The organism is [Phormidium] sp. LEGE 05292 (assembly GCF_015207735.1).
Lineage (GTDB): Bacteria > Cyanobacteriota > Cyanobacteriia > Cyanobacteriales > Aerosakkonemataceae > Floridanema.
This window is the reverse complement of the sequence record NZ_JADEWG010000003.1, coordinates 115,344-173,014: the sequence shown is the minus strand read 5'-3', so window position 1 is coordinate 173,014 and position 57,671 is coordinate 115,344. Positions and strand designations below refer to the sequence as shown.

Sequence of the window (57,671 nt, the reverse complement as noted above, 5' to 3'; positions counted from 1 at the left end):
TCAGCTATTGATATTGATTATATTCATGCTCATGGAACCGGGACAGTTTTGAACGATCGCAATGAAGCGCAGTTAATTAAATATTTGTTTCGCCAAAAAGTAGCGGTGAGTTCGACAAAAGGCGCGACAGGGCATACATTGGGGGCATCGGGAGTTTTGGGAGTAGCTTTTAGTTTGTTGGGGTTGCGCGATCGTATTTTACCCCCTTGTGTAGGTTTAAGAGAATCAGAATTTGATTTGAATTTGGTAAGAGTTGCGCGTCAGAGTGAAATTGAGAATTTGCTATGTTTTAGTTTCGGTTTTGGCGGACAAAATGCAGCGATCGCATTAGGAAAAATTTAACAAACTCCCTACTTAACAATACTCTCTCTTCTCTTCCTTCATGTCCTAAAAGGCTATCGCGTTTCGCTTCGCTATCGCGTCTTACGTGCTACGCACACGCTACGCGAACGCGGTTCAATAAAAAAGCTCTCTCAACTCAAAAAAGACTATTTCTAAAGTGCTTGTTGAAAAATTTTGATCGCAGCAACATGATTTACATAATTAATCAAGCTAATTTATAAAGTTAAACTTTACCTTCCGCTAGTTGTGGAAACATTTCTTATAGTAATAGTACCTTTGTCACCTGATTTCTTAGCGTTGTTGTAATCCATTGAATTTCTCAATAAAAGGGAATCTTTGTGCATCAAGCATTGTTTTTTTTCTTGTCCTCTTCCAGCAATGTTGCTAATTTATGGGCAGCTTCAAATGAGTTATAGAGAGTGACGCTGGAAAAACTTGGCTTCTGCTGTGCTTCTGCTTCTTCTTTAGCTAATTCTGATGCTAAAAACTCGATCGCCTTTAACTTGTCAGCACGAGATAAAGTTTGCAGCATTGGTAATAAATTAGTCACATTCATGGAATAGTATTTGAAGTAATTACTGTCAAATTTTAACACTCAAAATCCCACCTGCGAATAGATTTGCAGGCGGATATTAGGAGATGGATCTAACGAATAGTTAATTTAAAAGTATATCGAGGATTACTCAATCTATAAGGTTGTGCAATTACTACTTTATAATCTCCCGTTGTTGTAGCTTCAAAAAGGTTATCTTGTGGCTGCTCGTAAGATTTACCATCAGGAGTAATAAAAGTAAATCCAGAAAGTCCTTGTTCTTCATTACTGCCATCAGCACGTTCACCTTTCCAAGTGATATCAGCAGTTATTTGTTGACCTTTGTTAGCCCGAAAAATATAAGTATCTTGATTACCTAAAGTTACACTACCATTGATTACAGATGATGAAGCGCCGGGAGCAAACTGCACGCGACGGCTGATTCCTCTGCGTTGTTGGGCGTTAACTTTTTGTAAAGAACTTGCGCCGAAAGCGGCTAAACTGATTCCTAAGTAAAAAAGCGATCGCCTTTTCATAACTATCTCCTCATTCCGTAAAACTCAATCTACTTTGAGTTGTAAGATTTTAGTATATTTGCGATCGCCCTTAGCAGCCAACCTGATAGTTGAGAAAGTAATAAATCAACGAACAAATTTGCAAATGTTAAATAAAGGAAATTATTTTCAATGCCATTCTTTTACGAAATTTTACTAAAGTTAAATTTCAGACATTTTTAAATAGTACTGATTTTTGCGGATAAATTCTTTAGTTTAGTAACAAGTCACCAAAGAAATAATACTTAATTTTATTAAAATCAGCTAAAAAGTACAACTATTTAATACATCTGCCGTAGGATAGAATTATACCATTACTATGTATTAATCAGCAGGGAACTTAATATGGAACTGGAAGTGCATCAATTTATTTCCTATTTTGAGCCAACACAAGCGTCACAGTTATGCCAAATGGCTATTGTGGAAAAATATACCGAACAAAAGGTTGTCTTTGAAGAGGACGATGTTCCTGATTATTTATATTTAGTTTTAGCAGGACAAGTGGAGTTTAGAAAAATAACGACTTGTGATAAGTATCATGTGATTGCTGTAGCTAAACAAAATGAATTTTTTGGGGAATTTGGGGTTTTGGATGGACAACCCCGCAGTGCTCAGGCGATCGCTTATCCAGATACAATTATAGCTAAAATTCCTCGTACTCAATTGATGGAAATATTAGATAATACAAAAGGCTATGTAATTCTCAAGTTGTTAAGCTATATTATCCGTCATCTCCGCGCTACCACTGCACAGTATGTTAATCAAATGGTTTATCAAGAAAAAATGGCTTTGATTGGAGAAATGGTCAATACCATTATTCATGATTTTAGAAGTCCAGTAACAGGCATTCAGTTAGCCAGCGCCATGTTAAAAGAAACCCATCCTGATGAAGATACAATTGAATGGTGTGATATCATTCAAGCCCAAGTTAAACGAATGTTGGGAATGGCGGAAGAGGCGTTAGAATTTGCTAGCGGTAATGCAGTTTTAAAGAAACAACCTGTCAAGTTAACGGCATTATTAGATCACTTTGAAAAGCTGAATCGAATTTATTTCAAAGATGCTCATGTGAAATTCAAATTTGATGTACCAGAAGTTTTAGTAAATGTTGATGAAAACAAATTGATGCGAGTTTTGCAAAACTTAATTAGTAATGCAGTTGAAGCTTTTAAGGGTAATGGTGGTTGTATAGAAATAACTGCTAATAATAATGGCAATTTTGTCCAAATTCAAATATGCGATAATGGGCCTGGAATACCAGAAGCTATTAGGGATAATTTATTCGATCCTTTTGTAACTCATGGTAAACGAGGGGGCACAGGATTGGGAACTGCGATCGCCAAATCGATTATTGAAGCACATGACGGAGACATTTGTTTTGAAACTAACTGCAAGGGGACTACTTTTTACATTGATTTACCTCACCAATTAGAGATTAATTGCAGTTAAACTGGATTATTATAGCGATTGCTAACTGCATCGAGTATTACTTGCTTTTTTGTTGGGTTAACTGAAAATAATTACTTATTAAAGCTATAAATAATTCTTAAGAAAAAGGGCAGACAAACATCGATCTGCCCTCGAAACAGAGCAATCACACTCTTCTTAAGTCTAGTACAATAGTGTTAACAATCAGTCTGGTTTTTTACATGACTCTAACTGAACAAATCCTTAGCCAAATTCCCGGAAACGCTTTAGAAGGATTACGGCGAGTCGATCGCCTTTGGCAATCCTTAAAAGAAGATACCATACCAATACCTCAATTAGTCAAACAAAGCGACTTACCATTAGGAACATTAGACTGGGATGTAGTGATTTGTGGTGGAACTTTAGGCATTTTTATTGGCGCAGCTTTGGCAAATTTAGGTTGGCGAGTTGCTTTAATTGAACGGGGAATTTTGCGGGGAAGAACTCAAGAATGGAACATTTCTCGCAAAGAATTAGAAGTATTTTTAGATTTAAATTTGCTGACTGAAGAGGAATTAGAAAAGGCGATCGCAACTCAATACAACCCTGCAAGAGTCGGTTTTTTAGGTGGTAAAGACATTTGGGTGACAGACATTCTCAACATCGGTGTCGATCCAGTTTATCTCTTAGAAACTCTTAAATTAAAGTTTCTGAGTGCTGGCGGTAAACTCTTGGAAAATTCACCTTTCCAAGGTGCAGTGATTCACCCAGATGGCATATTGGTAGAAGCAAGTGAAAATTTAAAAACCAGATTATTAATTGATGCAATGGGGAATTTTTCTCCCATTGTGCAACAAGCAAGACAAGGACAAAAACCCGATAGTGTTTGCTTAGTGGTAGGAACTTGCGCTAAAGGTTTTCCTGAGAATAAAACCGGAGATTTAATCTATTCTTTTACACCTTTAGAAAATCAATGCCAATATTTTTGGGAAGCTTTCCCCGCCAGAGATGGGAGAACAACCTATATGTTTACTTACTTGGATGCTAATCCGCAACGTCCAAGTTTAGAAGAGTTTTTTGGCGAATATTTGCGGCTTTTACCAGAATATCAAAATGTACAATTATCACAATTAGAATTTGTCAGAGCTTTATTTGGTCTCTTTCCTAGTTATCGCCAAAGTCCGGTAAAAATTCCCTTCGATCGCATTTTACCAGTAGGAGATAGTAGCGGCGCACAATCTCCTTTAAGTTTTGGTGGATTTGGTGCAATGGTGCGTCATTTGCAGAGGTTAACAAGTGGGATTCATCAGGCGTTGGAGTGCGATCGCATAAGCCAAAACGATTTATCATTATTACAACCATATCAACCGAATTTAGCCGTAACTTGGTTATTTCAACGCACCATGAGTGTAGGGATAAATCAAAAAGTCGCACCCGAACAAATTAACCAGTTACTCTCAGCAGTATTTTTAGAAATGGAAAATCTCGGAGATTCGGTACTTAAACCATTTCTCCAAGATGTAGTACAGTTTCCCGCTTTAACAAAAGCTTTATTAAAAACCCAATTTTCTCACCCAGAATTAGTACTTAAAATCATTCCGCAAGTTGGCATATTAGCATTAATTGATTGGCTGATACATTACTTCAATTTAGCAGCCTATTCAGTTCTAAATCAATTAGGCGCAAATATCCAACCTTGGATAAAAGAATTACCACCAGTACCACAATATTACCTGCAACGATCGATCGATGCGTGGAAATATGGTTCTGGTGGTGATTACTAGGCGGTTTTTAACCTAGAAACAGGCTGGTAATTTTCTGCTTTTACTGGCGCATTTTTAGGATATATCACTGTATATGTTTCCATCACAGTGCCATCATCTAAACAATGGCTAGGATAATGTCCTTTGATTTCTTTATTGAAAAACTTGCCTTTGGAATCCGAGTCTAGAAAACGCTGCCAAGTTTCCCATTCCACATCAGCATATTGATAAACTGAACCGCTATTAAACTCGATTTGCAAGATTTTTCTTTGTTTATCATATCCCATTGCTGATGCCATAGTCGATCGCACTGACAACATCTGAATTTCGTCTTCTTCATTCGCTATTTCGGCAAGTTCTTGCAGTCCTTCGTAAACAGAAGAAGGCGCAGGAACTTCTAAATATTCCATCTGGTTGCCGCGATCGATCAAAAAGCCTAAATGGTCATCTTCATAGCCAACAGCTACAACATTTTTTAAGTCAATATTGATTAGCTTCATTGCTAATTCTCCTGGGAATATTAGAAAATATTTAAGTTTTAGTATTTATGTACTATAATTATAGCAAAAAAATTTTATGTTGGTTGTAGAGACGTTGTATACAACGTCTCTACAACGGTTCTACAATGTTTATTGCTTAACTAGTTACGCCAGAAGTTCTGTAACTATCAATTTCTTTTCGCAACTGTTCCGCTTTATCTAACAAATCAATCTGGGAAATTGTTTGCTGTTCTTTCGTCGCCATCCACTTTAACTTAACTGTTTGATTTTCAGCTTCTTCATCTCCTAAAATCAAGCAAGCAACAGCCCCACTTTTATCAGCACGGGCAAACTGTTTCTTAAAAGCACTACCACTTAAATCTAATTCTAAACTAAACCCTGCTTGGCGCAATTTTTGCCCTAAAATTAATGCTTGTGCTTCGGCTTTTTCGCCTCTGGAAACTACGTAAAAATCTAGAAACTGTATTGGTTTTTCCTGCAATTTTTGCAACAGAATAATCAATCTTTCCAGACCGATCGCCCAACCCACCGCAGGCGTATCAGGCCCACCTAATTCTGCCACCAAACCATCATATCTGCCACCGCCACAAACCGTCGCTTGAGCACCCAAATCATCAGAAATAATTTCAAAAGCCGTGTGAGTATAATAATCCAAACCTCGCACTAACCGATGGTTTAACTGATAAGAAATTCCCAAATCAGTTAATAATTGTAATACTTGGTCAAAATGCTGTTTAGAATCAACACCCAGATGATCTAAAATACTCGGAGCATTTAGAGAAATTTCCTTAGTCCGTTCATCCTTACTATCTAGAATCCGCAAAGGATTACGAGTTAATCTATCTTGAGAATCAGCATCTAACTCATTTTTATAAGGAGTTAAATAATCAATCAAAGCTTGGCGATATTGTTGCCTATCTTCAGCATTTCCCAAAGAATTAATATCTAGACGCAAAGACTTTAAACCCAAAGATTGTAGGATATTATTGGCGATCGCAATAACTTCCACATCCGCCCTTGGATCGGAACTTCCCAACACTTCAACCCCTATTTGGTGAAACTGCCTTTGCCTTCCAGCTTGCGGACGTTCATAGCGAAACATCGGCCCAGTATACCAAAGACGCTGCACACCACCTTGAGCAAACAGACCATTTTCGATAAAAGATCTCACTACTCCAGCAGTACCTTCCGGGCGCAAAGTAACAGAACGTTCTCCCCGATCTAAAAAAGTGTACATCTCCTTGCCAACTACATCAGTAGCTTCACCAATGCCACGCTCAAAAAGTCCAGTTTCCTCAAAAATTGGAGTGCGAATTTCTTGGTAAGCTGCTTTGCCCAAAATTTCCCTAGCTGTTGCTTCCACCTTTTGCCAGTAAACAACCTCTTCCGGCAAAATATCTCTTGTTCCCCGTAAAGCTTGAATCGTACCCATAATTTAATAATTGCTGATTGGTAATGTCATTGTAATAGTTCATTGCCAAAGAATTAAGGAGAAAAAGAAAAAGGAAAAGGTAAATCCCTTTCCCATTTTCCCTTTCCCCTTTTTACTTTTAATGATTGCCTATTACTGCTTTGCCGTATCGTTGTTGATAGAAAGCCAAAATTTGCTCTACCCGTTGTTGAGAAGCTGAAGTAGCCGCTGCTAAATACTCAATCCACAAACTTCCCACTTGACTCCGATCGTAATCAAAATCTTGAGACTGTTGCGGTGTCAGACCAGTTTCTACCCCAGTAACTTGGCGCAAATGAGCAGCAATTTCTCGATACACCGCTAAAGGCAGCCCCGGAAATTCAACTTCATACTTAAATTGGTTTTTTTCGCCTATCTCGCTCATCTTTTGTAGTCATTAAAAACTAAGTTTGGCGTTTAGCTGTTTCCGAATTAGGAGCTACAGCTTGTGTACCCGGCTGTGCTGGGGCAGGTGGTTTTTCTCCCACAGCTTTTGCCACTTCTACACCATTTTGTTCCAAAATTACAATTGGTTCTGACCCTTCATTGAATTCAATTCGTTTTACCAATACCTGACCATTTGCCAACCGCTGTCCAGCCCTAACGTAACGGCTAGTTGCCTCATTTGGTGCTCTAACAATTGCTTGAGGTTCAGTACCAACAACTACCACTCCTGAAACTTGCACAGCTTTCGCCAAAATGGGATCTGGTGGGGGTGGTAGGGTAGGAATTTCGGGGGGTGCAGGTGGTGCCACAACTGCCGGAGTTGGTACTGGCGTTGGTGCAGCTGCTACCGTGCGGTTAGGTGTTTGAGTACGTTGTGGAGCTTTAGCTACGGCACGGGGTTGTTGAGTACGTCGTGGCGCTTGAGCTACGGTGCGGGGTTGTTGAGTACGTTGTGGTGTGCGTGCCACAATTACCACAGGTCTTTGAGCGCGTTGTGGTGTGCGTGCCACAATTACCACAGGTCTTTGAGTGCGTCGTGGTGTGCGTGCTATCTGAGTAGGTTGAGTTTGGCGAGTAGTGCGTATAACTGGAGTTCCTACTCTTGGTTGTTGTGTAGTCCTAGTTATGCCTGGACTAGTAGGAACACTGGCTACTGGTGCTTGGGTTATTCTGCGCGGTGTTGTGGTTGTAACACGCCCTGCTGTTTGTCGCAAAGTAGCTCTCGTGGGAATACTAACTACTGGTGCTCGTGCTGATGGCACTCCTTCGACTGTTGGGACATTCCTTACAGTTGGGCTAGTTGGGCGAGTTGGGGAAGTAGTAGTACTAGGAATATTGACTACTGGTGGTTGTGCTTCTGGCACTCCCTCAAGAGTAGGAATAGATCTATTTGGTGTTTGAGTAGGAGTTCTATTAGCAGTGTTTGGGCTTGGCTGCTGTGGATTTAAATCCAAAGGAGGCAATCCAAAAGGATCTCTGTTAGCTTTATCTATTTCTTTTTGTATTTGTGCTGCCCGTTGATTGGGGTCAGTCGGGGGTGTTAGTTCTGGTGGTGCCGTAACAATAACATTTGGCGCTGGTTTGGGCGCTGTGGCTCCAGGTGTTGGTTTCGGTTTTTGTTTTGGATCAACCATTGGACTGGAAAATGGTTGAGTTGGTGATTGCTGTGGTGTTGCTTCAGTTGCAGGTTTTGTAGCAGCGGGTGTTGTAGCCGCAGGTGTAGGAGATGAAGGAGAAGTGGCGGTTTCGTTTTCTCCGCCCCCACATCCACCCATTAGAATAGCCAGTGTCCCAAATAAGGCAATAAATGATAATTGACGCATTGCCTGTCTCCCAAGAAGTTATTTAGCCTCCACTATATTAATGTCTGTTTTTTTGATTGGACATTTAGTGATTGCTCGGTACTGTTATATCTTAAACTGCAATTCTCAAAGTATAACGGGAGTAGTTAATACAATTTGAGTCTTTACATCTTTGTTGCAGTTAAATTTTTGTTTCGACTTCTCTGGAAAAAGAGTAATTTTGTATTTGTCTATATCTCTATGCAAGAAATCAGCAGATACACCTAGATTTGTTAAATTGAATTTATGGAAATTTCCTACTCAGTAATTGAAATCAAAAATTTTACCTCTGATTTTAATCGTTGCTTCCTGCCATCAACTGTTTGAGGTTATCTAATCCTTTTTTAACTCGCCGAGAGACAGTCACTACACTGATGTCTAAGCGTTGTGCTACTTCTTTTTGGGTTAGGTCATGGAAGAAAACGAATTCTAAGATTTCGCGAGTTCGTTCTTCTAATTTAACTAAAGCTTGCTGTAGGCGAATCTGATCTTCTTGGGCTAACTGAAAACTGCGGTAACGAGGATCGGGTACGAGTTCTGCTAAAGGTCGAGATCCTTCTTCGTCATCTCCCACTGGTACATCTAGACTGATGGGGGCGCGATTTTGACAAGCTAGTTTAATTTCTTGCCATTCTTCTGGAGGAATTTTTATCGCAGCTGCAACTTCTGCGTCTGTTGGTTGGCGGTGTAGCTGGCTTTGTAATTCTCTGGTAGCTGCGATACCTTGTCTTTGCAGTGTTAGCCAGCGGCGGGGAATGCGGACTGAGGAACCTCTATCTCTGAGATAGTGTTGAATTTCACCTCTAATGTAGGGGAGAGCGAAAGAGCTAAAGGCGTTGCCTTTGGAGATTTCAAATCGCTCTATGGCTCTAATTAATCCTAAGCAGCCTACCTGAAGCAAGTCTTCATAGTTTTCTGAACATTGATTGCTCCAGTAGTGTGCTTCCTTTCTTACTAAGCCGAAGTTGAGGTTTACCAACTGATTACGAGTAGTGGCTGAGCCATTTTTTCGGTATTCTTGCAGCAACTGCAAGCTATCATTTTTTAGATCGTGAGACAGATTGGTAGTCATAGCGGAGTAACAGGGGTAGGTAGGCTGTAAGAGGATTATTTCGATTCAGTTTTATCACCTTGGCTGTCAGTGAACTGTGATCTACAACAACATAGTTTTGGTCATGATTATGTTTTGCTGATTCACTTTAGTAGATGGAAAATAAAACCGAACTTAACCAAAACTTTGTTAATTTATCACATTATTTGGCGGTGAGTGTTACCCCACAGAAGGGTAGCTGCTCTACCTGGTGTTGAAGTTATATCTTTACCTTAGTCACCTACTATAAGCCTTAGCAACCCCATATTTACGGAAGTTTTGATTTAAAGGAAACAATCGATATTCTACGAAATTATGATTAGTAGATCTGCAAGTAAAGTCTGACGATCGCGTTACGTATTTCTAAGTAGAAGCGGGATAATCAACAGCAAGATTTCATGGTTTTGGTTCCTGCTGGCGATTTTACCCCGCCTCCACTGAGTTGATTGATAGTGTCTGCTGTTTTACTTTGACGATTTTAAGCAGTGTTGAGTGATTCTCTGGGCTTATGCCTGGGATTCAACTCTGGCGTAAAATACGCCCCGAATTTTCACTTCTTTGGGTTCAGCGGCTCCCAAATCGGTATCTGAGGGCTGTTCGCTCTCAAATGTACCAGCAATTTCACCAGTACGGCTGTCTACTTTGGCTACTCGGAGGGAAATTTTTCCTTTGCCTGTTTCTGCGCGTTTGATGTTAGCACGGGCTAGTTCTTGCCGATCGGCTTGAGATGGAATTGCTACGGCGCTATCATAACCAGTAGCTTCTCCGCGAGCTTTGGGGTCTAGGAAGGCAGCGGACCGATAGGAAGGAACCTTGAATTCGCCTTCAAAGTCGGTGGAGGTGTTGATGCTTTCTGAACCGGACTGGGATGTTGCTACTAGGTTTTTAATGGTGAATAGGAAAGGTACTCTTTCGCCACCAGGTAACTGAACGGTAATAGCTTGGAAATCTAAGCCGTCTTCTTCGATGAAGGTCAAGCTACTGTCAGAGTTAATCTTCAGTTTGCCTTGTACTTGGTCAATGCTGGAGGTGTAACGAGTCAGTAGTTTGCCGGGAATGAATTCTGCTTCTTGGCGTTTGTTAACTGGTTCTTCTTTAACAAAGAAAGTGGTGGGTTGTAAGCACAATCCTTTAATTGCGTATGACTCACCGGATTTAAGTGCGATCGATCCGCGAGTAGTTTCTTCTAACTGCGGACAGTTATTTGCTAAACCAGTGCCTTTAATCTGATCGTATGTCAATTGCTCGGTAGCTGTTGCTGGGCCGTCGCTACAAGCAGTTAGCACGCATAAGCATAATGCTAGGAGTGCAACGATAAAACCGCGATACCTCATGATCAACCTCTGTACCTAACCTCAATCTCTACTTAAACTCAAATGTGAAAATCATTGCCACTGCCGTCAAACATCAAGCCAATTGACTTAGGCTTTGCCAGCTTTGGCTGTGATACCTAGAGAGGGGATAGTAGTCGCGTGACTGCTATCCCTTTCTAGGAAACCTTTTGAACTGTTGCCTAATTTTAGGCGGGATTCATTAGATTTTTTATTGGCTCGGCTAAATCTCATACAGCATTTTACAGAAAAATGTGCTCACTCCCACTGTTAAAGTAACTATTAATTGAAGTTAAGTAGTTTGTGTTATGTGGTAACTGGGACGATAGGAAGAGAAAAATTTTTCCTCTTGTTTCTTGTTTTCAAAGATTTAGCTGAATATATTACAATTGATTAAGTTTAGGTGATTTTTTCTAATTATGTGCTTTGACTTTGATTAACTAGTGTGGCCTGGTAGAAATAACTATATAGAAATTATTATGTTCATCAGGTAAAGAGTTTTTAATTTTAGGGGACAGGGAACAGGGAACAGACAACAGGGAACCGAAAATAAAGATCTAAAATCGGATGACATAATTGGAATGTCAGCTGACAAATGATTAAATATTACGCTAAAACATTTTGTTGATAGAAGATAAGGGAGATTATTTACCGATGTTTAGCCCAATTCAGAAGTTAGGAATCGTAGTATTAGCGGCTTCTAGTTTGGGAATCATTACTAATATGATGAAACCCATGCCGTCGTTTGGTCAAGTTGTGATTAAATTTGCGGATGGCACTTACTGTGAAGGGGCATTTCAAGGTAGTAGACTCAACGGTAAAGGGGTTTGTGCGTATAAGGATAAAGGTTCTTACAGAGGACAGTTTCGTGATGGTCAGCCGAATGGAATAGGTGTGTTTGTATTTAAGGAAGGCGATCGCTACCAAGGGCAATTTGTTAACGGTCAACCAAATGGCTATGGGGAATTCATATTCAAAGATGATAACCGTTATCAAGGGGAATTTCGCAATGGTCAGCCAAATGGTACGGGTGTATTTATCTTCACGAATGGCGATCGCTACCAAGGGCAATTTCGCAATGGACAATTTCACGGTACGGGAGTATTTTCTTACGCGAATGGCGATCGCTACCAAGGTCGGTTCGTGACTGGTCAAATTCTCGGTGGTGGTGTGTTTACAACTAATGATGGTACACGCTGTCAAGGAGAATTTTTTAATAATGACTTGGATGGTAGAGGAGTTTGTACCGATAAGAAAGGTAGTCGTTATCAGGGTGAACTTCGTAATGCTTTACCTCACGGCAGAGGTAGCATTGTGTTTGCTGATGGTCGCAGCTTTACTGGTCAATTCCGTAATGGTGAACCGATCCGCTAAATTTATTTAATACCTGAAGGAGCCGGATTTTCCAGTTTACTAATAGCAATTAGCTATTAGGCTGGGCGGGTTTTAAGTTTAATTTGATTCATCTTGCATTCAAACCATAAAGCTAAACCCGTCCCTACTGATTTTGAGCGATCAAATGCTTAGATAAAAGATCTAAGTTAGTTAGAATTAGGCTTTGGTAGTTGTACGATCACGGCTCCTTTTGGTGAGATAATTACTTTCCCTCCCTGTGCTTCTATTCTCTCTGTTACCCGCTTTCTAGTGCGCTCGTCATTAGCATTTAAAGCATTTACTAATACCATTGCCCATGCAGCTTCTTGCGCTAATCTCAGGTCTGGATCGTCAGCTAAAAATTCCGCTGTTCTTCGAGAGATAGAGGCAATATTTTGACTTTCTGGATCGGAAAATTCACTAGCCCATTCTGCTGCTTTGGCAAAGGATATTTTCGCTTTTTGAGCATTTCCTAAAAATAATAATTCGTCAGTTCCTTTATAACGCCAAACGTAATAAGCTTCTGGTTGTTCAGGAGTTAATGATTTTAAACCTTGTTCCATTAATGCGATCGCTTTTTCCGGTTCCCCAGCAAATAGAGAAATACTGGTCGATAGAAAGAGGTATGATTTTCTAAAATGGGGGTCGCGGTCTACAATAATTTTAAAGTATTCTGGGCTTAATTCATATCCTGTGCGATCGCGGGCGGCATCATCACCAAAGTACTGAAGAAAACTCAGCAATGTCCAATCAGCTATTAAATTGCTAAATCCCAAACCAGGGATTTTTTGTATTAATTCGAGGCGGACTTTTTCTGCGGTAACTTCTTTTTTTAATTCTGGTAAAGACGCAGTTTTGGATTTAGTTAGGATTTGGTTTAATTGAGGTACTTGCAACCCTATTAGCGCCAATAAGCATAAAACAGCGACTATGATAGTTGCTAAGGAACCGCGTAATTTGGATAAAAAGGTAGAGGACATAAGGAATGGGAATGAGTTGTCTTATTACTTTTGTACTATCAAAGCAAATAATTTAATTAAACATCTATAGTAAAAGAGTCAAATTAAAGCTATTATATATGATAATTTGGATAAAATTTTGATTAATTATGAAATGTAAAATTTGTGCTGCTGAAGCAATCCATTTTGGAAAAGGAAGAATTCTGGATAAATATGACATTGATTATTTTCAATGCGAAAATTGTGGCTTTGTCCAAACAGAGGAACCATACTGGCTAAAAGAAGCATATACTAATGCGATCGGGAATAGTGATGTTGGGTTGGTATTCAGAAATACGCTGTTTGCTAAAATCACAAGCAACATTATATTTTCAGTTTTTGCTCATGACAAGAAATTTGTCGATTATGGTGGCGGTTATGGTTTATTTGTCCGGTTGATGAGGGATGCAGGATTTAATTTTTATTGGTATGATAAATACTGCCAAAATATATTTGCTAATGGATTTGAAGCGGAAGAAAGAGAAAATGGTCAATATGAACTGTTAACTGCTTTTGAAGTATTTGAGCATTTTGTTAATCCATTAGATGAAATTAAAAATATCCTTAAATTTTCCCGTAACATATTATTTAGCACGGAGTTACTGCCAGAAAATAATCCTAAACCAGATGAATGGTGGTATTATTCTTTATCTGAAGGACAACATATTGCCATTTATACAATAAAAGCTTTATCCATAATTGCTAAAGAATTAGGCTTAAATTTCTACTCCAACGGAGCGAATTTACATTTAATTACAGAAAAGACTATCCCAGAGATATTATTTGAAAGTTTAGCTTATTGCGAACCACCCGAAAGAAAAAAACCATCATTAATGGAATCAGATTATTGGCGTGTTTTGGGAAAGAGTGAAGCCAGGGATATAGAAACGGGAGAAATTGTCCAAACGCTACCTGTAAAAACAAAAATTAAAATCATTGTTGATGGGGTATTTTTTCAGTTATTCAAAACTGGGATTGCGCGAGTGTGGAAAAGTTTACTAGAAGAATGGGTAAAAGATGGTTTTGCTGAACATATTATTGTGTTAGATAGAGCCGGAACAGCACCGAAAATTCCCGGAGTCAAATATCGGACTATCCAACTTTACCATTATAGTATGACTGCTGTTGATCGCGAATTGCTGCAACAAATTTGCGACGAAGAACAAGCAGATTTATTTATTTCCAGTTACTATACAACTCCCATTTCTACACCAACTGTTTTTATGTGTCATGATATGATTCCAGAGATGTTAGGTTGGGATTTGAGTCAACCTAGTTGGCAAGAGAAGCATTGGGGAATTCGCCACGCTACCACTTATATAACAGTTTCAGAAAATACATCAAGAGATTTAATTAGATTTTTTCCTGATATTTCTGTTGAGAATATTACTGTAGCTTATTGCGGTGTTGACAGTAGATTGTCGCCTGCAAATGCTGAGGAAATTAATAATTTTAAAACGCAGTACGGAATTAGCAAACCCTACTTTTTATTGGTGGGTGCTAGAATTGGTTATAAAAACGCTATTCTATTTTTTCAAGCTTTTGGGGAACTGTATAGTAAGCAGGGATTTGAAATTGTTTGTTCGAGTTTCGATCCCTTTTTTGAACCGGAGTTTCGCGCCTATACTTCAGGTGTCACTGTTCATAAATTACAACTCAATGATGAAGAATTAAAAGCTGCCTATTCTGGTGCGGTAGCTTTAGTTTTTCCTTCCCAATATGAAGGATTTGGTTTACCAATTTTAGAGGCTCTTGCTTGTGGTTGTCCGGTGATTACTTGTCCCAATGCTTCGATTCCAGAAGTAGCAGGATCGGCAGCTTTGTATGTCAATTATGATGATGTTCAAGGCATGGCAAATGCCTTATGCGATGTGCAAAAACCTGTAGTGCGTAACCTATTAATTGCTGCGGGTATGGAACAAGCGAAAAAGTTTTCTTGGACAAAAATGGCGGATAAAGTTCGCTCTGTTTTGTTAGAAACAAGTCTAAAACCTCTAAATTTAAGGGCAATTAATCTCATTGTTTTTCCTGATTGGCTACAATCAGAAGAAACGATTTATGGGCAATTATCAGCAGTGATTAAAGCCGCCGGAATTCATCCCGATCGCACTCAGATAACACTACTAATTGATACTAGTAATCAACAGAAAAATTCAGAAATAGATGTAAATTTGCTCTTATCCAGTATTGTAATGAATTTGTTAATGCAAGAAGATATTGATGTGACTGATGGATTAGAAATTTCCCTTTTAGAAAACATTGATGCTTGGCAATGGTCTATTTTGTTGCCGAGAATTCAAGCAAGAGTTATATTAGAAAATGAAAATGAAAAAGCGATCGCACAAGCAAGAGTAGAGAATATACCGCTATTGCAGTTAGATAGCCTGGTCAATACCCGATTCTTTTCATAAACTTAAATAAGCTTGATGCGAGTTGTAATAGTAATAGCAATATGGCCACAGGGAGCACTGAAAAATGAAACAATCTAAAGCTATTGTCACTTTAGCAATTGGCGAGAAATATTTGCAATTTTGGCAAAGGTTTGCTCAAGAAAACTGGCAAAACTATGCAGATAAGCATGGATACGATTTAATCTGTATTGACAAGCCCTTGGATACTTCAGAAAGGGCGCAGGCGCGGTCGGCTTCATGGCAAAAATGTCTCATTCTCAGCCAGGAATTTTCCCAGCAATATGAACGCATTGTATGGATTGACTCAGATATTTTAATAAATACATCGAGCGCACCCTGTATTGTAGAAGGTGTACCAATTGAAAAAGTTGGAGCTGTGGATTATTGGTCTTCTCCTACACCAGAATTATTAGCTCAAACCTTAGAAAGAGAGTACGATTACTGGGAATCATTAGGAATACCGTTTATAAAAGAGTACACAGCCAAAGACTACTATACTAATTATGGCTTGCCCTCCCACTTTGAAAAAATCGTGCAAGCCGGAGTGATGGTATTATCCCCCCATTATCATAGAGAAATATGTGAAAAAGCTTATTTTGACTATGAAGAAAAAGGTGGCCCTGAATGGCATTACGAAATGCGACCACTATCTTATGAACTGCTCAAAGCAGACTGCGTTCATTGGATCGATCACCGCTTTAATTTGTGTCTTTATCCCTACATGATGCTGCATTATCCATTTTTGCTAGATAATTTACCACCAGATTATAGTTTATTAGCAGAACCTAAAATTCCGCTAGATTTAGGTGTACTATCTCATCATATTCAAAAGAAAATATGTGCAACAACTGCTTTTATTAATAGCTTTTTTTTGCACTTTGCTGGCTGTGGTGAGATGATACATATTGTAGATTTATCAGCTACTTCATGGCGCGATTGTCGAGACGCAAAAATTAGGGCAGGTGTGCTCCATGATATGGCTTGTACATACGCTGAACAAGGACAGATGGAAGAAGCGATCGCCTTTTTTCACAAGTCCTTAGAACTAAAAGAACGCATCGGTGATGTTTTGGGTAAAGCTACTACATTAACCATGCTAGGGCAACTGTTCGCATCGGGAGCGATACTGGGACAGGTGTTAGCAGACGATCGAGGAGAATTTGCTACTGCACTGGATTATTTACAACAATCCCTACAAATATTGCAACAGTTTAAATCTCCTGATGCGGAAATGGTTGAGGAGATGATCGCTAATGTACAACAGATGGCAGCAGGCAACTAATCAACTCTGAATATACCTTGCCCACATTTGTTTAAAGGCTGTTTCCATCTCGCGAGTGAACTGCTTACCATTCCATAGAGGAGAAGTTTGCCTCGACTGCCGCAATTGCCAAGCAATTTTTTGCCGCAAAGCTGCATCTTTCCCTAACCGTACTCCCCATTCTACATATTCTTCATCTGTCCAAGCAATACCCTCTGTTACTCCGACATTCATCATCATGGTGTAACTATTCCGACTAGCAAATTGTTCACCAACTTTGGTAACTAAAGGAATTCCCATCCAGAGAGTTTCTAAAGTTGTGGTTGCGCCATTGTAAGGGTAAGTATCTAACACTATATCAGCAATTCCTAGATTAGCACGATGGATTTCTTCAAAGGCGACATCGGGGAGAAATCTTAAGCGATCGCTACTAACCCCCTCTGCTTCTGCTATTTCCGTGAAAAAGTTTTTAATTGATAATTGCTCCGCCGAACCTTTAATTAAAAAATAGCTATTTGGTACTTGTTTGAGGATTTGCATTTGTAAGTGAACTGTCTCAGGATGTCGCTTAAAACCCATTTGCGAACTGAAGTAAACTACTGCATCTTGAGGAATTTCTAAACTATCACGACGTAAGGTAGGAACTCCCACTTCAAAACCATCTACTGCTAGATAAGTTTCTGGCAATTTCCACAGAGTTTCACTATAGTATTCCTGGGCTGTTTCTGGTAAAACGTAGGGATCGACAATAAAGTAATCAATTGCTGGTATTCCCGAAGCATCCCAGCCCAACCAAGTAACTTGAATTGGTGCAGGTTTTAAGGTAGTAATCTCTGAAATCACATCTAAAGTTATGCTATCTAAATCAATCAGAATATCAATTTCATCTTGATAAATTTGTTCGGCAATTTCCGTAGCTTCTAAACCAAATTTGTAGGCTTTGTCTACCTGGTTTACATACCATTCTTGTAGAGGATCTTGGCGTTGTTGTGCATTAATCAAATAAGCATGAACCTGGAAGCGATCGCGGTCGTGATATTTTAGCAACCACCGGGCAATCCAACCAACAGAATGCCTTTTTAAACAATGGGAAAGATAGCCAATTTTTAACTTTTTAGTAGTTTTGTTTGGCGATTTTATAGATTTTATTTGAGCATATTTAACTGTTTGTTCCGGTAAATTGTTTTGAATATTTATTTGGCAAATTCGCGCCACTTGATTTTGCAAGTTGCGGTTACTTTTTAAATCATCACGAAAATAAGGTAGAAAGTAAGTTGCAGAAAACAACCTGACCACTGTAGTAGGATCGAGATTTAACTCTGGTGCATTAAACAACATATTCAACAGGCTTTCATGTTGCCCAAATGCAGTACTAGCTTCTAACCAATATTTGCCAGCCGCCATCATCAAACCCCGAATAATTAAATGATTGGCAAATATTTTTTCTGGCAGTTCTGTAAATAAAGAGTAGCATAACTTAGCCGTTTCTATTCCTTTAGCATACTCACCTGAATCTTGATAGAAGCTAGTTAACAGAATTAACACTTCAGGATTTCTCTTGTCTAAATTTAAAGCAACTTCTAATAACCGGGCAGCTACAGCTGCTTTTTGTCGCGAGTAAGCAATTTTCACAGAATTGACAACTAGAATATCTATGAAAACGTATGGTTCTTTAACATAAGGTAGGCAAACTGCGGTAAATTCTAAAGTCGCTGGATGTAAAGGATCTGCTGCTAAAACTTGCTGCAAAACTTCCATCAGCAAAGAAAAATCTACATTGATTGTTTCTGTTGCTTGCAAAACTTCTATTACACCAAAATTATGTAACTCTTCGCCTGTAAAAGTTTCTAATTTAATAGCCAGCAAAATTAACCGCAGTAAATTATTAATATCTAATGGATTAACTTCCCGGATATACTGACGAATTACCCAAGCAATGCGATCGTCCGCTAAAGCCTCCCGTCTTTGGGCTTCTGTTTGCAAAACCTGAGTTAATTCCGCACTCAATTGGGGAATTTTTGCCGCTTCCCCTGACTCCATTCCGCAAAGCCAAATCATTTGTGCTTCTGCTTCTTTTTCCTGCAACAGCAACATTAATCCCAAATACCAATAATGGGAAATGTTTTCTGGTTCATTGGCGATCGCTTGTTCATAAAAATTAGCTGCTTGAACATAATTACCTTCCAGGAAACATTGCTCGGCTTGCTCTTGCCAACTGGCTGCGGGTAAAATCATAAGTTAGTATCCTGCTGTCCTATTCAGGAGTATGTTTTTATTTTGCAACACTGGTCTAGATTTTGAATCAAAATTAAAAGCAAAATGGGTAGCGTACATTGCACTACCCATTTGAGTTTAATTATTTGTTGATTCAAGCTAAAACCATTACCAATAAAACGCCTATGTTACTTGAGTGATGTCATGCCTGCGCCGCAGGTTACCTCTGTACCTGGATTTGTGATCGTGACTGGTGCAGTTCCTGCACTATTAGTTTCACACACAATTGCTTGAGAGGTTTTATCAGCGCCGGCAACGGCAGCAACCAAACCTACACCACCAGTGTAATTTTTCAGAGATTTACTAGTAACAAGTGTGGTAGAATCTGCCAGAACGCTAACTGTGTCTGTACCAGTAGGCTGTATGGTATACTTGTAGTTAGTCGTTTGTGTCTTAATACCAACTGCCAAGCTAGACCAAGCTTCAGGAGTGCTTACTGTCACGAAATTACTAGTTTCTGTATAGTAGGCTTGCTGAGCTTTGTTAACAGAAGATACATATTGTTTAGCTTCTGCTTGCTTACCTTTGTTAGCTTGGTTCAAGAAGGAAGGTAACGCAATAGCAGCCAAAATACCAATAATGATGATAACAACTAAAAGTTCAATCAGTGTGAAGCCTTGTTCGCCAGATGCGTTTTTCTTTTGGTTTAAGTGTAATAAGAATTTGGTTTTAAAAGTAGCGTTCATTTGAAGTTTCTCCTTCGGCTCTAGGTAGGTTTGTTTTTCCCTTATATTTAGAACTTACCCAGATTCATTCACTTTCATATCACTTCAGACAAAAATTTTTTTGAGATTTCTCTAACCCTTTGCTAGACTGCATTCCAGAAGTACATATCCTAGCTGCTCCAAAGTCATTAATATTTGCTTAACAGTTTCAAAAGCCATTTCTGAATTTTGGGGTTCTAAAGAGCCAGGTTGTAAAGGTCTAATCTTGCGCCAGTGTTCTACTAAGGAAGGCATGGACTGTGGGCCATCCAAAAGCGGGAGAATACAGGCAGCTACCGCACTATCCATGACTAAGGCAGGGTCGCTGACAAAGGGTAAGTAGGGACTGATAGCAAAGATTTTGATTTCGTTGGCACAGGCGAGTAACTGTTCTCTAGGTTCGCTTGCTTGCATTTGGGGATGTAGATAAACTTTTACATTCTGCCAATCGGTGTCAGTCCATTCCCCCGGTGGTACTACCTGGGAGGCGGCATCAGGATGACCACACCAAAAATCCAGTAAGCGATGGATGGGATGAAGTAGTTCAAACAGATGTAATTTTTCTTCTTGGGAAAGACTGGGTAAACTCATTGCTAAGAACACTGGTAAGTTCTCTGGTTCAACAAACAAACTTGTCAATTCCCAAAACGGCCAAGCTACCATACTGATAAACTCTAAATCAGCTGCCCGTAAAGCAGCAAACATTTCTGGAACTGTGAAACCTTTGTCTCCCTGGAATAAGTAGTTCATTAAAAACCATTCTTCTTCGTCTTTTCGATCGGGTATCCAGGTATTCATCTTTAGTAGTGCATCATCTTTTAGTGCTTTCATTGTTTGCCGCACTTCTACTATTTCAGCTTCTCTGGGGTTGCGATCGAACAAACCCATCATTTTAAAAACTTCCTGCGATCGATAATAATGCTCTCGCTGTAAAGAATTGTGCAGGTTAGTGCGAATAATGCCATCAGGTTTTAAAACCGCTTTCATCGCCTGCAATCCAGCAATTGGATCGGGCAGAATGTACACTACTTCATTAGCGTAAATGTAATCAAATTGCAGACCGAGTTGTGGTAAATCTTCAATAGCAAGGGCGTGAAATTCTACATCATGAAAACCGTGATACTCTAAGCGGGTACGGGCTAATTTGACTGATGCTTCCGAAATGTCCGTTGCCACGATTTTCGCGCCTGGGTTGGCGACCTGCAAACCTAAAGTATGATAACCAGTACCACAAGCTGCATCTAAAATTACTTTACCTTCAGGATGAATAACTTTTTGGTTTCTCAAGTAATAAGGAGTCACCAAATTATTAATGTAAAGATAGGGGATATCTCTAGGAAAGTCTTCTAATGGCGCTCTGGGATAAGGGGCACAGTCAAATTGTTGGCGGATTTTTTCTAATAACTCGGCTGATTGTCGATCCATTTTTTGGTCTCCTAATTTATGAGTTAAGGTTTATGAGTTAAATCTTTCAATTTTGAATTTCTACAAGCACCAACCCACTTTGTTCTAGGTTAGTTAATAGTTGTTTGACTTGCTCCCATGCTACTTGTGGTTCTCTGGGGTTTAAAGTCACAGGGTCTACTGGTTTTATTTTCTGCCAACGCTCGACTAAATTGTTGATGGTTTGGGGCGCATCAAACAGAGGTAACAACCCAGCTGCTGTTGTCGGTTCGATCGCGGTTACAGACCCTTCAGTAAATGGTAAATAACGGCTGAATTTCCAAGGTTCATTGTAATTAACACTAGCAATTATTTCTTGTTTAATTACAGACATATTTATATTAGGGTGTAACCTAAATTTTGCTCTTTGCCAATCAGCATTATTCCATTGAGCAACAGGCACAAACGATTTATCTGCGTTGGGATGGCCACACCAAAAATCTAGCAGGCGGTGAACGGAATGCAATAATTCAAATAAATGTAACCGTTCTTCAAGAGACAATTGAGGTAATTTGCTTAACAGAGAAACTGGTAATTTTTCGGATTCCTTAAATAAATTCATGAGATTCCAATCTTGCCAATTTACCATGTTGATAAATTCTAAATTGGCGGCTCTTAAGGCCGCAAACATTTGCGGAACAGTGAAACCTTTATCTCCTTGAAGTAACAAATTTGTTAGTATCCCTTCATCGTTAGTTTCATATTCTTTTTTCCATACAGAGGCTTTCAATCGAGTGTTATTTTTTAAGGCTTGGGCTGTTTCTCTAACTAAACCTATTTCTAATTCTCCGGGAGCCTCATCCATTAAACCCATGATTTTGAAAACCTGTTGCGCTCTATAATAACTGAATCTTTGCAGGGAACTATGCAGATTTGTCCGAATGATACCGTCTGGTTTTAACACTGCTTTCATTGCTTGTAATGCTGCCACTGCATCGGGTACTAAGTATAAAACTTCGTCAGCGTTAATGTAATCAAATTGCAGACCGAGTTGTGGTAAATCTTCAATAGCAAGGGCGTGAAATTCTACATCATGAAAACCGTGATACTCTAAGCGGGTACGGGCTAATTTGACTGATGCTTCCGAAATGTCCGTTGCCACAATTTTCGCGCCTGGGTTGGCGACCTGTAAACCTAGAGTATGATAACCAGTGCCACAAGCTGCATCTAAAATTACTTTACCTTCAGGATGAATAACTTTTTGGTTTCTCAAGTAATAAGGAGTCGTCAAATTATGGATACAAAGATACTGAATATCTCTAGGAAAGTCTTCTAATGGTGCTCTGGGATAAGGGGCAAAGTCAAATTGTTGGCGGATTTTTTCTAATAACTCGGCTGATTGTTGCTCCATTTTTTGGTCTCCTAATTTATGAGTTAAGGTTTATGAGTTAAATCTTTCAATTTTGAATTTCTACAAGCACCAACCCACTTTGTTCTAGGTTAGTTAATAGTTGTTTGACTTGCTCCCATGCTACTTCTGGTTCTCTGGGGTTTAAATTCACAGGGTCTACAGGTTCTATTTTCTGCCAATGCTCGACTAAATTGTTGATGGTTTGGGGCGCATCAAATAGCGGTAACAAACTAGCTGCTGTGGTTGGTTCTAGAGATTTTACCAACCCTTCACTGAAGGGTAAATATCGACTGAATTGCCAAGGTTGATTGTGATTAATACTAGCAATTATTTCTTGTTTAATCGCTGATAGATTTAGGTTAGGATGTAACCTAAGTTTGGCTCTGTGCCAATCAGCATTATTCCATTCACTAACTGGCAAAAATGATTTATCAGCCTGGGGATGACCACACCAAAAATCTAGCAGGCGGTGAACGGAATGCAGTAATTCAAATAAATGTAACCGTTCTTCAACAGAAAACTGCGGTAATTTGCTTAAGAGAGCAACTGGTAGTTTTTCGGATTCCTTAAATAAGTTCATGAGATTCCAACCTTGCCAATTTACCATGCTGATAAATTCTAAATTGGCGGCTCTTAAGGCCGAAAACATTTGCGGAACAGTAAAACCTTTATCTCCTCGAAGTAACAAATTTGCTAAGATTCGTTCGTCGTCAGTTTCAAATACTGAGTTCCAAGAAATTGCTTTAAAACCAGTGTTATCTTTTAAGGCTTTGGCTGTTTCTCTGACTAAGCCTATTTCTAATTCTCCGGGGGTTTCATCCATTAAACCCATAATTTTGAATACCTGTTGCGCTCTGTAAACAGAAAATCTTTGCAGGGAACTATGGAGATTTGTCCGAATGATACCGTCTGGTTTTAACACTGCTTTCATTGCTTGTAATGCTGCCACTGCATCGGGTACTAAGTATAAAACTTCGTCAGCGTTAATGTAGTCAAATTCTAAACCTAGTTTCGGTAAATCTTCAATAGATATAGCATGAAACTCTTTATTTTCAATGCCATGATATTGTAAGCGTTGAATTGCTAAATTTACTGATTCTTCAGAAAGGTCAATTCCAACTATTTTTGCGCCCGGATTTGCTAAGGCTAAGGCAAATGCTTTGTAACCAGTACCACAACCAGCGTCTAATATTACTTTACCTGCTGTATCGATTATTTGGCGATTTCTTAAATAGTAAGCAGTGACAAAGTTATGTAAATACAAAAGCTTAATATTATCTTTGGGAGAACTATCTAATGGTATTCTGGGATAAGGCGCAGCATCAAAATGTTGGCGGAGTTTTTCAATAGCTTCTGATGATTTTGTGTCCATTTTTTAACTCCTGTGGGGGAATTAAGAGAATTATTGGTTGCCGATTTCTTAAAAGACTCTTATTTAAAGTATTTCCTTTTCTATTCTCAGATTACAACAAGTGTGTTTCTATGCTATATTAAGCGTAGTCGTTATGAGTTTAATTAATTATGGCAAGCTCGAATGTAGAAAATGTGGTAATTATTGGTTCTGGGCCTGCGGGATATACGGCGGCGATTTATGCGGCGCGGGCTAATTTAAAACCGTTTGTATTTGAAGGTTTTCAGGCTGGGGGGTTGCCTGGTGGACAGCTGATGACGACGACGGAGGTGGAAAATTTTCCGGGTTTTCCTGAAGGGATTACTGGGCCACAATTAATGGATCGGATGAAGGCGCAGGCGGAACGTTGGGGTGCGGAGTTATTCACGGAAGATGTGACTTTTGTGGATTTGAGTCAACATCCGTTTGTGGTTCGTTCTGAAGAACGGCAGGTTAAAGCACACAGTATTATTATTGCTACAGGTGCGACGGCGAGACGGTTGGGTTTACCTAGCGAACACCAGTATTGGAGTCGGGGAATTTCGGCTTGTGCGATTTGTGATGGCGCGACTCCAATTTTTCACGGGGCCCAGTTGGCGGTAGTTGGTGCTGGTGATTCGGCGTTGGAAGAGGCGGTTTATTTAACTAAGTATGGTTCTCGCGTCCATTTGTTGGTGCGAAGTGAGAAGATGCGTGCGTCTAAGACGATGCAGGATCGGGCCTTGAGTAACCCAAAAATTACGGTACATTGGAATACTCAGCCTGTGGATGTGGTGGGTGAGGGCGATCGCATGACTGGCATCAAAGTCCGCAACACTCAAACTGAGGAAGAAAGTATTTTAGAGGTGAAGGGTTTGTTTTATGCGATCGGTCACACTCCCAATACTTCTTTGTTTAAGGGACAATTAGAACTTGATGATGTGGGTTATATTGCCACTAAACATGGTTCGGTAGAAACTAGTGTGGAAGGTGTTTTTGCTGCGGGTGATGTGCAGGATCGCGAGTTTCGCCAAGCGATTACGGCTGCTGGTACTGGTTGTATGGCGGCAATGTTGGCGGAAAGATGGCTTTCAGCTAATAGTTTAATTCAGGAATTTCACAAAACACCTGATGCGGAAAAGGCTGATACTCCTGCGGAAGCGAAGGAAAGCAAAGATGTTTTATCAGCTGAGTTTAGTATTGAAGAAACTCGCCATGAGGGTGGCTATGCGTTGCGGAAGTTGTTCCACGATAGCGATCGCTTGCTAGTAGTTAAGTACGTTTCTCCTCATTGTGGCCCTTGTCATACTCTGAAGCCAATACTCAATAAAGTAGTAGATGAGTTTGAGGGCAAAATTCACTTCATTGAAGTGGATATTGAGAAAGATCCAGAAATTGCGGAAAATGCCGGGGTGACAGGAACACCAACGATTCAATTCTTTAAGAATAAGGAATTGTTGACAGAGCTTAAAGGTGTCAAACCAAAGAGTCAATATCGTCAGTTAATTGAAAGTTATCTCTAAAAACCCTGGACAATAGAACTTACCCCAACTAAACTGGAAATTTTTAGTTGGGAACTGCGCTCAACATTTTTTGATAATAACGCAAGTAGCTAGTTATTCAAAAGCCCGGTTTCTCTGATTCAATTTAACATTAGTCGCAACATCCTAATACCAGAAACCGGGTTTTTATGCGTAATATCATGTCTGACCGATCGGTGATAATATCCTTAATCCAAAACCCTGTAGAGACGTTATATATAACGTCTCTACATTATGGGTAATCTTGTCGAACATGATATGAGTCACATTAAAAGGCAAAAGAGGGATTTTTTTTACTTTTAACTTGTTAAGCCAGCAAAATGTAAAATGTTCAGTAACTCTGTAGGATTGACGAATATATCTTCAATTCGAGCGTTCGGATAGAGAAGTTTATGTATGTAGAATCCTTCGGGATTTTCACCTAGCAAGTAGTAATAATCAAGATTGATTAGATTGCTCACTAGCCAATAACAAGGATATACGTAATTAGGGGAAAAAATTTCTATTACCTTTGTTCCTGGATGACAAAAGACAATGTTAGTGAGTCCGCCACCGTGAGGAGCTATTACTACTTTAGCATTAGTTAACAATGCTGCTTGTTCCACTACAGGCATTGATTCTAAAACTATACTTTGAAAACCAAAGTTTTTTAATAGGTCAATAATCTCATCTTCATTGATAATTCTGCGATTAGCAGTGTCTTTGCGACTAATATAGAGGCGTTCTATTTTTTCTGTTTTGGCAATAACTGGTTGTTGCAAAAATTGAGTTCTGAGAAAATCACAAACCCATTTGGGCATCCAGGCTATAGTACTAGGAAATGATGGCACTACTAATTTTGTAGCTTGAATATGAGGATATTTATGAGTTTCAAGTATTTTTGTTTCGGGAATCCCTAATAAATTAAGGGTTTCTTTCTGAAAAGGAAGATGGCTACTAACTAAAAATTTTTCTATTTTGGTGATTTCTATGTTACCACGATGCAGTAATTCGATGCGGGGGAGAATATCAAACATCCAATGAAAATATGTGTCATTTAAAAGTCCGGCTAAAATTGCTACGGTTTCATTTAGCTTTTCCAGATGCGGTAATTTACTTAAGGAAAAAATAGAATGTTTGCTAGGATGATTATCTGGATGTCCGGGACTTAAAACCGGAAATTGGGGGGAAATATCTCCTAATAGCTGATTATCTGAGGTGATGACGGCACTTTTATCTTGGGCTTGATTTAACCAGTAACGTCCATCTGGTACGATCGCTACAAAGCTTCCTGGTAATTGAATTTTATTACCAAATCTAAAACTGAAATGGATATTTTCATCTAGTGTCTGAGGGGGAATTAAATTAATTGCATCTTGGGGATAAACAGGACAATAATTAGTATTTTCTAACCTTTGACTAATAGCCCAATTTAATGTAGTTTCATAAAAATTTAGGGGTGTTTCTACTGGCAACAATTGTTGAAAAGGCTGAGTTTTTTCATCCAGCCAACCTTGTTGAGACAAATTTATCATTAAATCATAGATTGATTGAGCCATATCTGGCTTAATCTTCATGACTTTTTGGCAACAGGCAAGTGCTTTTTCGGGCTGATTTTGTTGAGCTAAAATACTTCCTAAATTCCAGTAAGCTTGGCTACATTGTGGCTGAAGTTCTAGGGTTTTGTAGAAATTTACGATCGCTTCATCCAACTGACCGATATTTGATAATGTACAACCTAAATAAAAGTACGTTTCGTGGTTTTTTGGGTTGATTTCTAAAGCCTGGTTGTAAACTTTTATCGCTGCCAATAAATCACCTTTTTTAGCTAGTGATATTCCAAGATCGAGGTAAATGCTATCCCAGATTGGTTCCAGCTTGATGGCTTTTTGATAATTAGCGAGCGCAGTTTCTAAATCTCCCATTTTTGCGAAGGCTTTTCCCATTTGCCAGTAAATTTCTGGAGAGTCTTTTTGCAGTTCAGCAGCTTTTTGTAAAAGGGCAATTGCGCTGGGTAAATTATTGGTTTTGGTTAATAATTTACCCAAATAAAAATAAATTTTAAATCCATTTTCTGGCAGATATAAAGCTTTTAATAAGCAAGCATTAGTATGAATAATTTCGTTAGATTTTCCCTGTTGGCTGAGAATATCTTGCCAATGACAGTAGGATTGAGCAAAATTTGGATTTAACTGAATAGCTTGACTGAAGAAGAAAATTGCTTGTTCAAGTTGGTTTTGTTGTAAGAAAAGATTTCCTAAATCGCTGTAGGCAGGGGTATAATCTGGATTAATTTCAATAGTTGTTTGGAAACAGGCGATCGCATCATCGAATCTACCTATTTGAGAAAAACATAACCCTAAATTATAGGCAGTGTCATAATCTGGTTGAAGTTCTAAAACTTTTAAATAATTGGCGATCGCATCAGGAAAATTTTCTAACTTCTGCAATACATTTCCCTGATTTTTGTAAGCATCAACTAAGTCAGGTTGAAGCTCAATTGATTGTTGCCAACATTCAATTGCTTGCTCAAAATTTCCCTGCTGCGCTAAAGCATTTCCCAAATTATAATAAGCTGCGGCTTGAGTGGCATCTATTTCTATAATTTGCCCATAAATTTTTTCTGCTAATTGTAGTTTTCGCGAATCAAGAAATTCCTTAGCTTTTGTTGTCAAAATCTCTAGTAATTCTGCTATCAAGTTATCCATTTCTTCTGGCGTTTCTGTCATTACTGATAGCCAAATTGCTTGTGCTTCTGATTCTTCTCCTTGCAACAACCAAGCGAGTCCGAGATACCAATAATTGTATCTTAAAGCTGGATTCGCCTGAATACATTGCTCGTAGAGTGCGATCGCTCGATCGTACTCCCCTTGGTTGAAGTATTCAGTCGCTTGTTGTGCGATTTTAGTGATATCCATTACTCAGTAGATTCTTAATGAATTTATATATTTGGCAAACTCAAAGATTCTTGAGTAAAAGCAAACATATCTGACAGTTATAATAAAACTAAATTACCCAAATTGGCTAAGTCGAAGCCCGAAAATTTAACCATAAGCTTTAGACAAAAGGCAAATTCAGATGGATATCTTAATTATTACTGCGGCGAATGCTAAATACTTCGATCTAGTTCAAGGAACAATTCTGTCGATTAGGCAGAAACCAGAGGGGAAAAATGTTAACATTGGATTTTTTGATTTGGGATGCACATCAGAACAAGTTCAATGGTTAGAAAAGCAAGTAAATTTAATTAAACACCCAAATTGGGAGTTTGATTTTCCAGGTAGAAATGAAGCACCAGAACATTTTAAGGGACTATTAGCACGTCCTTTTTTGCGCCGTTACTTTCCTAATTTTGAAGTTTATTTTTGGATTGATGCTGATGCTTGGGTACAAGATTGGCAAGCGATCGATTTATTCATTCAAGGTGCGAAAAAACAGGGATTAGCAATTGTTCCCGAAATCGATCGGAGTAGTCATATTCAATATGGTGAGTTACCCGAAGGAAGATGGCAATGGGTTTTTCGTAGATATCAAGAAGCTTTTGGCGAAGAAGTTGCGAATAAATTGTATAGTTATCCTTTATTAAATGCTGGGGTTTTTGCGTTACATAAAGATGCGCCTCATTGGGAAATTTGGGCAGAATGTTTGCAACAAGGATTGCAACAATCTGTCTCTTTGATGACCGATCAATTTGCACTTAATCTAGCTGTTTATAATCGAGGATTATTTGAGCAAACTGAATTACTTCCTGCTTGGTGTAACTGGACTTGTCACTCGGCTGCACCCGCATGGAATAAAGAAAAATCTTGTTTGGTAGAGCCTTATTTACCCCACACAACGATCGGAATTATACATCTGACTTACGAAAAGTACGATCGCGTAGAATTGTTATCCACAGATAAAGATTTAATTGAAGTTAGCCTCCGCTATAGTGAAAATTCATTGTCCAGCAAAGGTGAAGCAATCACAATAAAAAAAACAGAAACGACAAATGAGAATCAACAAGCAAACTCTTTACCCCTTGGGGATTACGTTTCTCCAGGGTGCGAAATAGTCCGTCCAGATGATTGTTTTCCTAATATGATTATCGGGAATAGAGATAATTGTAATTGGCCTTATTTGAGAGGAGAAATACCTCATAACTGGTATGCAGATCGACGCTATCCAAATGTAGGATTTGTAAGTCGTGATGAAGCGCATATACTTTATAATACAGCCCTGAAATTTCAAGGGAAAAAAGCTTTAGAAATTGGCTGTTGGTTGGGTTGGTCAGCCTGTCATTTAGCTTTGGCAGGAGTTAGGTTAGATATAATAGATCCTATATTAATGAATTCTGAAATATATGAAAGTGTAAGTAACTCACTGACAGCTGCTAAAGTCATTGATTCAGTTAAATTAATCAAAGGTTTTAGCCCTTTGGCGGTAGAGGAATTAGTTAATCAGTTGCAGACGAAATGGTCGTTAATTTTTATAGATGGAGATCATGAAGCTCCAGCACCTTTGTTAGATGCGATTGTTTGCGAACAATTTGCCGAACCTGACGCAATAATTTTGTTTCACGATTTAACTTCCCCTGATGTAACCCAAGGTTTAGATTATCTAAAACAAAGGGGATGGAACACGATGATTTACCAAACTATGCAAATTATGGGAGTAGCATGGCGAGGAAACGTTGAACCTTTTATTCATCAACCAGACCCCAATATACAATGGAATTTACCATTACATTTACAGCAATATCCTGTTAGTGGTATTGACAAAAATGGGAAAAGATACAATCAGAGTTTAGCGACAATTGAATCAATTAATTTAGTAGGAAATATTAGTCTAGATATTAATTTTAATTACCCTGAATTTGATACCAAACAAGTAGTGGAACTTTTGCAAAAAGGAAAAGCAGGTTTTATTGCTGGAAATCTAGCCGAAGCCTTGCAAGAATTTACTAAAGCAGTTCAACTAAATCCGCTTTCTTGGATGGGTAACAAATACCTGAGTTTAATTCATTGGCAAAAAGGAAATCTAAAAATTAGTCTGAAACATTATTTAATAGCAGCAGAATCAAGTAATTTGCCAAGTAGTTATAGTAGCAATGATGAATTCTTAAAACTTATTGCAGCCGTTCGTTCTTATACAATGCTGAGTCAAGCTCGATTATTTTCTCTCTATAATTTAGCCAAACAAATTTGTTTAGATGATATTCCAGGGAATTTTGTAGAGTGCGGAACTTGGCGAGGTGGAACAGCAGCAATGTTAGCTTTTGTCATCAAACATTATAGTTTACGTCCGCGCATATTATATGTATTTGATACCTTTGCGGGAATGCCCGATCCTACTGAGGCGGATCAACATGATGGCATACCTGCAAATGATACTGGTTTAGGTTCTGGTACTTTAAAAGCTTCCATACTTGATGGTTTAGATGTAGTTTGTAAATCTCTAGATGTGAGAGATATTGTCATCCCAGTGCAAGGGTTATTTGCTGATACTTTGCCTCAATATAAATCAGAAATAAACAACATTGCTTTGCTACACGCTGATGGTGATTGGTATCAATCAACAATGGATATATTTAATAATTTGTTTGATCGAGTTGTTGATGATGGAATTATTCAAATTGATGATTATGGTTTTTGGGAAGGTTGTAGAAAAGCGATTCATGAAATTGAACGCGCTAAGAGTATGACATTTGCTCTCAGGCAAATTGACGATACTGGTGTATGGTTTCGCAAAGAAAATAAGGCTGAATATGATGCTTGGCGTGGTTTCTGGTTTTTAGCAGAAACAGCAGAAAAAATGGGTGATGTAATGTTAGCCCAAAAAGCTGCACAAGCTACTTTAAAATTAATTTCCAGATTATTAGCAGCAGAAGAAATGTTGTCTCGTTTGCGTCAACCTTCTTTCAAAGAAGAACTAAATTTGCGAAACTTAAATTTGATTTTATTCCCAGATTGGAGTCAACCGGAAGAGTTATTGTTACCAGAAATAAAAACTATAATGAGAGGGATTTTAACTCATCCTGAAAGAGATCAGATAACTCTCTTGATTGTAACTGGCGATCGCGAAAAAGAATCAGCAGAAATGGCTATTTCAGGAATAGTAATGGAAATTTTATACGAAGATGATTTAGATATTTCCCAGGAACCAGAAATTAGTTTTTTAGGGCAATTAAGTAAAACAGAATGGTCAACGCTGCGTCAGCAAATTAACAGTAAAATAACCATAAACAGTGAAAATAGTCAAGCAATTACAGAGGCAGAAATGGCAAATTTACCAGTTTGGGAGATAGAAAATTAATTTATGGAAATGGTGGATTTGGCACAACAGGCGGCTAGATTTTTAGCGCAAGATGATTATGAACAAGCGATCGCTCTTTACGAACAATGTATTGAGTCCGATCCTAGCGTAATGTTTAATTATTGGATGTTAGGATTGACTTTACTTTTAGATGGAAGAGAAGAAGAGGCACAAGCTTGTTGGTTATCAGCGATAATAGCAGGAAATTCCGCAGAAATGGAAGCGGAAACTATGGAATTAATTAAAGTGTTAGAAACCGAGGGAATTGAACGTTTAGAACGCGGGAAATACGAACAAGCAGAAAGAATTTATTTGCAGATTATTGAACAAGTACCCGATCGGGCTATAACTTACAATAATTTAGGTAATGCGGTATTAAATCAAGGTAAACAAGAAGAGGCGATCGCCTACTACCAACAAGGTCTTGAATTACAGCCAAACGACGCTATCACCTATTATCATTTGGGTACTGCATTTCATCAATTGGATAGGCTGGAAGAGGCGATCGCTTGCTATCAAAACTCTCTCGCTATTGAACCAAATTCGGCGGCTGTTCTCAATAATTTGGGCAATGCGTTGCAAAGACAAGGAAAGTCTGCACAGGCGATCGCACAGTACCAACAATCGCTTACTTTAGATCCTAACGATGCTTTAACTTACAATAATTTGGGTAGTCTTTTTAACGCACAAGGTAAATTAGAAGAAGCACTTGCTTGTTTTCAGAAAGGTTTGTATTTAGAACCAAATAATGTAGAAGCTTACAGCAATCTAGCTGCATTTTACCAAGAACAAAGGCAATACGAAAAAGCGTTACAATGCTGCGATCGAGCTATAGAAATCGATCCAAATTATGCAGATTCTCATTGGACTCGTGCGCTAATACTGCTAAGATTGGGAGACTACAAACGCGGATTTATTGAATACGAATGGCGTTGGAAACGAAAGGAAAATCCCCCGCGTATTTTGCCAAAACCTATTTGGGATGGTTCAAATATTGCAGGTAAAACTATTTTGCTGCAAGCGGAACAAGGTATGGGCGATATGATTCAATTTATCCGCTATCTGCCAGAATTGTTAAATCTAGGATGTCAGGTAATTTTTGAATGTCACCTGCCATTGGTAAAGTTAATGAAAAATATTGCTGGTGTGAAAAAAGTAGTAGCTATAGACGATACTTTGCCAGAATTTGATGTTTATATTCCTCTCCTAAGTTTGCCTCTTGTTTTGGGGACAACAATAGAAACAATACCAGCGAAAATTCCTTATTTAACACTTTTAGAATCGGTTAAAGTCAAATTAGAAACACCAGTGGGTAATAGATTGAAAGTTGGATTAGTATGGGCAGGAAATCCCAAACATTTAGACGATCGCAAAAGGTCTTCATCTCTCAAATACTTTATGCCAATCCTCAATATCCCAAATATAGCTTTTTACAGCTTACAAAAAGAGCCAAAATCGGCGGAAATAAATGAACTTTCTCCGGTCAATATAGTAAATTTAAGCAGTAAAATTAAGGATTTCGCTGATACCGCAACGGTGATAAATCAACTGGATTTAGTAATAACTGTAGATACCGCTGCCGCCCATTTAGCTGGAGCATTGGGTAAGCCAGTATGGGTGCTTTTATGTTATAATGCCGATTGGCGATGGATGACAGAACGAGAGGATAGCCCTTGGTATCCAACAATGCGTTTGTTCCGCCAAAATCAACAGGGTGATTGGCAAGAAGTAATGGCAAGAGTACGAGAAGCTCTCCAACAATTATTAAAAGAAAAAGAATCGCAAAAATAATTAAGCTTGAAAGTCTTTTTTCACAACTTGCAGTACCATTTCTATCTGTTCGATTAAGTTGTTATAAAAAATGCTTTCAGAAAGTAGTAAATCTACATCTACTTGATTAATATATCCATCGAAATGTCTTTCACCACAACCTAAATTGAGTTTTAATCCAGTCATATCTCTGATGTCCTTGAGAAATAAGTTGAATTGTTCGAGCCAGTAGGCAAAAAAAAGAAAAAATGTTCAAAATTTAGATTAAAATGATTTAATTGTTTTAATCATAGTTTTGATTCTATCTATATAGATGACTTCCAGTAAAATCCAGTTTCCCCAATTTTTACGATTTCCCCGAAATGCTAGTCTTTCGATGCAACTAATGGCGATCGGGTTTATCATTACTTTATGTTTCGTCTTAGTTGCTATTTTAGCCCCAACATTGCAAGCTTGGGGATGGTTACAAGATCCCACTCAATCATTAAAAAATCCGATTAATGAACCTCCCTCTTGGCAACATTGGTTTGGTACTACTAACCAAGGTTACGATGTTTTTTCTCGAACTTTGTTTGGTAGTCAAGCAGCATTGCAAGTAGTAATTCTCGCCACAGTATTAAGTTTATCAATTGGTGTACCTTTAGGTTTAGTGAGTGGATATTTAGCGGGGAGATTAGACAGAATTTTGCTATTTTTGATGGATAGCATTTACACTTTGCCTGGGTTATTGTTGTCAGTAACTTTAGCTTTTGTGGTGGGGAAAGGAGTTGTAAATGCTGCGATCGCACTTAGTATATCCTACATTCCTCAATATTACCGAGTTGTCAGAAACCACACAGTTAGCGTCAAAAACGAACTATTTATTGAAGCGGCGCAAGCAATGGGTGCAGACACTTGGACAGTGATTTCTCGCTATTTATTTTTAAATGTAATTCAAAACGTTCCGGTGTTATTTACTCTCAATGCCGCCGATGCTATTCTCATACTTGGAGGTTTGGGATTTTTGGGATTAGGACTTCCCGACGAAGTACCAGAATGGGGACATGATTTAAAATTAGCCTTAGAAGCATTACCCACTGGTATTTGGTGGACAGCCCTTTTTCCTGGTTTAGCTCTTACTATGATGGTAGTAGGATTATCTTTGTTAGGAGAAGGATTGAGTGAATTTATCAATCCCAAATTGCAAAGAGGAAATAGAAACTAGAAATTTGAGCAGCAATTGCATAATGTAGGAATTTTTAGGGCTTTAAAAATGGACTATCAAAGATTTCTCCAAGAACTACCAGGATTATATGAAAATTGGGGTTATGAGTCGGTACGTCCCAAATCAGATCGGTTTCAAGCTATCATAGACCAAGTTCAAGGAACAACTACAGCTAACATAATGCAGTTGCTAAACTTGGCTGTGGACTGTATAGAACCAGATGAAATATACTGCCAAATAGGGTGCTTTCCAGTAGAACATTTAATCGGCGCACTGCTGGATAACTCAGAGAAAATGGCTTATGTGGTGGACAATTTTTCGGAAGTGGAAGAAGATGGCACAAATCAAGAAAAACTGCTTGATAAGCTAGACAAATTTAAGCTAGATCAACAAATATTTTTTTGCGATCAATATTTTGAAGAATTTTTCTGCGATTTAAAAGAAATATTACCAGAGGCAAAAATAGGTGTATTTTTTTATGATGGGCTGCCCGATTATAGATCTCAGCTATTAGCACTTTTATTAGTAAAACCTTTTCTAGCAGACCAAGGGTTAATTATTATAGACGATAGCAAATTGAGCGCAGTGCAGCAAGCAAATTGGGATTTTTTAGCGGCTCATCCTGCGTGTCAATTAGTGGTAGATTTGCCTAATTTTGGTAATGGCATTCATATTTTGACTTGGGATATTAATCAAGAAAATGTATATAAATGGGATGATTTTGCTGAAAATTATCGCAACGAAAACTTGATAAAAGCGATGCGCGAATTTAACTGTAAATTTGAAGAAAAGAAAAACAAAGCGTTAAAGATTATTTTAAAAGAAGCTGAATCGCTACAAAGAATGGAACGTTTTGCAGAAGCAGAGCAAAAGTACAATGAAATTTTACAGTGGGATAGCAAAGCTGCGGATGTGTGGCACAATTTGGGGCTGATTTATTACAAAAAGGAGCAATTCCAAGATGGAATAGATATGCTTGTGAAAGCTTTGCAAATCGATCCTTCAGCGGCTAAATACCATTATAGTTTGGGTTTGATGCTGGAGCGATCGAGCAACGTACCTGAAGCAATTCGCGCTTATGAACAAGCGATCGCGTGCGATCCAAATTTTGTTGATGCTTATAATAACATCGGAAATATTTGCTTGACAGCAGGGGAATTGGCGCAAGCAGAATCTATTTATCGTCAAGCGATCGCTGTCAGCCCAGATCATTATGGCAGCTATCTTAATTTAGGCAATCTTTTGAGCATCAAAAATCAATTGGATGAAGCGATCGAATATTATCAAAAAGCTTTACAATTAAAACCTAATGAAGCGGATATAGCCTATAATTTAGGATTGGCTTTTGCAGCCAAACAAGAGCCAGCAGAAGCAGCGAAATATTTCGGTTATGCTGCTTACAAACAAGAAAATTATGCAGAAGCGATCGAGCATTATCAAAAATTATTATCAGAACGGATAGGAGATATAAATAGCTATCACATTTTGGCGGAATGCCATAAAAATTTGCATCAAATAGAAGCAGCAATAAACACATATCAATTGGGAATCAAACAGTATCCTCATTCAAGTTATCTTTATTTGATGCTAGCAATTTCATTGCAAGATTTTGGCAGAACAGAAGACGCAATTAAAGTGGCAAGCGAAGGCTCACAGTTGTTTCCCAACAATTTAAGTTTGCATATAGAAAAACAACATTTGCTACCAGTAGTTTACGAAACCACAGAAGAAATTGATTATTATCGCTCCCGATTTACCAATCAGTTAGAAGAGTTAATTCAGTCAACAAAATTAGATACTCAGTCAGTTATAAACAACGCTGCGATCAGTATAAGGATGCGGACAAACTTTTACTTGCAATATCAAGGAAAAAACGATCTAGAATTACAAATTAAGTATGGAGAATTTGTCCATAAAATTATGGCTGCTAAATATCCCCAATGGGTAAGACCTTTAACCATGCCACCATTGGGAGAAGATGGAAAAATTCGGGTGGGATATATTTCTGATTATATGTATTACCATTCAGGCGGTGTATTTGCTTTAGGCTGGCTGAAAAATCACGACTCCCAAAAATTTGAAATTTATTCTTATTATACTAATCGTAAATCCGATCAAATAACTGAACAATTCTGGCTTAACAGTCAATTTTTCTATAATATTCCCGAAGATTTAGCAAAAATTTGCCAACAAATTATCGATGACAAATTGCACATACTTGTATTTCTAGATATTGGGATGAGTCCACAAACGACACCAATAGCAGGACTGCGACTCGCACCAATACAATGTAACACATGGGGGCATCCAATTACTTCCGGTAGTCCGACGCTCGATTACTTTCTTTCCTCCGAACTAATGGAACCGGAAAATGGACAAGAGCATTATTCAGAAGAATTAATTTGTTTGCCAAAGATTAGTTGTTGCTATAGTAAACCATTACTTCCCGAACCTAGAAAAAATCGGTCAGAATTCCAGCTACGTGATGATGATATCGTCTATTTATCCAGTCAATCTACATACAAATACTTGCCGCAATATGACTATATATTCCCGACAATTGCTATCCGAGTTCCCCAAGCTCGTTTTATGTTTATTAGCTCTCACATAAGTAGCGCAATTACAGAAAAGTTTGGGCTTAGACTAAAAAAAGCGTTCGCTAGCATGGACTTGAATAGCGAGGAATATTGCACTATATTGCCCAGAATGAATAGCAACGATTATATGTGCTTAAATTTAGTTTCAGATGTTTATCTTGATACTTTGAGTTGGTCAGGGGCAAATACTACTTTACAGGCGATCGCCTGCAATTTACCGATCGTTACCTGTCCTGGCGAATTCATGCGCGGTCGTCATTCCTACGGGATATTGAAAATGCTAGGAGTTACAGAAACAATTGCCAAAGACGAATCAGAATATATTGAAATAGCGGTTCGGTTAGGTTTAGATCCAGAATGGAGAAAAACTATTGTCCAAAAGGTAATCGCTCGTAACTCTCGCGTTTATGAAGACAAAATTTGCGTAGCAGCACTTGAGGAATTTTATCAGCGCGTGGTGTGGGAAAATCAACAATAAAAGGATGTTAAATTTTGATTATTAATTCTGATTTCTCTGGACGAAATACAGTAGTGTTTGGCATCGATTTAGGGGGAACTGCGATAAAAATAGGGCAGTTCCGAGAAGATGGAATTTGCTTAAAATCTTTAACTGTACCAACGCCTCAACCTGCAACACCAGAAGCAGTAATTAAAGCGATGGTAGAAGCGATCGCAGCTTTGGGAATCAAAGAAGCAAAAGCGATCGGTGTGGGTACTCCTGGGCCAACTGATGCGGCGGGAAAAATTGCTAAAATTGCGATTAACTTAGTAGGTTGGAAAGACATCCCTTTAGCTGAATTATTAGAATCAAAAACAGGTTTACCAACGATTTTGGCTAATGATGCTAATTGCGCTGCTTTGGGAGAAGCTTGGTTAGGTGCAGGACGACATTTTCGCAATTTAATATTACTAACTTTGGGTACTGGAGTTGGCGGCGCAATTATTTTAGATGGCAAACTATTTATTGGACATCAAGGTGCGGCAGGGGAATTAGGACTAATTACTTTGAATCCTGAAGGGCCAAAATGTAATAGTGGAAATCATGGTTCTTTGGAACAATATGTTTCAGTGCAAGCAATTCGCCGCCTCACAGGTTTGGAACCTTTGGAATTAGGGGAATTAGCTGAAAAAGGCGATCGCAAAGCTTTAGAATTTTGGCAAAGTTACGGTAAATATTTGGGTGTAGGTTTAGCAAATTTAATTTATGTTCTCACCCCAGAAGCAATTGTAATTGGTGGCGGAGTTAGCGCCAGTGCTAAGTTTTTCTTTCCCGCAGCTTTGGCAGAAATTGAACAAAGAGTTTTACCTATTTCTCGCGTAGGTTTGCAACTTCTATTAGCAGAATTAGGCAACCAAGCTGGAATGGTAGGCGCAGCAAAATTAGCATGGCAAATGCTAAATACTCAAGGTTAGTTGTGATGACTTAAGTCTTCCCTTTGCCAACAAAAAGGACTAAAGTTTTCACAACAAACTTGTCAATAATTAAGGCAAAGATATCCCAGTGGATAGTCTAATATAATTTAGGATCTTGTTGTATCCTTCGGGGTCAGAATTGGGATGAATCACAATTGCTAAAGTTCCTTCCGGCAACCAAAATGTAATTCTGCCATTTGGTTCACAGGAAAAAGCACCTATCTTTTTCAGATTGATTAAAAACTGCTTGTTTTCGTAGTCAATTTTTACCCAGTACGCCTCGAAAGCAATTTCGGTAACGTGCTGAATGTAAGTCAGCACAGCTTTATGTAGTTCTGGGTGCGCCTGGGGGTTGATCACTATGGGATAGGCGCTATCTGGTAGCCAAAAGGTGATCCTAGAGTTTGGTTCATAAGCAAAACCACTAACACGGTCTAGGTCTACTATATATTCTTTTCTGTCGTAACTAAATTTAATCCAATATGCCACAGAGATTCATCCTCGCGATCGCTATTTCCTCTTATTCACTCGCTTTTAAATAAAGCCGTATAAATTGATTTGCTGAATATATTAAGGAATTAAGCTAATTTAGATTTTTGATTTTCGCTCAATTTATAGATAAATCGGTAAAAAGGATAAAAGGTAAAAAAATTGTTTTTTCTTTCCCTTTTCACCTTTTATTTTTCACCTTTTTCCGATATCTACTTCACTGAACTTATACATTTTGAATTGGTTAGTATTTTACTTCTGTTGTGGCATTCAAAATGGGGTCTCTATCAGCATCAGCAATTATCACTTGTTCAGAAGTAGTTATTCCCGGTGAAATAATGAGTTTTTGGCTGGCTATAGGAATTGCACTTTCTCCAGATTTAGCTTGATTAAAAGCTGCTTGAATAAACCCTTTAAATAAGGGGTGAGGTGTGCTCGGATGAGATTGAAATTCTGGGTGGAATTGGGTAGCAATAAAGAAGGGATGACTGGGAAGTTCGATAATTTCTACTAACCGTCCATCAGGCGAGGTACCGCTAATAGCATAGCCATTTTCTAAAAATAGGTTGCGATAAGCGTTGTTAAATTCGTACCTGTGGCGATGGCGTTCGTAAACTACTTCTTTTTGATAGAGACGATTGGCTAAAGTATTAGGTGCTAATCTACAAGGATAAAGCCCTAATCTCATCGTGCCGCCTAAGTCTACTACATCATGTTGTTCGGGCAACAGGTTAATTACTGGATTAGGAGTATTCGGATCAAATTCGGCACTATTTGCATCTTTTAATCCGGCGATATTTCTTGCCCATTCCATGACGGAACATTGCATTCCTAAGCATAAACCTAAGAAGGGAATTTGATGATTTCGGGCGTATTCTACTGCGGCAATTTTACCATCGACACCGCGACTGCCAAAGCCTCCGGGTACGACTACGCCATCAACTTTTTGCAGATATTTTGCTGCACCTTCGGCTTCAATATCTTCTGAGTTTACCCATTTTAAATTGAGGTCGAGGGAAAGTTCGATCGCAGCATGACGCAATGCTTCCACCATTGATAAGTAAGCATCGCTTAAGCGGACGTATTTACCAACAATGGCAATTTCAATGCTATTTTTCGGACTGTAAAGGCGATCGACTAAAGTTTGCCAATTACTTAAATCAGGTTGCCGCTGTTCTAATTGCAATAATTCTAATGCTTGTTCGGCTAATCCTTCCCGTTCTAAAAGTAGTGGTACTTCGTAGATACTTTTGGCATCAATAGAAGCAATTACACATTCTTCTGGTACGTCACAAAATTCGGAAAGTTTATGTTTGAGACTTTTGGGAATTGGTCGATCGCTCCGACATACTAAAATATCTGGTTGAATGCCGATCGATCGCAATTCTTTCACCGAATGTTGTGTCGGTTTAGTTTTCATTTCCCCCGCTGAGGGAATCCAAGGGACTAAAGTAACGTGCATATAAACCACATTTTGCCGTCCCACATCTTTCCGCAATTGGCGAATTGCTTCTAAAAATGGTAATGATTCAATATCCCCAACTGTGCCACCAATTTCTGTAATTACAACATCTGGGTTAGTATTTTTAGCGACTCGGTGAATGCGTTCTTTAATTTCATTAGTAATGTGGGGAATTACTTGTACTGTTCCCCCCATATAATCACCGCGCCGTTCTTTATTAATTACCGCCTGATATATTGATCCAGTAGTAACACTATTAAGGCGAGACATTGAAGTGTCTGTGAAGCGTTCATAATGTCCTAAATCTAAATCTGTTTCCGCCCCATCTTCGGTGACAAAAACTTCCCCATGTTGGAAGGGGCTCATTGTACCCGGATCGACGTTAATATATGGGTCTAGTTTCAGGATAGAGACAGAATAATCTCGTGACTTGAGCAACCGCCCTAAGCTAGCTGCTACAATTCCTTTGCCAATACTAGAAACTACACCGCCTGTTACAAAGACAAACTTAGCCATACAATACTTAAATTAGCGCGTTCTTCCAAGCTACCCAGTTAATTGTGCCACAATTTCAATCTTTGGGATTATAGTGGTACAACCCCTTACACAGGATAGCATCTTTGTCAAAGAGTTATTCTGTTAATCTTAGCTAATTTTTCTATTGTTTACGAAAGGTCTTTATCGTTTTTTAAACCTTTGTAAATCTTCTGTTCTGGATGGAGGTTGTTTATGGCTAAATTTTACACAGAGTTGGATGATTATTTACGCCAATTCATTGAGCAACAAAAGGTGTTTTTTACTGCTACCGCCCCGAATTCTGGTCGAATCAATTTATCACCTAAAGGGATTGATACTTTTCGTTGTGTAGATGCTAAAACTGTGGCTTATTTAGATTTAACTGGTAGTGGTAATGAAACGGCAGCGCATTTATATGAAAGTGGGCGAATGACGATTATGTTTTGCAGCTTTACAGAAAAACCTTTAATTCTAAGACTTTATGGCAAAGGACAAGTAATTAGTCCCAAAGATACTGAATGGTCGCGGTTTTATAGTTTATTTGATTCTCTGCCAGGAGAACGACAAATTATTGTGTTAAATATTGAATCGGCGCAAACTTCTTGCGGTTATGGAGTGCCAGTTTTTGAGTTTAAAGAAGAAAGGGCAACTCTGAAAGAATGGGCGAATAAAAAGGGCGAACAGGGAATTTTTGACTATTGGCGGGAGAAGAATCAAACTAGTATTGATGGACTGCCAACCAAAATTTTAGAAAATCATTAAGGATGCAGTATTCAACAATGGGAAAAACTGTAAAATTAGCCGGATTAGGAATTGGAATTGCTTTCACCATATTTAACCCAATTACAGAGATTACTGTGGCACAACAATCACTAGTTATTTCCTTCCCTTCGCAGACTGAATATCAAACTAGTTCAGATAGAATGTTCTTTTTAGGGTCGGCACCACCCGCAGGAAATGTGTTAGTCAATGGACAAGCAATTCAAAGGAGTCCGGCGGGACATTTTGCGCCGAGTTTTTCCTTAAACATGGGTGAAAATATTTTTATATTCCGTTATCAAAATCAAGAAAAACGGATTAAAGTTAATCGGATTTCTAGACAAGCAAATGTACCGAATGGTTTAGCTTTTGCTCAAGGTTCCTTGTCTCCTTCAGTTAATATTGCTAGATTGCCGGGAGAGTTGATTTGTTTTAGTGCGATCGCACCGACAAATGCTACAGTTACAGTTAAATTAGGTAATCAAAATATTCCCTTATCCCCTCAAGTCAAGCAGGTAGAATTGCCTCCTAATTTAGCAGTTTTAGTTGATAAAAATCAACCGATCCCCCCAACCCCCCTTATCAAGGGGGGCTTAAATCCGATTAGTAAATACGAAGGTTGCGCGGTTGCTTCCGAAGCAGGAGAGTTAGGATTTCCAGAATTTCAATTAACTGGCAATGGAAATACTGTATCTCAAGTTGGTCAAGGGAGAATTTCTATCTTAACTCCTGCCGATTTAGAAATAGCTGAAGTTATTGTAGATGCTGGGGTTGCCCGTACTGGCCCAAGTACAGACAATTCGCGTTTAACACCTTTACCAAAAGGTACATTAGCAACAATAACTGGGCGGGAAGGTGACTGGGTAAGATTAGATTATGGTGCTTGGATTAAAGCTGAAGAAGTGCGAATTTCCAGAGGAAGTGTACCACCAAAATCGATTATTCGGAGCGTGAGTGCGCGAGAAATTCCTGGTGCAACTCAGGTAATATTTCCCCTACAAGTTCCTGTACCTGTGAGTGTGCAACAAGGCGATCGCACTTTTACCCTCACACTTTACAACACCACTGCTCAAACTGATATTATTCGCCTTGATGATAACCCGTTAATTTCTCGTTTGGATTGGCAACAAGTCGCACCGAATCAAGTCCAATATACCTTTAATTTAAAGTCAGGTCAACAATGGGGTTATCAATTGAAATATGAAGGAACAAGTTTAGTTTTAACCTTAAGACATTCACCGACAACTTCCTCACAAACTGGTAAACCTTTGACAGGTATTACTATTTTATTAGACCCCGGACATGGAGGAACAGAACCAGGCGCAGCAGGGCCAAATGGTTATTTGGAAAAAGATGTTAATTTGAGCGTATCTCGGTTATTGCGAGATCAATTAGTTGCCAGGGGTGCGACAGTTTATATGACAAGAGAGGATGATAAAACTGTATCTTTACAAGAAAGAATGGCAATGATTAATAGTGTACAACCTGCGATCGCCATTTCCATTCATCATAATTCCCTTCCTGACAATGGCGACGCTTTTAATACTAGCGGTTTTGCAGCTTTTTGGTATCATCCCCAAGCCCATAGTTTAGCAGTATTTTTGCAAAAATATGTGGTGCAAAAATTAAACCGTCCTTCCTACGGAGTTTATTGGGATAACTTAGCATTAACTCGCCCCCATTCCGCTCCTTCAGTATTGCTAGAATTAGGATTTATGAGCAATCCTTTTGAATTTGAATGGGCAACAAATCCCCAAGAACAAAGTAAATTAGCTGCAACATTAGCAGATGGAATTACAGAATGGTTTAAGCAGTGATTGGGAATGACAGGTAATGACAGGCAAGATGCCTGTCCTACAAGAATGGGGAAAAAGAGCGATGATTAAAAAATGGAAAATCCTTAAATCAAAACTCGCTTTTAATAACAAGTGGGTAACAATTCGGCAAGATGAAGTAGAATTGCCGAAAGGGGAAATCATTGATGATTTTTTTGTCATTGTTCGCCCAGATATTGCATTAGTTTTTCCGGTTACTGAAAATCAAGAAATTGTGTTTGTGCGCCAATATCGACACGCGACAGGGGAAATTTTATTAGAACTTCCTGCGGGAAGTTTTCACCCAGAAATAGAAGATGCAGAAATTGCGGCGCGAAGAGAACTGGAAGAAGAAACGGGTTATGTTACAGAGGATTGGGTTAAATTAGCAACTTTGTATGATAACCCGATTAAAGATACAAATAAAATCCACTTGTTTTTGGCAAAAAATGTGCAGTTAACCGGGAAGCAAAACCTCGATATTACTGAAGAAGTGGAAGTAGTTTTAATCCCGATCGATCGGGTAATGACTAAAATTACTAATGGGGAAATTCGGGTTTCCGGGACAGTTGCAGCTACTTTTTTGGGAATAAATTATTTGTCCCAAAGGTGATTTATTAAATTCTCAATTTTTCTTCTCTTTCTTTGCGTTCTACACTACGGGAAAGGCGATCGCTTGTTAACATATAATAGATTTGCTATCCTTAGTAAAAGTATAATTAACGCCTAATTTAGATATAAAATAAAAACAAGGAAAATAAAAATATGATTTCTGCACCAATTTATCCTAGATTAACTATTCCTCCCTTAGAAAACGGAGATCAACTAACCCGTGTTGAATTTGAACGTCGTTATTCTGCCATGCCTAATCAGAAAAAAGCAGAATTAATTGAAGGAGTAGTTTATATGGCATCGCCTTTACGAGTACAAGGTCATGGAGAACCCCATTCTGATATTATGACTTGGCTGGGAGTTTATAAAGCTGCAACACCAGGATTAATGTCTGCTGATAATACTACTGTGCGTCTTGATGCTGATAATGAACCTCAACCCGATGCACTCTTGAGAATTAAGGTGGGTGGACAATCAACTATTAGTGAAGATGATTATGTCGAAGGTGCGCCAGAATTAATAGTAGAAATTGCGGCTAGTAGTGCTTCAATTGATTTTAACCAAAAACTCAAAGTTTATCGTCGTAATGGAGTACAAGAGTATTTAATATGGCGAGTTTATGATGGTGAGTTCGATTGGTTTAGGTTAAATGCTGGAGAATATATTAAACTTGAAACGAATGAAAATGGAATAATTTATTCTCAAACTTTCCCTGGATTGTGGTTAGATAAAGCAGCTTTATTAGCAGGAAATTTAGCAAAAGTTTTATCGGTTTTGCAACAGGGATTAGCCAGCCAAGAACATCAAGATTTTGCCCAAAAATTGCAATCAAATAGTTAATTTATCCAGTAATTTGACCGTTATTGTGCGTCAAAATTGGGTTAAAGCTGGTTGGCATACACCAAATTAAAGTTAAGATTTTGAATTAGGTAGGTGAGAAATTTAATAAAAAAGCTGCCCAATAATTGAAAATTAGGGCAGCGGAAATATTTAAAAGATTGAACTACACTAATTAGTCTTAGCGATGTGATAAGGACTGGTTAATTTATCCAATTGTTTGGTTAACAAACTGAGGAATAAACCCACGTCGGTAACAACGCCAACAGATTCGATCGATCCCCGATCGCTTAACTTAGTAACAACCGCTGGGTTAATATCGACACAAACCATCTTCACACCCGCAGGTGTCATATTACCCACACCGATCGAGTGCAACATGGAAGAAAGCATTAAAATCATGTCCGCACCTTGCAGCAGTCTGGCATACTCTTGTTGAGCCCTAATCAGATCCATTTCCGTATCTGGTAAAGGCCCATCATCACGAATTGAACCAGCTAAACAGAAAGGTACATTGCTGCGAACACATTCGTACATTACCCCAGCTTTAATTACACCTTGTTCTACAGCTTTAGCAATGCTACCGTAACGGCGAACTGTGTTAATTACCTTTAAGTGGTGACGGTGCCCACCGCGAACAGCAACACCTCGCTTCATATCCACACCTAACGAGGTTCCCATCATTGCTTGTTCGATGTCATGAACTGCGATCGCATTTCCACCCAACAAAGCTTGCACGTAACCTTCCCGAATCAAACGGGATAAGTGTTCCGCACCACCAGTATGAATCACCACTGGCCCTGCTGTCACTACAACTTTACCGCCTTGGTCGCGGATTTGGCGCAATTCCCAAGCGATTTGTTCCACCACCAATTCTACACGGCGTTCGCTGGAAACACCCGAACCCATAAAGCTGAATTCTTGAGAATTTCTTTGTTCGCGAGACTCAGTTTTGCGGATAGTACGGATACCTTCCACACCCACAATTACATGATCGCCAATTTCCAAATCTCTGAGCAATTTACACTTAGCAACTGGCCCATCAGTTGTAAAGTTTACTGCGATCGCACCATCCATGCGCTGATTTTGCACCTTCACCCATTCACAATGTACCCTGACTTCCGTCGGGTAAATCGTAGTCACGTAAAAGTCATCTGGCGCAACACCAGCAATAATTACAGGTTCCGTATTAACATCACAAACTTCTTGAGGCGGAGGTAATGCACCCAGATCGATCAACTGGGTCATAATCTCTTCCATGATCTCATGATCGGGAGCAGAGACTTTTACCTCAGCAGAAGAAGTACTTTGGCGTTGTTCTCCCAAGTTAAAATTCAAAACTTGGAAACTGCCACCATTTTCTACAATTAAGTCTAAAGCACGACTGATTAAACCAGAATCCAGCAAGTGACCTTCCATGCGAATGGTGCGACTTTCCACAGAAACAAAACTGTGGATTTCCACTCTCACTGGTTCAGTAACGCGCAAAGTCAAGCATTTCGCTGCGCCACCAGCTTTTAAAAACTCAGTTAATGGTGTTTCTACTACTTGAAAACCTACATCTTTTAACCGTTGCTTTAAGCTGTCACTCACTTTATTCATTACTACTACGTCATCGACGTTGACAGCATTACAAGCAAAGTTAACTGCATCTGCTTCTTCAATAGGAATGCGTTTTTCTGGCGCAACCCGCATTTCAATCAAGCGATTTGAATAAGAATCAAATGCAGGAGGATAGTACAGTAAATAACCGCCTGCTAAAGGACAAAAACAAGTATCTAAATGATAGAATCGTTCATCAATTAAACGCAGCGAAAGTACTTCAATATCCAACCATTTTGCTAAATAAGGGTGTGAATCTAATTCAGAACGGAAACCATAACCCGCCCATAACCAACGACCTTCGCGATCGAGTAAAGCATCACCCGCACCTTCAAAAGGTAAATCTTTAGGTAACTCGTAAACTGTGTAACCTTGGTCTTCAAACCATTTTTTAAAATACGGTTCTTCCCCTTGGCGTTCTTTATGATAAAAACGGCTCAAAACAACATTTTTACCTAATACTAAACCTGCGTTAGCGGTAAATACCATATCAGGCCAACCTTTTTCCGGTTTAACCAAATCGACTAACGCATGATCTTTAAGAACATGGTGTAATTTTTCCCACTGTTCGACAGCGCGATCGCGGGAAGATTTGTGTATATTACCCTCCATCCAAGGATTAATTACATAATCTACATCGTAATGGTCGGGAGAGCACATGAGGAAGCGAATCGGATCGGTCATAATAAATCAACTAGCTCAACTTTACGGCTTGAGACTTTATACATAAGCCGCAGTGAACCTACCCCTAGTCAAAGTCTCAGGAATAGATGCGGGTCATACATATTAAAAGCCAAATCTCTATTTTAGAGTACAAGGGTAGAGAAAGAATAAATTTTTTTTCACTATTTTAAGTTTAATTGCCCACAAAATTCCCAGAATCGCTATGCAGAAGTAGCAAAAGAAAACCGAATCATTTGTTACAGAATTTAACTAAAAGATAAAATATTTTGTTTGATCGGAGCTTTGCACGATCTGCATCACTTTTTAATTGGGCGAAATTGCATTAAAGCAGAAGGCCAAGAAGCTTTTGCTAATAAAGGCTTTAATTCTGTAGCAACGCGAGTGGCTAATAATTTATGCCCCTCAGCATTAGGATGAATAAAATCTTGTTGGCGATAACGTGGATTGTCCAAAATTCCTTTTAAAGCTTCGGGAATTAAATAAGCATTAGTTTCCTTAGCTACCCGCTGATAAAGGGTTTTGTATTCATCAGTAAATAAACCAAGATTCATGCCCAAAAGTACAACGATTGCTGACTTCTCTTGAACCGAAGTAACAATTTGCCGTAAGTTTTGTTCAGTCTCCGACTTAGGAATTTTTCTTAAAAAATCATTGCCACCAAGTTCCACAATGACTAGCCAAGGTTCAGCCGTAATTACATCACTTTGTAAGCGTTTTAATCCCGTTTCAGTGGTATCACCACTCACCCCCCGATTAATAATTGGTAAGCCTAATTCTTGACTCAAAACACTGGGAAAAGCTTCTGTTTCTTCTACGCCATAACCTGAAGCAATGCTATCTCCTAAAACTATAACTTGTTTACCTGCACCTGCTTTCAAATTTTTGACCGAATCAATATAGTTGCTGCAACTAGTAAAAACTAATAACGAACAGAGCATCAAGGCAAAGAAATTTAACCAGCTATATTTTTTCATAATATAGAACCGGATATGAAGGAAGCGATCGCTGTCATTACCAAAAACTCATTTCTCATTGATTGTTAATAACTAGATGATGAGATTTGATTGATTAACAGTACCACTTCCAATTTTAGTGGTTATACCAAATCCGGGTTAATTACCCCCTCTATCTTCTCCCTCTTTCCTCTGCGTCCTCTGCGTCCTCTGCGGTTCATTAATAAAGGAGATTTTTCACCCTGATTTAGTATTATATATGTTGGAGATTTACCTTTAAACCATCCTTCGGATGCGGTGTCGGTATGGTTACTAATTCCAAATTTTGCTCAGGTAAAAGTTCCCAACTATAATCTCGCACTAAATACACAGCAAACACTTTCATGACCAATTGAGCAAAAGCTTTACCCAAACATTCGCGCATTCCGCCGCCAAAAGGTACATAACTAAAAGGTTTTTTATCCTCACTTCTTTCAGGAGAAAAACGCTCAGGATCAAACTTTTCCGGTTGATAATAAATAGACTCATCTGCATGAGTTCTACCTATTTGGTAAAGTACATTCCAACCTTCAGGAATATAATAGCCATTGTACTCACAAGATTTAACCACCTTGCGAAAACCACCACCTACAGGAGGAACTATTCGTAATACTTCTTTGATCGCCATTTCCAGATAAGTCATTTGCTTGAAATGTTCTAGCGTCAAAGAATCATTACCAACTACTTGGCTAATTTCCGCACGCAATTTTTCCCGAACTTCTGGATACTTCGCTAAAGATAAACAGAAAGTACCCAGTGCAGAATTTAGGGTTTCATGTCCAGCAAATAACAGAAGTAAAACCTGATCTTTGAGTTCTGGTAAAGTGAAACCGTTACCTTCTTCATCCCTAGCTTGTAACATTAAACCAAGCGCATCTTTCCCTGGTTCCTGTTCCTTTTGGCGACTTAGTACAATCTTTTCAATTGCAGCTAACAGTTCTTTTCGGCAACGCAACGCCCGACCAAATTTAGTCCAAGGTAAAGCAAGAGGAATACTAAATAGTCCATCGCACCAATCTTTAAACAGTTTGCTTAAAGATGTTTGAGAACCTGATTCTGTTGAGATTAATAAAGTACTAGCAACATCAAAAGTGTAATTTCTCAGTTCAGGATACCAAGTTAAGGTATTGATTTTTTCCCACTTTTGTAAATATTCTTGAGTAATCTTTTCCATTCCCGGAAGATAACCTGCTAATGCTTTGGGTTGGAAAGCATAAGAAAGCAATTTGCGCCGAGATTGATGTTGACTACCCTCTTGTAAGGTTAAAGAATTCGGCCCCAAAAGAATTTTTGTACTTGGGGGCCAACTAACAGCAAAATATTGGTTATTGGTGAGAATAAAGCGGTTTGCCTCGGCTCCGACGATCGCAATTGAATCAGCACCAAAGATCCGGGTTTTAAAAATAGAACCGTATTTCTTTTGGCGCTTTTCAATAAAATCAGGGTCGCGAAGAAACTCAACTGTTTCTCCAATCAAAGGTAAACCAAAATTTCCAGGTGGCAAAGGTAGTGTCCGAGAATTATCAGTTGTAGTAGTCATCGCTGCTTATTCCAGGGAAAATAGATATAGAGTGTAAATATTTCAAATTGTAAACTCTTTGCCATTTTTTACAACTGAACAATTCTCTTAAACTACTTTTAAAATCATGCCTTCTTTAGCTAACACAGCATTAGGAGAGACAGCGAGGATTTTTTCTTCGAGGCGATCGAGAAACTCATCGCTATGAACAGGTTCGTGATGAAATTTCACAAACCTTTTGACTCCTGCCGCTTCGCATACTTTTACTCCTTCCTCCCAAGTTGAATGCCCCCAACCAACTTTAGGAGATTTGGGATTATGATATTCCTCATCGGTATACATAGAATCGTAAATTAACAAGTCTGCATTATTAGCTAATAGCAGCACGTTTTCATCTATATGGTCTGGATAATGTTCTGTATCCGTGCAGTAAAATACCGAATGTCCTTGCCAGCTGACGCGATAACCCATTGCGCCGTTTGGATGATTTAAGGGGCCTGTTTCAATGATAATATCGTCAATTTTAATTGTCTCCCCGCAAGAAATGTGACAAAATTCTATATCTGCCTGCATTCCTTTAATAGGAACTGGGGAATTGGGGTGAAGCACTCGCTCCATAAAATGTTGTTCTAAAGAGCCATTTTGATCGGGAACCGCGCCAAAAATTTGAAAATGATTACCCTCAACAAAAGCTGGAATAAACATTGGTACGCCTTGAATATGATCCCAATGGTAATGGGTAAAGAACATATAGGCTTCAACGGGCATAGTTTTGAGTAGTTCTCTACCCAAAACGTGCAAGCCGCTACCGCCATCGAAAATTAGGCGTTTGCCGCCAATTCGCATTTCGATACAGGAGGTGTTCCCTCCGTAACGCGCAGTTTGGTTTCCAGGGGTGGGGATACTACCTCGGACACCCCAGAATTGAACTAGAAATTCATCAGAAGAATGGCTATTTTCCATGTGTAACTTCAAATTTCAAGGTGCCGCATTGCCCCTGTTGCCGCAGAAGGTGATCGCACAACACTAAGGCAACCATTGCTTCTACCATAGGCACTGCTCTAGGTAATACGCAAGGGTCATGTCTTCCTTTGGCTGCCAAGGTGGTTGCTTCTCCTTCATTGGTTACAGTACGCTGTTCTTTTCGGATCGTAGCAGTTGGTTTAAACGCTACTCGGATGATGATATTTTCACCGTTGGAAATGCCACCCTGAATACCGCCCGATCGGTTGGTGACGGTTCGGATGTGACCTTCTGCGTCAGTATAAAATTCGTCGTTGTGTTCGCTGCCTGTTAGTAAAGTACCTGCAAAGCCGGAACCAATTTCAAATCCTTTACTGGCGGGTAAGGACATCACACCTTTTGCTAAGTCTGCTTCTAGTTTATCGAATACTGGCTCACCTAATCCGGGAGGAATGTTGCGAGCCACACACTCTACTACACCACCGATCGAGTCGCCTTCTCGTCTTACTTCCTCGATTAGTTCAATCATCCGGTCTGCACATTCGGACTCAGGACAGCGAACGATGTTACTTTCTACTTGTTCCATCGTGACTGTGTTGGGGTCAACGACTGCTTCGAGGTCTTTGATGCGTTTAACGTAACCGATAATCTCTACGTTGGCGATTTGTTTAAGGATTTTTTTAGCGATCGCACCCGCTGCCACTCTCCCGATTGTCTCTCGCGCCGAGGAACGCCCCCCACCTTGCCAGTTGCGAATTCCATATTTCGCGTCGTAGGTAGCATCGGCATGGGATGGGCGATATTTTACCGCCATTTCATCATAATCTTGGGGTCGAGTATCTTGATTTTTCACCAAAATTGTGATAGAAGTTCCTAATGTTTTACCTTCATAAACACCGGAAAGAATTTCGCAGCTGTCTGCTTCTTTACGGGGGGTGGTAATTTTACTCTGTCCGGGTCTTCTTCTGTCTAATTCTTGTTGAATTTCTGCGGGAGTTATTTCTAGTCGCGGTGGACAACCGTCGATGACTACTCCGACTCCTCCGCCATGAGATTCACCAAATGTGGTAATGCGAAATAAATGTCCGAAAATGTTACCCATGATGTTGTTGAGGATGCTGAAAGCTTTGATTTTATCAGCGATTGGTGTTTGGGGTTGCAGGCTGAGTAGCTGAACTTAACTAAATTTTAGCTAACTGCTTTCCATACAGAGCGCAAATAATGGAGAAATCATCTCTTAATTTATTGATCTGTGGGAAATAGGCGTTAATATTAATGATGTTAGTTTGGTCTGGTACAGGTGCATTTGAGTTTTTTTGCATATTCCAGGAAGGAAAAAGTTGGGTAAAGTCGATTTTCGGAGATTTGTCAGAATTAAGTGAGTAGAATTTACTATGGTACTGTTCGACCTGTAAAGAATTACTCTTGATGGCATTGAATCGGGTTCGATGATGCTGCGATTCTGGAATTTTTTCGACCTAGTTCGGCGAATTGTCTTTTAATTTCCTGGCGAGATTGCTGCCAATATTACTTATGGTAGTTTTGAAATATACTTCCAGAGGTGATAATAACCGTTAAGATAGCAGAAGCTTAAGACTTAATCCAGAAGCTACCACTTGTTTGATAAAACTATGCTATCTCTAGTAATTAATTATGGTAAAGATGGCAAAGTAGTAGATTCTGAAACAAAACAAAGAATTACTCGATCGAGGGAAATTTTATGCTAACCTTTGGCGAGTGTAGTCTAAGTAGAAATTTGAATTCACATTGGCAACGACAGAACGCAAATAATTATGATGTTTGGTAGTACCCAGTCAAATCAGGGCGCGAATAACTGGCGACAACAGTTAAATGAATTCGTCAAGCAAAATCAGAAAGAATTAGCTGCCTTAGCTTGGGGGCTAATGCAACAAAGGGGAGAAAGTGAAGATACTTTGGGTATCGATCTGGAACCATCACCGCATTTTGTCTACTGCCCTAGAAATGCGATCGAAGCATTAAATCACAAGGTCGAGAATCAACTTCAGGAAATTTTGGGCATTTTAGATGCACATAATCCTAAGCAAGAAGTTTTGCTCATCGGCATCGGTAGTGGTCAGATTAAGTTGGTGCAGTTTGAACCGGAACCTTCACCACCTGATTGTTTTACTGAAGTGGCGAAAGATGTGGATACTTTGTTAGAACATTTGGAACAAAGGATGTGCGAACAAATAGTACTGAAAAACTAAGCGGACGCTAAATTAGAAAAAGTTTATTTAAATTTTCCGTAAAGCTCGGCAATTGTTCAACTTGCTAACGGTCTGTTTCGGTGATGAAGTTGAAAATATGTTGGGCTGTAAGTTCTGGTTTTTCTAAGTGGGGTACGTGACCACAATTGGCGATCCAGATTAGTTTGCTATTGGCGATCGCATTAGCGAATTTTTCCGCATCAGCAATACCTAAAATTCGGTCAGCTTCTCCCCATAAAATTAAAGTTGGTTGCCCAATATCTTTAAGTTTTTGTCTAAAAGAACCGTAACCACCGCTTTTGGTAAAAGCAATTAAAGCTTGTGACCAACCGGATGTTTGTAAATGCAAAGCTGCACATAATTGAGCGTCAGCAGAAGCAAAGTTAGGGTTACAATAAGCGTTAATACTAATGCGTTGACGGACTTGAGGATTACGCAAAAAGGAAGTAGCTAAATAACCCAAGGGGGGAAATAAAAATTTTCCCATAGCGGGTCCTGCGGTGAAACCTGCACTATCAATGAGAACTAATTTCTTAACTGCTTGGGGATAAGTCAGGGCAAAATCAATTGCTGCTGCGCCTCCCATAGAAGCGCCGACTAAAATAACAGGTTGTTTGATTAAAGTTTTCCAGGAATAGTATAGGTGAGTCGCGATCGCACTTGGACTAAAGGTAAGTTGCGGGTTTCTTTCCGTAAAACCAAAGCCTAAGAGATCGATCGCCCAAGTTTCCTGTTTTTCGGCAAGAATGGGTAGCAGTCGGCGGAACTCTAATACTGAACTATCAAAACCATGAAGTAATAAAATTGGTGTGCCAATTTTACCCAAATTGACGTAAGTTGTGCCAATTGGTTGTGTACTTAACGGAGTGAAAATTGGTTGATATTGGATGTTTTGTGCCAGAGCAATCGAGGTAGATTCTGTTAGTTGCTCGACGGAATTGGGAATAAAAGAAGGCCACATGAGCTTTAGTATAACTGATATCAGATCGTTGTAGATAATAAAAATTGCTGACATTCAGGAGCAATTTAAGCCAAACTAGAGTCTATCTTGTTATAGATGAGAATAAAATTTGAGGATGAATATGAAGTTAGCTCTCACTGGGAAGACTTTGCTGGTGAGTCTTAGTTTAGGATTAGCGATCGCTCCCAACTTAGTATCAGAGGTTAAGGGACAAAATCAACAAGTAACTAGAGTCAAAAATTTAGCCTGGGAAGTCAGTCAGAGTTACCAGCCGCCAGACAGAAGCGCACCTTCATCTACAGCAGGAGGTGCTTCGCGAGGAGGCTGTATAGAAAGTACAGGAGTTCTCACTTCCTTAATGCCTAAAAATAATTTAGGATTAACGCTAACAGGGTATCCTACATTCTTTTGGTATGTTCCCAAATCGAGCGCCGAAGCATTGGAATTTAAGCTGCTAGACGGTACAAATGGTGAAGTAATTTACCAAAAAACTCTTCCTGTTCCTGAGAATTCAGGTATTGTCAGTTTTACCTTACCCAACAATGAATTATCCGCACCTTTAGAGGTGGGCAAAATGTATCATTGGTTCTTCACAATGGTCTGTCCACCTAACTCAGACCAAGAACTTCCAGACAAAAGTGGAAATGTTATCGTAGACGGATGGGTGGAGCGAACGGAATTAAGTCCTAGTTTAGTGAGTAAGTTAGAAAAAGCTGCACCAAGCGATCGTCCATCCTTATATGCAGCAGCTGGTCTTTGGCATGACAGTTTAACCACTTTAGTTGAGTTACTCCGCCAGAAACCGGATGACCGCAACTTAAAAAATAAATGGAAAAAACTCCTAGATTCGGTCGGATTAAATGTAATTGTAGAACAACCAATGCTTAATTGCTGTACATCCGAACATAACTAGGATTTAGTAAGTACCAATTGGTATACTGAATATGCTTTCTAAGCTAAAACTAAAACAGCTAATTTGGGAATGGCGTGGAGTATTTATTACTGCACCAAGCATCACTTTATTAGTAATTGCTTTACGTTTTGCGGGGTTGTTTCAATCCTTGGAATGGTCAGCTTACGATCAACTATTTCACTTGCGTCCTCGAGAAGCTAGGGACTCTAGAATTGTGATTGTGGGAATTAATGAATCAGACCTACAAGAATTAAAACAATGGCCGATTAAAGACAAGATTTTAGTAGAATTGTTGCAAAAAATTAAACAACAAAAACCTAGAGCTATAGGTTTAGATATTTATCGTGATTTATCTGTAGGAAGTGAATCTGAGCATCAGCAATTATTGCAACTATATAGGACTACACCAAATTTAATTGGCATTAAAAAAGTCGTAGGCGGTGCTAGTGGCCCAGCAGTAAATCCGCCGCCAATTTTAAATGAAAAAGGACAGATTGGTGCTAATGATTTACCTTTAGATACGGATGGGAAAATTCGGCGACAGTTCTTATATCTTCATAAAACAGAAAGCTTGGGTTTGAGATTAGCGTTAATGTATTTGAAACAAGAAGGTATAGGGGCCACAGGAGATAAAAATAATAATTTGCAATTGGGAAAGGTAGTATTTGTTCCTTTTGAAGCGAATGATGGGGGTTATGTCCGTACTGATGCGGCGGGATATCAGGTAATCTTAAACTTTCGGGGGGCGGGGAATTTTAAAATTGTTTCGCTATTAGATGTGCTAAAAAATCGCATTCCTAACGATTTGATGCGCGATCGCATTGTCTTAATTGGTTCTACCGCAGAAAGCTTAAATGATATATTATATACGCCTTATAGTAGCAGTTTTGTGGGTATTCCCCAGAGAATTTCCGGGGTAGAAATTCATGCTCATTTAACCAGCATGATTATCAGTGCGGTTATCGATGGTCGTCCTTTAATTAAAACTTTGCCAGAACCGTTAGAATGGTTGTGGATTTTATGTGGTGCTACCATAGGCGCAGTTTTAACTTGGCAGTGGCGATATCGCGGAGGTGTGGGCAAGTTTTCTGTAAAAAGAACTACTAGTATATTGTTAGTAATAGCAGGTTTTTTCCTAACAGGTTATCTAGCTTTTTTGGGTGGTTGGTGGATTCCAGTAATTCCGCCAGTAGTTGCTTTTGTCGGCTCAGCAAGTGTTATTATAAGCTATATTGCCCGCACCGCCGGAGAAATTCGGAAAACTTTTAGTCTTTATCTTACAGATGAAGTAGTAGCTAATTTGCTGGAATCACCTGACGGATTTAGACTTGGTGGAGAAAGACGAAAGGTGACAATTTTAATGTCAGATTTGCGTGGTTTTTCCTCAGTTTCAGAAGAGTTAGCGCCAGAAACAGTCGTTTCCATGTTGAATATTTATTTGGGGGAAATGGCCGATCAAATTATGAAGTATCAGGGAACGATCGATGAGTTTATTGGTGATGCAATTTTAGTGCTTTTTGGTGCACCAACTCAAAGAGAAGATGATGCCCAAAGAGCGATCGCTTGCGCCCTAGCAATGCAGTTAGCTATGGACAGTGTAAACAAAAAAAATGAACGCTTAGGATTGCCCAAAATCGAAATGGGAATTGGCATTAGTACTGGTGAAGTAGTAGTGGGAAATATTGGTTCCGCAAAACGCGCCAAATATGGAGTAGTTGGACATCATGTAAACTTAACTGCCCGTATTGAATCCTACACAGTAGGCGGTCAAATTTTAATTTCCGAATCTACCCTCAAAGAAGCAGCAGAAATCGTAAAAATAGATGCAGAAATGAAGGTACAACCAAAAGGATTTAACGAACCAATTTCAATTTATAAAGTAAGTGGAATAGAGGGAAAGTACAACCTCCATTTGCCGAAAGAAGAAAATATTTTGCTGCCATTAAAAGAGGAAGTACTGTTCCAATACTCTATTTTAGAAGAAAAGCATATAAATGATAAAATCTATGATGCAAGTATAGTCAAATTATCAAGCAAAGGAGCAGAAATTAGAACCGAGCAAAACATAGATATTTTTAAAACTATCAAGTTAAATTTATGGATGAACAGTGAAAAAACATCACTTAGTGGAGATATCTATGCCAAAGTATTAAAGGAATCGCTAAATGAAAAAAATATTTATTATATAGGATTGACAACTGTAGCGCCAGATGCCAAAGTTCTATTGGAAGAGATATTTAACCTCAGTGCAGCTCAAATAGAAAATAATATGGTTAAATAAACAATTGACATAAAACCAAGTGTATAAGTAAAATCAGGAGGTTTTGGGAAATTTTATGCAACTGCCATCAAAGCAAATTAGATTAAGTGTTGCCTTGGTGACTAGGAATAGACCAGAGAGTTTAGAACGTTGTTTGAAAAGTTGGCGCTCTCAAAGTGTCGCTCCATTTGAAATAGTTGTATCAGATGATTCCGATGAAAACTATGCACCAAAAATAGAAGACTTAGCTAAACAATTTAGTTGCGTCTATACCAGAGGGCCACGCCGGGGACTATATGCAAATCGCAATCATGCTAGTTT

General features: G+C 38.9%; 44 protein-coding genes (2 of these 44 cut by a window edge). 20 read left to right on the top strand and 24 right to left on the bottom strand.

From position 1 onward, the window contains the following. The coding region annotated (locus IQ264_RS02415) for a beta-ketoacyl-ACP synthase (RefSeq protein WP_193978214.1) crosses the window boundary (this coding region is incomplete at its 5' end): on the top strand, positions 1 to 342 show 342 of its 824 nt. The annotated region extends 482 nt beyond the left edge of the window. A 343-nt stretch (positions 343 to 685) separates the two neighbouring features. Here IQ264_RS02415 and IQ264_RS02410 read toward each other — a convergent pair. After that, positions 686 to 898, bottom strand: coding sequence for a hypothetical protein (locus tag IQ264_RS02410; protein ID WP_193978213.1), 213 nt, complete (start codon positions 896 to 898; stop codon positions 686 to 688). 89 nt (positions 899 to 987) lie between these two features. Beyond that, positions 988 to 1,410 carry a hypothetical protein gene (locus IQ264_RS02405; protein ID WP_193978212.1) on the bottom strand — a complete coding sequence of 141 codons (423 nt, stop codon included), beginning with the start codon at positions 1,408 to 1,410 and terminating at the stop codon, positions 988 to 990. Between the two features lie 363 nt (positions 1,411 to 1,773). On the opposite strand from IQ264_RS02405, the gene IQ264_RS02400 reads away from it, so the two are divergent. Together IQ264_RS02400 and IQ264_RS02395 are read left to right on the top strand one after the other, a co-directional pair. Next, positions 1,774 to 2,877 carry a sensor histidine kinase gene (locus tag IQ264_RS02400; protein ID WP_193978211.1) on the top strand — a complete coding sequence of 368 codons (1,104 nt, stop codon included), beginning with the start codon at positions 1,774 to 1,776 and terminating at the stop codon, positions 2,875 to 2,877. 200 nt (positions 2,878 to 3,077) lie between these two features. After that, complete coding sequence (locus IQ264_RS02395) at positions 3,078 to 4,619, top strand: FAD-binding oxidoreductase (RefSeq protein WP_193978210.1); 1,542 nt, start codon at positions 3,078 to 3,080, stop codon at positions 4,617 to 4,619. On the opposite strand, the gene IQ264_RS02390 is transcribed toward IQ264_RS02395, so the two are convergent. The 6 genes from IQ264_RS02390 to IQ264_RS02365 form a co-directional block, all read right to left on the bottom strand. Beyond that, on the bottom strand, positions 4,616 to 5,098 hold the full coding sequence (locus IQ264_RS02390) for a KTSC domain-containing protein (protein WP_193978209.1): 483 nt from the start codon (positions 5,096 to 5,098) through the stop codon (positions 4,616 to 4,618). The two genes, IQ264_RS02395 and IQ264_RS02390, sit on opposite strands and share 4 nt — an antisense overlap. Before the next feature lie 136 nt (positions 5,099 to 5,234). After that, the gene (gene hisS, locus IQ264_RS02385; RefSeq protein WP_193978208.1) at positions 5,235 to 6,530 is read right to left on the bottom strand and encodes a histidine--tRNA ligase; all 1,296 of its coding nucleotides are present in this window, start codon (positions 6,528 to 6,530) and stop codon (positions 5,235 to 5,237) included. 118 nt (positions 6,531 to 6,648) lie between these two features. Beyond that, positions 6,649 to 6,933 (bottom strand): acyltransferase, encoded by a 285-nt coding sequence (locus tag IQ264_RS02380; protein ID WP_193978207.1) that lies wholly within the window; start codon positions 6,931 to 6,933, stop codon positions 6,649 to 6,651. 19 nt (positions 6,934 to 6,952) lie between these two features. Further along, on the bottom strand, positions 6,953 to 8,317 hold the full coding sequence (locus IQ264_RS02375; protein WP_193978206.1) for a hypothetical protein: 1,365 nt from the start codon (positions 8,315 to 8,317) through the stop codon (positions 6,953 to 6,955). 313 nt (positions 8,318 to 8,630) lie between these two features. Continuing rightward, on the bottom strand, positions 8,631 to 9,407 hold the full coding sequence (locus IQ264_RS02370; protein WP_193978205.1) for an RNA polymerase sigma factor SigF: 777 nt from the start codon (positions 9,405 to 9,407) through the stop codon (positions 8,631 to 8,633). A 524-nt stretch (positions 9,408 to 9,931) separates the two neighbouring features. Continuing rightward, on the bottom strand, positions 9,932 to 10,759 hold the full coding sequence (locus IQ264_RS02365) for a photosystem II manganese-stabilizing polypeptide (protein ID WP_193978204.1): 828 nt from the start codon (positions 10,757 to 10,759) through the stop codon (positions 9,932 to 9,934). 651 nt (positions 10,760 to 11,410) lie between these two features. Between IQ264_RS02365 and IQ264_RS02360 the strand changes: the two genes are divergently transcribed. Continuing rightward, positions 11,411 to 12,130, top strand: a complete 720-nt coding sequence (locus IQ264_RS02360) for an MORN repeat-containing protein (RefSeq protein ID WP_193978202.1) — start codon at positions 11,411 to 11,413, stop codon at positions 12,128 to 12,130. A gap of 167 nt (positions 12,131 to 12,297) precedes the next feature. On the opposite strand, the gene IQ264_RS02355 is transcribed toward IQ264_RS02360, so the two are convergent. Continuing rightward, positions 12,298 to 13,110: a hypothetical protein gene (locus IQ264_RS02355; RefSeq protein WP_193978200.1), complete on the bottom strand. Its 813-nt coding sequence runs from the start codon at positions 13,108 to 13,110 to the stop codon at positions 12,298 to 12,300. Positions 13,111 to 13,238: 128 nt separating this feature from the next. On the opposite strand from IQ264_RS02355, the gene IQ264_RS02350 reads away from it, so the two are divergent. Both IQ264_RS02350 and IQ264_RS02345 read left to right on the top strand, forming a co-directional pair. Continuing rightward, entirely contained in the window at positions 13,239 to 15,539 is a 2,301-nt protein-coding gene (locus tag IQ264_RS02350; protein ID WP_193978198.1) for a methyltransferase domain-containing protein, read from the top strand. Between the two features lie 64 nt (positions 15,540 to 15,603). Next, entirely contained in the window at positions 15,604 to 16,821 is a 1,218-nt protein-coding gene (locus IQ264_RS02345) for a tetratricopeptide repeat protein (RefSeq protein WP_193978196.1), read from the top strand. Here the strand turns inward: IQ264_RS02345 and IQ264_RS02340 are convergent, their stop codons facing one another. The 5 genes from IQ264_RS02340 to IQ264_RS02320 all read right to left on the bottom strand — a co-directional run bounded on the left by IQ264_RS02340 (position 16,822) and on the right by IQ264_RS02320 (position 23,944). Beyond that, complete coding sequence (locus IQ264_RS02340) at positions 16,822 to 19,035, bottom strand: O-linked N-acetylglucosamine transferase, SPINDLY family protein (RefSeq protein ID WP_193978194.1); 2,214 nt, start codon at positions 19,033 to 19,035, stop codon at positions 16,822 to 16,824. 167 nt (positions 19,036 to 19,202) lie between these two features. After that, positions 19,203 to 19,760, bottom strand: coding sequence for a type IV pilin-like G/H family protein (locus IQ264_RS02335; RefSeq protein WP_193978192.1), 558 nt, complete (start codon positions 19,758 to 19,760; stop codon positions 19,203 to 19,205). A 111-nt stretch (positions 19,761 to 19,871) separates the two neighbouring features. Continuing rightward, positions 19,872 to 21,203 carry a class I SAM-dependent methyltransferase gene (locus IQ264_RS02330; RefSeq protein ID WP_193978190.1) on the bottom strand — a complete coding sequence of 444 codons (1,332 nt, stop codon included), beginning with the start codon at positions 21,201 to 21,203 and terminating at the stop codon, positions 19,872 to 19,874. Between the two features lie 46 nt (positions 21,204 to 21,249). Further along, positions 21,250 to 22,572: a class I SAM-dependent methyltransferase gene (locus IQ264_RS02325; protein WP_193978188.1), complete on the bottom strand. Its 1,323-nt coding sequence runs from the start codon at positions 22,570 to 22,572 to the stop codon at positions 21,250 to 21,252. A 46-nt stretch (positions 22,573 to 22,618) separates the two neighbouring features. Further along, complete coding sequence (locus tag IQ264_RS02320) at positions 22,619 to 23,944, bottom strand: class I SAM-dependent methyltransferase (protein ID WP_193978186.1); 1,326 nt, start codon at positions 23,942 to 23,944, stop codon at positions 22,619 to 22,621. Positions 23,945 to 24,093: 149 nt separating this feature from the next. Here IQ264_RS02320 and trxB point away from each other — a divergent pair, with 149 nt between their 5' ends. Then, positions 24,094 to 25,464 (top strand): thioredoxin-disulfide reductase, encoded by a 1,371-nt coding sequence (gene trxB, locus IQ264_RS02315; RefSeq protein WP_193978184.1) that lies wholly within the window; start codon positions 24,094 to 24,096, stop codon positions 25,462 to 25,464. A gap of 317 nt (positions 25,465 to 25,781) precedes the next feature. Here trxB and IQ264_RS02310 read toward each other — a convergent pair whose 3' ends face one another. Further along, positions 25,782 to 28,379: a tetratricopeptide repeat protein gene (locus IQ264_RS02310; RefSeq protein WP_193978182.1), complete on the bottom strand. Its 2,598-nt coding sequence runs from the start codon at positions 28,377 to 28,379 to the stop codon at positions 25,782 to 25,784. A 160-nt stretch (positions 28,380 to 28,539) separates the two neighbouring features. On the opposite strand from IQ264_RS02310, the gene IQ264_RS32605 reads away from it, so the two are divergent. Together IQ264_RS32605 and IQ264_RS02295 are read left to right on the top strand one after the other, a co-directional pair. After that, positions 28,540 to 31,755, top strand: a complete 3,216-nt coding sequence (locus IQ264_RS32605; RefSeq protein ID WP_228061222.1) for a class I SAM-dependent methyltransferase — start codon at positions 28,540 to 28,542, stop codon at positions 31,753 to 31,755. A 3-nt stretch (positions 31,756 to 31,758) separates the two neighbouring features. Further along, positions 31,759 to 33,546, top strand: coding sequence for a tetratricopeptide repeat protein (locus tag IQ264_RS02295; protein WP_193978180.1), 1,788 nt, complete (start codon positions 31,759 to 31,761; stop codon positions 33,544 to 33,546). Here the strand turns inward: IQ264_RS02295 and IQ264_RS02290 are convergent, their stop codons facing one another. Beyond that, complete coding sequence (locus IQ264_RS02290) at positions 33,547 to 33,711, bottom strand: hypothetical protein (RefSeq protein WP_193978178.1); 165 nt, start codon at positions 33,709 to 33,711, stop codon at positions 33,547 to 33,549. Positions 33,712 to 33,838: 127 nt separating this feature from the next. On the opposite strand from IQ264_RS02290, the gene IQ264_RS02285 reads away from it, so the two are divergent. From IQ264_RS02285 to IQ264_RS02275, 3 genes are read left to right on the top strand one after another with little or no spacing between them, the layout of a single operon-like run. Continuing rightward, entirely contained in the window at positions 33,839 to 34,729 is an 891-nt protein-coding gene (locus IQ264_RS02285; RefSeq protein WP_193978176.1) for an ABC transporter permease, read from the top strand. 48 nt (positions 34,730 to 34,777) lie between these two features. Next, on the top strand, positions 34,778 to 37,804 hold the full coding sequence (locus IQ264_RS02280; RefSeq protein WP_193978174.1) for a tetratricopeptide repeat protein: 3,027 nt from the start codon (positions 34,778 to 34,780) through the stop codon (positions 37,802 to 37,804). A gap of 14 nt (positions 37,805 to 37,818) precedes the next feature. Then, positions 37,819 to 38,739: an ROK family protein gene (locus IQ264_RS02275; RefSeq protein ID WP_228061221.1), complete on the top strand. Its 921-nt coding sequence runs from the start codon at positions 37,819 to 37,821 to the stop codon at positions 38,737 to 38,739. Positions 38,740 to 38,808: 69 nt separating this feature from the next. Here IQ264_RS02275 and IQ264_RS02270 read toward each other — a convergent pair whose 3' ends face one another. Next, entirely contained in the window at positions 38,809 to 39,228 is a 420-nt protein-coding gene (locus IQ264_RS02270) for a hypothetical protein (protein WP_193978172.1), read from the bottom strand. 244 nt (positions 39,229 to 39,472) lie between these two features. Continuing rightward, positions 39,473 to 41,206 (bottom strand): CTP synthase, encoded by a 1,734-nt coding sequence (locus IQ264_RS02265; RefSeq protein ID WP_193978170.1) that lies wholly within the window; start codon positions 41,204 to 41,206, stop codon positions 39,473 to 39,475. A 213-nt stretch (positions 41,207 to 41,419) separates the two neighbouring features. Between IQ264_RS02265 and IQ264_RS02260 the strand changes: the two genes are divergently transcribed. The 4 genes from IQ264_RS02260 (at position 41,420) to IQ264_RS02245 (ending at position 45,231) form a co-directional block, all read left to right on the top strand. Further along, complete coding sequence (locus IQ264_RS02260) at positions 41,420 to 41,968, top strand: pyridoxamine 5'-phosphate oxidase family protein (protein WP_193978167.1); 549 nt, start codon at positions 41,420 to 41,422, stop codon at positions 41,966 to 41,968. 2 nt (positions 41,969 to 41,970) lie between these two features. Beyond that, positions 41,971 to 43,782: an N-acetylmuramoyl-L-alanine amidase gene (locus IQ264_RS02255; RefSeq protein ID WP_228061220.1), complete on the top strand. Its 1,812-nt coding sequence runs from the start codon at positions 41,971 to 41,973 to the stop codon at positions 43,780 to 43,782. Between the two features lie 16 nt (positions 43,783 to 43,798). Then, positions 43,799 to 44,392 (top strand): NUDIX hydrolase, encoded by a 594-nt coding sequence (locus IQ264_RS02250; RefSeq protein WP_228061219.1) that lies wholly within the window; start codon positions 43,799 to 43,801, stop codon positions 44,390 to 44,392. A 152-nt stretch (positions 44,393 to 44,544) separates the two neighbouring features. Then, positions 44,545 to 45,231, top strand: coding sequence for a Uma2 family endonuclease (locus IQ264_RS02245; RefSeq protein ID WP_193978166.1), 687 nt, complete (start codon positions 44,545 to 44,547; stop codon positions 45,229 to 45,231). Positions 45,232 to 45,399: 168 nt separating this feature from the next. Here the strand turns inward: IQ264_RS02245 and IQ264_RS02240 are convergent, their stop codons facing one another. The 5 genes from IQ264_RS02240 to aroC form a co-directional block, all read right to left on the bottom strand. After that, positions 45,400 to 47,514 carry a TIGR00300 family protein gene (locus IQ264_RS02240; RefSeq protein WP_193978164.1) on the bottom strand — a complete coding sequence of 705 codons (2,115 nt, stop codon included), beginning with the start codon at positions 47,512 to 47,514 and terminating at the stop codon, positions 45,400 to 45,402. A 296-nt stretch (positions 47,515 to 47,810) separates the two neighbouring features. Beyond that, entirely contained in the window at positions 47,811 to 48,488 is a 678-nt protein-coding gene (locus IQ264_RS02235) for an arylesterase (protein ID WP_193978162.1), read from the bottom strand. 232 nt (positions 48,489 to 48,720) lie between these two features. Next, positions 48,721 to 50,046: a cytochrome P450 gene (locus tag IQ264_RS02230; protein ID WP_193978160.1), complete on the bottom strand. Its 1,326-nt coding sequence runs from the start codon at positions 50,044 to 50,046 to the stop codon at positions 48,721 to 48,723. An 87-nt stretch (positions 50,047 to 50,133) separates the two neighbouring features. Next, the gene (locus IQ264_RS02225) at positions 50,134 to 50,988 is read right to left on the bottom strand and encodes an MBL fold metallo-hydrolase (RefSeq protein WP_193978158.1); all 855 of its coding nucleotides are present in this window, start codon (positions 50,986 to 50,988) and stop codon (positions 50,134 to 50,136) included. Further along, positions 50,978 to 52,090, bottom strand: a complete 1,113-nt coding sequence (aroC, locus tag IQ264_RS02220; RefSeq protein ID WP_193978156.1) for a chorismate synthase — start codon at positions 52,088 to 52,090, stop codon at positions 50,978 to 50,980. Before aroC ends, IQ264_RS02225 begins: the two co-directional genes overlap by 11 nt. 691 nt (positions 52,091 to 52,781) lie before the next feature. Between aroC and IQ264_RS02215 the strand changes: the two genes are divergently transcribed. Next, the gene (locus IQ264_RS02215) at positions 52,782 to 53,216 is read left to right on the top strand and encodes a hypothetical protein (RefSeq protein WP_193978154.1); all 435 of its coding nucleotides are present in this window, start codon (positions 52,782 to 52,784) and stop codon (positions 53,214 to 53,216) included. Positions 53,217 to 53,280: 64 nt separating this feature from the next. On the opposite strand, the gene IQ264_RS02210 is transcribed toward IQ264_RS02215, so the two are convergent. Further along, entirely contained in the window at positions 53,281 to 54,177 is an 897-nt protein-coding gene (locus IQ264_RS02210) for an alpha/beta fold hydrolase (protein WP_193978152.1), read from the bottom strand. A 121-nt stretch (positions 54,178 to 54,298) separates the two neighbouring features. On the opposite strand from IQ264_RS02210, the gene IQ264_RS02205 reads away from it, so the two are divergent. The 3 genes in view from IQ264_RS02205 to IQ264_RS02195 are tightly spaced (at most 55 nt apart) and all read left to right on the top strand, a layout consistent with a single transcriptional unit that may run on beyond the window. Beyond that, on the top strand, positions 54,299 to 55,090 hold the full coding sequence (locus IQ264_RS02205) for a DUF928 domain-containing protein (protein WP_193978150.1): 792 nt from the start codon (positions 54,299 to 54,301) through the stop codon (positions 55,088 to 55,090). A gap of 31 nt (positions 55,091 to 55,121) precedes the next feature. Further along, positions 55,122 to 57,371 (top strand): CHASE2 domain-containing protein, encoded by a 2,250-nt coding sequence (locus tag IQ264_RS02200; RefSeq protein WP_193978148.1) that lies wholly within the window; start codon positions 55,122 to 55,124, stop codon positions 57,369 to 57,371. A 55-nt stretch (positions 57,372 to 57,426) separates the two neighbouring features. Continuing rightward, positions 57,427 to 57,671, top strand: partial view of a glycosyltransferase family 2 protein gene (locus IQ264_RS02195; RefSeq protein ID WP_193978146.1) — the beginning only. 655 nt of this gene lie beyond the right edge of the window; the window shows 245 of its 900 coding nt (coding positions 1-245); it begins with the start codon at positions 57,427 to 57,429; its stop codon lies beyond the right edge, outside the window.

Bases quoted from the DNA above. Each gene is read 5' to 3' on its own strand.
- hisS (WP_193978208.1), bottom strand. From the start codon at position 6,530: ATGGGTACGATTCAAGCTTTACGGGGAACAAGAGATATTTTGCCGGAA.
- IQ264_RS02400 (WP_193978211.1), top strand. From the start codon at position 1,774: ATGGAACTGGAAGTGCATCAATTTATTTCCTATTTTGAGCCAACACAA.
- IQ264_RS02380 (WP_193978207.1), bottom strand. From the start codon at position 6,933: ATGAGCGAGATAGGCGAAAAAAACCAATTTAAGTATGAAGTTGAATTT.
- aroC (WP_193978156.1), bottom strand. From the start codon at position 52,090: ATGGGTAACATTTTCGGACATTTATTTCGCATTACCACATTTGGTGAA.
- IQ264_RS02225 (WP_193978158.1), bottom strand. From the start codon at position 50,988: ATGGAAAATAGCCATTCTTCTGATGAATTTCTAGTTCAATTCTGGGGT.
- IQ264_RS02200 (WP_193978148.1), top strand. From the start codon at position 55,122: ATGCTTTCTAAGCTAAAACTAAAACAGCTAATTTGGGAATGGCGTGGA.
- IQ264_RS02350 (WP_193978198.1), top strand. From the start codon at position 13,239: ATGAAATGTAAAATTTGTGCTGCTGAAGCAATCCATTTTGGAAAAGGA.
- IQ264_RS02285 (WP_193978176.1), top strand. From the start codon at position 33,839: ATGACTTCCAGTAAAATCCAGTTTCCCCAATTTTTACGATTTCCCCGA.
- IQ264_RS02295 (WP_193978180.1), top strand. From the start codon at position 31,759: ATGGAAATGGTGGATTTGGCACAACAGGCGGCTAGATTTTTAGCGCAA.
- IQ264_RS02330 (WP_193978190.1), bottom strand. From the start codon at position 21,203: ATGGATCGACAATCAGCCGAGTTATTAGAAAAAATCCGCCAACAATTT.
- IQ264_RS02410 (WP_193978213.1), bottom strand. From the start codon at position 898: ATGAATGTGACTAATTTATTACCAATGCTGCAAACTTTATCTCGTGCT.
- IQ264_RS02355 (WP_193978200.1), bottom strand. From the start codon at position 13,110: ATGTCCTCTACCTTTTTATCCAAATTACGCGGTTCCTTAGCAACTATC.
- IQ264_RS02210 (WP_193978152.1), bottom strand. From the start codon at position 54,177: ATGTGGCCTTCTTTTATTCCCAATTCCGTCGAGCAACTAACAGAATCT.
- IQ264_RS02325 (WP_193978188.1), bottom strand. From the start codon at position 22,572: ATGGAGCAACAATCAGCCGAGTTATTAGAAAAAATCCGCCAACAATTT.
- IQ264_RS02265 (WP_193978170.1), bottom strand. From the start codon at position 41,206: ATGGCTAAGTTTGTCTTTGTAACAGGCGGTGTAGTTTCTAGTATTGGC.
- IQ264_RS02340 (WP_193978194.1), bottom strand. From the start codon at position 19,035: ATGATTTTACCCGCAGCCAGTTGGCAAGAGCAAGCCGAGCAATGTTTC.
- IQ264_RS02240 (WP_193978164.1), bottom strand. From the start codon at position 47,514: ATGACCGATCCGATTCGCTTCCTCATGTGCTCTCCCGACCATTACGAT.
- IQ264_RS02365 (WP_193978204.1), bottom strand. From the start codon at position 10,759: ATGAGGTATCGCGGTTTTATCGTTGCACTCCTAGCATTATGCTTATGC.
- IQ264_RS02235 (WP_193978162.1), bottom strand. From the start codon at position 48,488: ATGAAAAAATATAGCTGGTTAAATTTCTTTGCCTTGATGCTCTGTTCG.
- IQ264_RS02320 (WP_193978186.1), bottom strand. From the start codon at position 23,944: ATGGACACAAAATCATCAGAAGCTATTGAAAAACTCCGCCAACATTTT.
- IQ264_RS02205 (WP_193978150.1), top strand. From the start codon at position 54,299: ATGAAGTTAGCTCTCACTGGGAAGACTTTGCTGGTGAGTCTTAGTTTA.
- IQ264_RS32605 (WP_228061222.1), top strand. From the start codon at position 28,540: ATGGATATCTTAATTATTACTGCGGCGAATGCTAAATACTTCGATCTA.
- IQ264_RS02255 (WP_228061220.1), top strand. From the start codon at position 41,971: ATGCAGTATTCAACAATGGGAAAAACTGTAAAATTAGCCGGATTAGGA.
- IQ264_RS02405 (WP_193978212.1), bottom strand. From the start codon at position 1,410: ATGAAAAGGCGATCGCTTTTTTACTTAGGAATCAGTTTAGCCGCTTTC.
- IQ264_RS02215 (WP_193978154.1), top strand. From the start codon at position 52,782: ATGATGTTTGGTAGTACCCAGTCAAATCAGGGCGCGAATAACTGGCGA.
- IQ264_RS02345 (WP_193978196.1), top strand. From the start codon at position 15,604: ATGAAACAATCTAAAGCTATTGTCACTTTAGCAATTGGCGAGAAATAT.
- IQ264_RS02370 (WP_193978205.1), bottom strand. From the start codon at position 9,407: ATGACTACCAATCTGTCTCACGATCTAAAAAATGATAGCTTGCAGTTG.
- IQ264_RS02395 (WP_193978210.1), top strand. From the start codon at position 3,078: ATGACTCTAACTGAACAAATCCTTAGCCAAATTCCCGGAAACGCTTTA.
- IQ264_RS02390 (WP_193978209.1), bottom strand. From the start codon at position 5,098: ATGAAGCTAATCAATATTGACTTAAAAAATGTTGTAGCTGTTGGCTAT.
- IQ264_RS02290 (WP_193978178.1), bottom strand. From the start codon at position 33,711: ATGACTGGATTAAAACTCAATTTAGGTTGTGGTGAAAGACATTTCGAT.
- IQ264_RS02250 (WP_228061219.1), top strand. From the start codon at position 43,799: ATGACAGGCAAGATGCCTGTCCTACAAGAATGGGGAAAAAGAGCGATG.
- IQ264_RS02375 (WP_193978206.1), bottom strand. From the start codon at position 8,317: ATGCGTCAATTATCATTTATTGCCTTATTTGGGACACTGGCTATTCTA.
- IQ264_RS02260 (WP_193978167.1), top strand. From the start codon at position 41,420: ATGGCTAAATTTTACACAGAGTTGGATGATTATTTACGCCAATTCATT.
- IQ264_RS02360 (WP_193978202.1), top strand. From the start codon at position 11,411: ATGTTTAGCCCAATTCAGAAGTTAGGAATCGTAGTATTAGCGGCTTCT.
- IQ264_RS02230 (WP_193978160.1), bottom strand. From the start codon at position 50,046: ATGACTACTACAACTGATAATTCTCGGACACTACCTTTGCCACCTGGA.
- IQ264_RS02310 (WP_193978182.1), bottom strand. From the start codon at position 28,379: ATGGATATCACTAAAATCGCACAACAAGCGACTGAATACTTCAACCAA.
- IQ264_RS02245 (WP_193978166.1), top strand. From the start codon at position 44,545: ATGATTTCTGCACCAATTTATCCTAGATTAACTATTCCTCCCTTAGAA.
- IQ264_RS02280 (WP_193978174.1), top strand. From the start codon at position 34,778: ATGGACTATCAAAGATTTCTCCAAGAACTACCAGGATTATATGAAAAT.
- trxB (WP_193978184.1), top strand. From the start codon at position 24,094: ATGGCAAGCTCGAATGTAGAAAATGTGGTAATTATTGGTTCTGGGCCT.
- IQ264_RS02335 (WP_193978192.1), bottom strand. From the start codon at position 19,760: ATGAACGCTACTTTTAAAACCAAATTCTTATTACACTTAAACCAAAAG.